This is a genomic window from Vogesella alkaliphila, from assembly GCF_014652475.1.
Taxonomy (GTDB): domain Bacteria; phylum Pseudomonadota; class Gammaproteobacteria; order Burkholderiales; family Chromobacteriaceae; genus Vogesella; species Vogesella alkaliphila.
Genome location: NZ_BMYW01000002.1, coordinates 167,855 through 221,829, shown reverse-complemented (window position 1 = coordinate 221,829; position 53,975 = coordinate 167,855). Strand labels below are relative to the sequence as shown.

61 protein-coding genes (2 of these 61 running past the window's edge) are annotated in these 53,975 nt (G+C 67.2%); 37 read left to right on the top strand and 24 right to left on the bottom strand.

Annotated features, from left to right (window positions below):
• The 3 genes in view from IE100_RS04265 to IE100_RS04255 are tightly spaced (at most 39 nt apart) and all read right to left on the bottom strand, a layout consistent with a single transcriptional unit that may run on beyond the window.
• Positions 1 to 217, bottom strand: partial view of an ABC transporter permease gene (locus IE100_RS04265; RefSeq protein WP_189372890.1) — the beginning only. Its footprint begins 539 nt before the window's first position; 217 of the gene's 756 nt are visible here — the first part of the coding sequence; the start codon lies at positions 215 to 217; its stop codon lies beyond the left edge, outside the window.
• Positions 217 to 1,119 (bottom strand): ABC transporter ATP-binding protein, encoded by a 903-nt coding sequence (locus IE100_RS04260; RefSeq protein ID WP_189372889.1) that lies wholly within the window; start codon positions 1,117 to 1,119, stop codon positions 217 to 219. Before IE100_RS04260 ends, IE100_RS04265 begins: the two co-directional genes overlap by 1 nt.
• Before the next feature lie 39 nt (positions 1,120 to 1,158).
• Entirely contained in the window at positions 1,159 to 1,809 is a 651-nt protein-coding gene (locus IE100_RS04255) for a TetR family transcriptional regulator (protein ID WP_189372888.1), read from the bottom strand.
• Between the two features lie 263 nt (positions 1,810 to 2,072).
• Here IE100_RS04255 and IE100_RS04250 point away from each other — a divergent pair, with 263 nt between their 5' ends.
• The 3 genes from IE100_RS04250 to IE100_RS04240 are packed head-to-tail and all read left to right on the top strand — an operon-like array spanning position 2,073 to position 7,767.
• Positions 2,073 to 3,248 (top strand): efflux RND transporter periplasmic adaptor subunit, encoded by a 1,176-nt coding sequence (locus IE100_RS04250; RefSeq protein WP_229800218.1) that lies wholly within the window; start codon positions 2,073 to 2,075, stop codon positions 3,246 to 3,248.
• Positions 3,249 to 3,263: 15 nt separating this feature from the next.
• On the top strand, positions 3,264 to 6,392 hold the full coding sequence (locus IE100_RS04245) for an efflux RND transporter permease subunit (RefSeq protein ID WP_189372887.1): 3,129 nt from the start codon (positions 3,264 to 3,266) through the stop codon (positions 6,390 to 6,392).
• The gene (locus IE100_RS04240) at positions 6,382 to 7,767 is read left to right on the top strand and encodes an efflux transporter outer membrane subunit (RefSeq protein WP_189372886.1); all 1,386 of its coding nucleotides are present in this window, start codon (positions 6,382 to 6,384) and stop codon (positions 7,765 to 7,767) included. The genes IE100_RS04245 and IE100_RS04240 overlap by 11 nt, the downstream gene beginning before the upstream one ends.
• Positions 7,768 to 7,838: 71 nt before the next feature.
• Here IE100_RS04240 and fnr read toward each other — a convergent pair whose 3' ends face one another.
• Positions 7,839 to 8,585 carry a fumarate/nitrate reduction transcriptional regulator Fnr gene (gene fnr, locus IE100_RS04235; RefSeq protein ID WP_189372885.1) on the bottom strand — a complete coding sequence of 249 codons (747 nt, stop codon included), beginning with the start codon at positions 8,583 to 8,585 and terminating at the stop codon, positions 7,839 to 7,841.
• 111 nt (positions 8,586 to 8,696) lie between these two features.
• On the opposite strand from fnr, the gene hemN reads away from it, so the two are divergent.
• Positions 8,697 to 10,106: an oxygen-independent coproporphyrinogen III oxidase gene (gene hemN, locus IE100_RS04230; protein ID WP_189372884.1), complete on the top strand. Its 1,410-nt coding sequence runs from the start codon at positions 8,697 to 8,699 to the stop codon at positions 10,104 to 10,106.
• A gap of 176 nt (positions 10,107 to 10,282) precedes the next feature.
• Here hemN and IE100_RS04225 read toward each other — a convergent pair whose 3' ends face one another.
• The 7 genes from IE100_RS04225 to hmpA form a co-directional block, all read right to left on the bottom strand.
• Positions 10,283 to 10,948, bottom strand: a complete 666-nt coding sequence (locus IE100_RS04225; RefSeq protein ID WP_189372883.1) for a hypothetical protein — start codon at positions 10,946 to 10,948, stop codon at positions 10,283 to 10,285.
• A gap of 78 nt (positions 10,949 to 11,026) precedes the next feature.
• Positions 11,027 to 12,106 carry a hypothetical protein gene (locus IE100_RS04220; RefSeq protein WP_189372882.1) on the bottom strand — a complete coding sequence of 360 codons (1,080 nt, stop codon included), beginning with the start codon at positions 12,104 to 12,106 and terminating at the stop codon, positions 11,027 to 11,029.
• Positions 12,107 to 12,286: 180 nt separating this feature from the next.
• A complete protein-coding gene (locus tag IE100_RS04215; protein WP_120810653.1) occupies positions 12,287 to 12,493 on the bottom strand; it encodes a helix-turn-helix domain-containing protein in 207 nt (68 codons plus the stop codon).
• A 301-nt stretch (positions 12,494 to 12,794) separates the two neighbouring features.
• The gene (locus IE100_RS04210) at positions 12,795 to 14,216 is read right to left on the bottom strand and encodes an alanine/glycine:cation symporter family protein (protein WP_189372881.1); all 1,422 of its coding nucleotides are present in this window, start codon (positions 14,214 to 14,216) and stop codon (positions 12,795 to 12,797) included.
• 305 nt (positions 14,217 to 14,521) lie between these two features.
• Positions 14,522 to 14,749: a DUF2798 domain-containing protein gene (locus tag IE100_RS04205; protein ID WP_229800217.1), complete on the bottom strand. Its 228-nt coding sequence runs from the start codon at positions 14,747 to 14,749 to the stop codon at positions 14,522 to 14,524.
• 90 nt (positions 14,750 to 14,839) lie between these two features.
• On the bottom strand, positions 14,840 to 15,289 hold the full coding sequence (locus IE100_RS04200) for an RrF2 family transcriptional regulator (protein WP_189372880.1): 450 nt from the start codon (positions 15,287 to 15,289) through the stop codon (positions 14,840 to 14,842).
• Between the two features lie 50 nt (positions 15,290 to 15,339).
• Positions 15,340 to 16,677, bottom strand: a complete 1,338-nt coding sequence (gene hmpA / locus IE100_RS04195) for an NO-inducible flavohemoprotein (protein WP_268245208.1) — start codon at positions 16,675 to 16,677, stop codon at positions 15,340 to 15,342.
• 41 nt (positions 16,678 to 16,718) lie between these two features.
• Between hmpA and IE100_RS04190 the strand changes: the two genes are divergently transcribed.
• The 3 genes from IE100_RS04190 to IE100_RS04180 all read left to right on the top strand — a co-directional run bounded on the left by IE100_RS04190 (position 16,719) and on the right by IE100_RS04180 (position 18,925).
• The gene (locus tag IE100_RS04190; protein ID WP_189372878.1) at positions 16,719 to 16,934 is read left to right on the top strand and encodes a hypothetical protein; all 216 of its coding nucleotides are present in this window, start codon (positions 16,719 to 16,721) and stop codon (positions 16,932 to 16,934) included.
• A 107-nt stretch (positions 16,935 to 17,041) separates the two neighbouring features.
• Positions 17,042 to 17,869 (top strand): flagellin N-terminal helical domain-containing protein, encoded by an 828-nt coding sequence (locus IE100_RS04185; protein WP_189372877.1) that lies wholly within the window; start codon positions 17,042 to 17,044, stop codon positions 17,867 to 17,869.
• A 75-nt stretch (positions 17,870 to 17,944) separates the two neighbouring features.
• Positions 17,945 to 18,925: a hypothetical protein gene (locus IE100_RS04180; RefSeq protein ID WP_189372876.1), complete on the top strand. Its 981-nt coding sequence runs from the start codon at positions 17,945 to 17,947 to the stop codon at positions 18,923 to 18,925.
• On the opposite strand, the gene IE100_RS04175 is transcribed toward IE100_RS04180, so the two are convergent.
• From IE100_RS04175 to IE100_RS04145, 7 genes are read right to left on the bottom strand one after another with little or no spacing between them, the layout of a single operon-like run.
• Complete coding sequence (locus IE100_RS04175; protein ID WP_189372875.1) at positions 18,900 to 20,990, bottom strand: flagellar biosynthesis protein FlhA; 2,091 nt, start codon at positions 20,988 to 20,990, stop codon at positions 18,900 to 18,902. The genes IE100_RS04180 and IE100_RS04175 overlap by 26 nt on opposite strands.
• The gene (flhB, locus tag IE100_RS04170; protein ID WP_189372874.1) at positions 20,987 to 22,129 is read right to left on the bottom strand and encodes a flagellar type III secretion system protein FlhB; all 1,143 of its coding nucleotides are present in this window, start codon (positions 22,127 to 22,129) and stop codon (positions 20,987 to 20,989) included. The genes IE100_RS04175 and flhB overlap by 4 nt, the downstream gene beginning before the upstream one ends.
• The gene (gene fliR / locus IE100_RS04165) at positions 22,122 to 22,901 is read right to left on the bottom strand and encodes a flagellar biosynthetic protein FliR (RefSeq protein ID WP_189372873.1); all 780 of its coding nucleotides are present in this window, start codon (positions 22,899 to 22,901) and stop codon (positions 22,122 to 22,124) included. Before fliR ends, flhB begins: the two co-directional genes overlap by 8 nt.
• Positions 22,902 to 22,906: 5 nt before the next feature.
• Complete coding sequence (gene fliQ / locus IE100_RS04160; RefSeq protein WP_047968382.1) at positions 22,907 to 23,179, bottom strand: flagellar biosynthesis protein FliQ; 273 nt, start codon at positions 23,177 to 23,179, stop codon at positions 22,907 to 22,909.
• On the bottom strand, positions 23,179 to 23,937 hold the full coding sequence (fliP, locus tag IE100_RS04155; protein WP_189372872.1) for a flagellar type III secretion system pore protein FliP: 759 nt from the start codon (positions 23,935 to 23,937) through the stop codon (positions 23,179 to 23,181). The genes fliQ and fliP overlap by 1 nt, the downstream gene beginning before the upstream one ends.
• Entirely contained in the window at positions 23,934 to 24,287 is a 354-nt protein-coding gene (gene fliN, locus IE100_RS04150) for a flagellar motor switch protein FliN (RefSeq protein ID WP_189372871.1), read from the bottom strand. Before fliN ends, fliP begins: the two co-directional genes overlap by 4 nt.
• 3 nt (positions 24,288 to 24,290) lie before the next feature.
• Entirely contained in the window at positions 24,291 to 25,145 is an 855-nt protein-coding gene (locus IE100_RS04145) for a FliM/FliN family flagellar motor C-terminal domain-containing protein (protein WP_189372870.1), read from the bottom strand.
• Positions 25,146 to 25,371: 226 nt separating this feature from the next.
• On the opposite strand from IE100_RS04145, the gene fliE reads away from it, so the two are divergent.
• From fliE to IE100_RS04055, 18 genes are all read left to right on the top strand, one after another.
• The gene (gene fliE, locus IE100_RS04140; protein ID WP_189372869.1) at positions 25,372 to 25,710 is read left to right on the top strand and encodes a flagellar hook-basal body complex protein FliE; all 339 of its coding nucleotides are present in this window, start codon (positions 25,372 to 25,374) and stop codon (positions 25,708 to 25,710) included.
• A gap of 13 nt (positions 25,711 to 25,723) precedes the next feature.
• On the top strand, positions 25,724 to 27,418 hold the full coding sequence (gene fliF, locus IE100_RS04135) for a flagellar basal-body MS-ring/collar protein FliF (RefSeq protein ID WP_189372868.1): 1,695 nt from the start codon (positions 25,724 to 25,726) through the stop codon (positions 27,416 to 27,418).
• A complete protein-coding gene (locus IE100_RS04130) occupies positions 27,402 to 28,463 on the top strand; it encodes a flagellar motor switch protein FliG (protein ID WP_189372867.1) in 1,062 nt (353 codons plus the stop codon). Before fliF ends, IE100_RS04130 begins: the two co-directional genes overlap by 17 nt.
• The gene (fliH, locus tag IE100_RS04125) at positions 28,460 to 29,146 is read left to right on the top strand and encodes a flagellar assembly protein FliH (RefSeq protein ID WP_189372866.1); all 687 of its coding nucleotides are present in this window, start codon (positions 28,460 to 28,462) and stop codon (positions 29,144 to 29,146) included. Before IE100_RS04130 ends, fliH begins: the two co-directional genes overlap by 4 nt.
• A 1-nt stretch (position 29,147) precedes the next feature.
• Entirely contained in the window at positions 29,148 to 30,458 is a 1,311-nt protein-coding gene (gene fliI, locus IE100_RS04120) for a flagellar protein export ATPase FliI (RefSeq protein WP_189372865.1), read from the top strand.
• The gene (locus IE100_RS04115; RefSeq protein ID WP_189372864.1) at positions 30,455 to 30,901 is read left to right on the top strand and encodes a flagellar FliJ family protein; all 447 of its coding nucleotides are present in this window, start codon (positions 30,455 to 30,457) and stop codon (positions 30,899 to 30,901) included. The genes fliI and IE100_RS04115 overlap by 4 nt, the downstream gene beginning before the upstream one ends.
• Positions 30,902 to 30,979: 78 nt before the next feature.
• The gene (gene fliD, locus IE100_RS04110; RefSeq protein ID WP_268245202.1) at positions 30,980 to 32,329 is read left to right on the top strand and encodes a flagellar filament capping protein FliD; all 1,350 of its coding nucleotides are present in this window, start codon (positions 30,980 to 30,982) and stop codon (positions 32,327 to 32,329) included.
• A gap of 13 nt (positions 32,330 to 32,342) precedes the next feature.
• Entirely contained in the window at positions 32,343 to 32,735 is a 393-nt protein-coding gene (gene fliS, locus IE100_RS04105; protein ID WP_189372863.1) for a flagellar export chaperone FliS, read from the top strand.
• Positions 32,722 to 33,009 (top strand): hypothetical protein, encoded by a 288-nt coding sequence (locus tag IE100_RS04100; RefSeq protein WP_189372862.1) that lies wholly within the window; start codon positions 32,722 to 32,724, stop codon positions 33,007 to 33,009. The genes fliS and IE100_RS04100 overlap by 14 nt, the downstream gene beginning before the upstream one ends.
• The gene (locus tag IE100_RS04095) at positions 33,006 to 34,121 is read left to right on the top strand and encodes a flagellar hook-length control protein FliK (protein ID WP_189372861.1); all 1,116 of its coding nucleotides are present in this window, start codon (positions 33,006 to 33,008) and stop codon (positions 34,119 to 34,121) included. The genes IE100_RS04100 and IE100_RS04095 overlap by 4 nt, the downstream gene beginning before the upstream one ends.
• On the top strand, positions 34,118 to 34,588 hold the full coding sequence (locus IE100_RS04090) for a flagellar basal body-associated FliL family protein (RefSeq protein WP_189372860.1): 471 nt from the start codon (positions 34,118 to 34,120) through the stop codon (positions 34,586 to 34,588). The genes IE100_RS04095 and IE100_RS04090 overlap by 4 nt, the downstream gene beginning before the upstream one ends.
• Before the next feature lie 3 nt (positions 34,589 to 34,591).
• Complete coding sequence (locus tag IE100_RS04085; RefSeq protein WP_189372859.1) at positions 34,592 to 35,290, top strand: FliA/WhiG family RNA polymerase sigma factor; 699 nt, start codon at positions 34,592 to 34,594, stop codon at positions 35,288 to 35,290.
• A 39-nt stretch (positions 35,291 to 35,329) separates the two neighbouring features.
• Positions 35,330 to 36,193 (top strand): flagellar motor stator protein MotA, encoded by an 864-nt coding sequence (gene motA, locus IE100_RS04080; RefSeq protein WP_189372858.1) that lies wholly within the window; start codon positions 35,330 to 35,332, stop codon positions 36,191 to 36,193.
• A gap of 13 nt (positions 36,194 to 36,206) precedes the next feature.
• A complete protein-coding gene (locus IE100_RS04075) occupies positions 36,207 to 37,196 on the top strand; it encodes a flagellar motor protein MotB (RefSeq protein WP_189372857.1) in 990 nt (329 codons plus the stop codon).
• 243 nt (positions 37,197 to 37,439) lie between these two features.
• Positions 37,440 to 38,123: a Crp/Fnr family transcriptional regulator gene (locus IE100_RS04070; RefSeq protein ID WP_189372856.1), complete on the top strand. Its 684-nt coding sequence runs from the start codon at positions 37,440 to 37,442 to the stop codon at positions 38,121 to 38,123.
• Between the two features lie 83 nt (positions 38,124 to 38,206).
• Positions 38,207 to 38,470 carry a flagellar biosynthesis anti-sigma factor FlgM gene (gene flgM / locus IE100_RS04065; RefSeq protein WP_189372855.1) on the top strand — a complete coding sequence of 88 codons (264 nt, stop codon included), beginning with the start codon at positions 38,207 to 38,209 and terminating at the stop codon, positions 38,468 to 38,470.
• A 2-nt stretch (positions 38,471 to 38,472) separates the two neighbouring features.
• A complete protein-coding gene (gene flgN / locus IE100_RS04060) occupies positions 38,473 to 38,904 on the top strand; it encodes a flagellar export chaperone FlgN (protein ID WP_189372854.1) in 432 nt (143 codons plus the stop codon).
• Complete coding sequence (locus IE100_RS04055) at positions 38,891 to 39,592, top strand: glucosaminidase domain-containing protein (protein ID WP_189372853.1); 702 nt, start codon at positions 38,891 to 38,893, stop codon at positions 39,590 to 39,592. The genes flgN and IE100_RS04055 overlap by 14 nt, the downstream gene beginning before the upstream one ends.
• Before the next feature lie 21 nt (positions 39,593 to 39,613).
• Here IE100_RS04055 and flgA read toward each other — a convergent pair whose 3' ends face one another.
• On the bottom strand, positions 39,614 to 40,339 hold the full coding sequence (gene flgA, locus IE100_RS04050) for a flagellar basal body P-ring formation chaperone FlgA (protein ID WP_189372852.1): 726 nt from the start codon (positions 40,337 to 40,339) through the stop codon (positions 39,614 to 39,616).
• Between the two features lie 130 nt (positions 40,340 to 40,469).
• Between flgA and flgB the strand changes: the two genes are divergently transcribed.
• From flgB to IE100_RS03990, 12 genes are read left to right on the top strand one after another with little or no spacing between them, the layout of a single operon-like run.
• Positions 40,470 to 40,829 (top strand): flagellar basal body rod protein FlgB, encoded by a 360-nt coding sequence (gene flgB / locus IE100_RS04045; protein ID WP_189372851.1) that lies wholly within the window; start codon positions 40,470 to 40,472, stop codon positions 40,827 to 40,829.
• Between the two features lie 3 nt (positions 40,830 to 40,832).
• Positions 40,833 to 41,246 (top strand): flagellar basal body rod protein FlgC, encoded by a 414-nt coding sequence (flgC, locus tag IE100_RS04040; RefSeq protein ID WP_047966881.1) that lies wholly within the window; start codon positions 40,833 to 40,835, stop codon positions 41,244 to 41,246.
• The gene (locus tag IE100_RS04035; protein WP_189372850.1) at positions 41,246 to 41,932 is read left to right on the top strand and encodes a flagellar hook capping FlgD N-terminal domain-containing protein; all 687 of its coding nucleotides are present in this window, start codon (positions 41,246 to 41,248) and stop codon (positions 41,930 to 41,932) included. Before flgC ends, IE100_RS04035 begins: the two co-directional genes overlap by 1 nt.
• A gap of 6 nt (positions 41,933 to 41,938) precedes the next feature.
• Positions 41,939 to 43,129: a flagellar hook protein FlgE gene (locus IE100_RS04030; RefSeq protein ID WP_189372849.1), complete on the top strand. Its 1,191-nt coding sequence runs from the start codon at positions 41,939 to 41,941 to the stop codon at positions 43,127 to 43,129.
• A gap of 2 nt (positions 43,130 to 43,131) precedes the next feature.
• Positions 43,132 to 43,857 carry a flagellar basal body rod protein FlgF gene (locus tag IE100_RS04025; RefSeq protein WP_189372848.1) on the top strand — a complete coding sequence of 242 codons (726 nt, stop codon included), beginning with the start codon at positions 43,132 to 43,134 and terminating at the stop codon, positions 43,855 to 43,857.
• A gap of 14 nt (positions 43,858 to 43,871) precedes the next feature.
• Positions 43,872 to 44,660 carry a flagellar basal-body rod protein FlgG gene (gene flgG / locus IE100_RS04020; RefSeq protein ID WP_120810532.1) on the top strand — a complete coding sequence of 263 codons (789 nt, stop codon included), beginning with the start codon at positions 43,872 to 43,874 and terminating at the stop codon, positions 44,658 to 44,660.
• Positions 44,657 to 45,301, top strand: coding sequence for a flagellar basal body L-ring protein FlgH (gene flgH / locus IE100_RS04015; RefSeq protein ID WP_189372847.1), 645 nt, complete (start codon positions 44,657 to 44,659; stop codon positions 45,299 to 45,301). The genes flgG and flgH overlap by 4 nt, the downstream gene beginning before the upstream one ends.
• An 8-nt stretch (positions 45,302 to 45,309) precedes the next feature.
• On the top strand, positions 45,310 to 46,410 hold the full coding sequence (locus IE100_RS04010) for a flagellar basal body P-ring protein FlgI (RefSeq protein ID WP_189372846.1): 1,101 nt from the start codon (positions 45,310 to 45,312) through the stop codon (positions 46,408 to 46,410).
• Positions 46,410 to 46,838: a rod-binding protein gene (locus IE100_RS04005; protein WP_189372845.1), complete on the top strand. Its 429-nt coding sequence runs from the start codon at positions 46,410 to 46,412 to the stop codon at positions 46,836 to 46,838. The genes IE100_RS04010 and IE100_RS04005 overlap by 1 nt, the downstream gene beginning before the upstream one ends.
• A gap of 9 nt (positions 46,839 to 46,847) precedes the next feature.
• Positions 46,848 to 48,221, top strand: coding sequence for a flagellar hook-associated protein FlgK (gene flgK / locus IE100_RS04000; RefSeq protein ID WP_189372844.1), 1,374 nt, complete (start codon positions 46,848 to 46,850; stop codon positions 48,219 to 48,221).
• 10 nt (positions 48,222 to 48,231) lie between these two features.
• Positions 48,232 to 49,143, top strand: a complete 912-nt coding sequence (gene flgL / locus IE100_RS03995; RefSeq protein ID WP_189372843.1) for a flagellar hook-associated protein FlgL — start codon at positions 48,232 to 48,234, stop codon at positions 49,141 to 49,143.
• Between the two features lie 13 nt (positions 49,144 to 49,156).
• A complete protein-coding gene (locus IE100_RS03990) occupies positions 49,157 to 50,197 on the top strand; it encodes a hypothetical protein (protein ID WP_189372842.1) in 1,041 nt (346 codons plus the stop codon).
• An 81-nt stretch (positions 50,198 to 50,278) separates the two neighbouring features.
• Here the strand turns inward: IE100_RS03990 and udk are convergent, their stop codons facing one another.
• The 5 genes from udk to hscA form a co-directional block, all read right to left on the bottom strand.
• Positions 50,279 to 50,893, bottom strand: coding sequence for a uridine kinase (udk, locus tag IE100_RS03985; protein WP_189372841.1), 615 nt, complete (start codon positions 50,891 to 50,893; stop codon positions 50,279 to 50,281).
• Between the two features lie 137 nt (positions 50,894 to 51,030).
• Positions 51,031 to 51,666 (bottom strand): glutathione S-transferase family protein, encoded by a 636-nt coding sequence (locus IE100_RS03980; protein WP_189372840.1) that lies wholly within the window; start codon positions 51,664 to 51,666, stop codon positions 51,031 to 51,033.
• A gap of 118 nt (positions 51,667 to 51,784) precedes the next feature.
• Positions 51,785 to 51,979 (bottom strand): Fe-S cluster assembly protein IscX, encoded by a 195-nt coding sequence (gene iscX, locus IE100_RS03975; protein WP_189372839.1) that lies wholly within the window; start codon positions 51,977 to 51,979, stop codon positions 51,785 to 51,787.
• Positions 51,980 to 52,006: 27 nt separating this feature from the next.
• The gene (fdx, locus tag IE100_RS03970) at positions 52,007 to 52,348 is read right to left on the bottom strand and encodes an ISC system 2Fe-2S type ferredoxin (protein ID WP_047966868.1); all 342 of its coding nucleotides are present in this window, start codon (positions 52,346 to 52,348) and stop codon (positions 52,007 to 52,009) included.
• Positions 52,349 to 52,400: 52 nt separating this feature from the next.
• Positions 52,401 to 53,975, bottom strand: the 3' portion of a protein-coding gene (gene hscA / locus IE100_RS03965) for a Fe-S protein assembly chaperone HscA (RefSeq protein ID WP_189372838.1). Its footprint extends 285 nt past the window's final position; 1,575 of the gene's 1,860 nt are visible here — the last part of the coding sequence; its start codon lies off the right edge, out of view; it ends in the stop codon at positions 52,401 to 52,403.

Below are 53,975 nucleotides of genomic sequence, written 5' to 3'. Positions count from 1 at the left end.
TGGCGAACGCATTCTGCGCCATCGACATCATCGCGAGGCCGGGGATCAGGAAGGCGGTGTAGCTGACGCCGGGATAGGCCTCGACATGCTGCGACAGCACGTGCGAGAAGATCATCTGGTACAGCAGCGCGGTCAGCACCGGCGCCATCACCGTCTGGAAACCGACCTTCCAGAAGCGCAGGATTTCCTTCTTGAACAGGGTGATAAAGCCGTACATCAGGCTTGTCCTCCGTGCATCAGCTTGACGAAGACCTGCTCCAGATCGGTTTCGTGCACCGACAGCTCGCGTACTTCCACTGCGGCCAACCTCAGTTCGCTCAATACCTGCTCCAGTTTGGCAATGTCCGGCAGCGCCAGGATGTGGCGGCCGTCCTGCTGGCGCAGGCTCAGCGGCTGCAGGCTGGCAGGCAGCTCGCCCGACAGCTGCAGCGACACTTCGCGCGCCGCGCTGCGCGACAGCAGGGTGTCCTTGTTCTCCAGCGCGATCAGCCGGCCTTTTTTCATCATCGCGATGCGGCTGCACAGCGCTTCGGCTTCTTCCAGATAGTGGGTGGTCAGCACGATGGTGTGGCCGGCGGCGTTGAGCTCCTTCACGAACGCCCACAGGCTCTGCCGCAGTTCGACGTCGACGCCGGCGGTGGGTTCATCCAGCACGATCACCGGCGGGCGGTGCACCAGCGCCTGCGCCACCATCACCCGCCGTTTCATGCCGCCGGACAGCGCGCGCATGTTGACGTTGGCCTTGTCGGTCAGTCCCAGCTTGTGCAGCAGCTCGTCGACCCAGGCGTCGTTGTGGCGGATGCCGAAATAGCCGGACTGGAAGGTCAGCGTCTCGCGCACGGTGAAGAACGGGTCGAATACCAGTTCCTGCGGCACCACGCCCAGTTTCATGCGTGCGTCACGTGCCTCGGTCACGGTGTCGTGGCCCATGATGCGGATCTGGCCGTTGTCGGCGCGCGACAGCCCGGCCATGGCGGAAATCAGCGTGGTCTTGCCGGCACCGTTGGGGCCGAGCAGGGCGAAGAACTCGCCGTGCTCCACCGTGAAGCTGATGCGGTCCAGGGCCTGCAGCGACGCGAAGCGCTTGCTGACAGCATCGATGCTGATGGCGTGAGTCATGACAGAAGGGCGGAAGGCGTAAAGACGCGGAGTATAACGCTATTCAGCAGCGCATGGCAGGGGTTGCAGCCAGTAGCGCTCCTTGAAAATGCCTTCAAAATAAGGGCTTAACAGCGCGGATAGATTATGGTGAATGGTGCGGTCGTCCTGTGCCAGCAGCCAGCTGTGGATCAGGCCTCCGTACAGGCTGTGCAGGCCGATGGCGGCCAGCTTGGGATCGACGTCGTCGCGCAGCAGGTGCTGCTCCTGCGCGCAGTGCAGCACCTGCTGCAGCTTGGCCTGTTTTTCCTGGGTCCAGCTGATTTGCTCCAGCAGCAGCGGCGCCATTTCGCCGACCTGCTCGCAGCCGAGGTGGTGGATGCCGCAGATGCGGCGGATGCGCGGATTGTCGTGCAGCAGCGCGAACATGGCGTGGCCGTGCTGCCACAGCCGGGTCGCCGGGTTGACGTTGCGGTCGAGCAGGCGCGCGTCGAGGATCTCCAGCTCCGGAATGATGCGGTCGCACAGCGCGTTGAACAGGTCGAGCTTGTTGGAAAAGTGCCAGTAGATCGCGCCGCGGGTCAGCCCGGCGGCGGCGGCGATGTCGGCCAGCGAGGTCCCGGCGACACCCTTTTCCCAGAATACCTGTTCGGCGGTATCCAGCAGCAGGTGGCGGGTTTGCTCGGCTTCTTCTCGGGTTTTGCGTGCCATGTTCTCGAAAGGGTTATTCAGCGCGGCGTAAGGATAGCGTTAAAGCCGCCGGTGCGCTGCCTGATTTGTTTACATACATACACGAATGTATGTATTATGGCGCAAATTTGTCGCATTGTCTGTACCGGAATTCGGAAACGCGTCCTGGCAAGCGGCTGTCCAGCACGATTGCATGCTATATAGCCGGTTGGCATTTTCTGACCGGCAAGCAGCGCGCAGACGGCTGTTGCCTACGTACGACGCACACATCAAGGAGATCTCTGGTGAGTTCTTTCAATAATCATAAATGGACGCTGGCGCTGTTGCCGCTGGCAGTGATGCTGACCGCTTGCGGGCAGCAGGGCGAGCAGGCAGCCGGCCACGGGGCGATGCCGCCGCTGCCGGTCAGCGTGGTGAAGATGGCCGCCGCCGATGTGCCGGTGGTCACCGAGTACGTCGGTCAGGCGGTCGGCTCGCGCGAGGTGGAAGTGCGCGCCCGCGTCTCCGGCATCCTGCAGAAGCGCGCCTACACCGAGGGTGCCAGCGTGCGCGCCGGCGACGTGCTGTTCCAGCTCGACGCCGCACCGTACCAGGCGGCACTGGAGCAGGCGGAGGCGACGCTGAAGCTGGAAGAGGCCAAGCTGATCCGCGCGCAGCAGGACCACGACCGCGTGCTGCCGCTGTTCAAGGAAAACGCCGTCAGCCAGAAGGACCGCGACGACGCGGTGGCCGCGCTGGCCACGGCCAAGGCCTCGGTCGCCGCCGCCCGCGCCGCGATGAAGTCGGCGCAGATCAACCTCGGTTACACCCGCGTCACCGCGCCGATCTCCGGTGTCACCAGCGCCGAGGCACGCTCCGAGGGCAGCCTGGTGCAGCCGGGCGATGCCGGGCTGCTGACCAAGATCTCGCAGCTGGACCCGATCTACGTCAAGTTCTCGCTGTCCGACAACGACGTGCTGAAGAACCAGCAGCTGGCGGCCAGCGGCAAGCTGCGCCAGCCGGAAGGTGGCCGCTACATCGTGTCGCTGAAACTGCCGGATGGCAGCACCTACGGCCGTGAAGGCCGCATCAACTTTGCCGACCGCGTCATCGACCCGACCACCGGCACCTCGGCGGCGCGCGCCAGCTTCGACAACCCGGAGGGCACCGTGCGTGCCGGCCAGTTCGTGCGTGTCGAGTTGAAGGGCGCGGTGCGCCTGAATGCGCTGGTGGTGCCGCAGAAGGCGGTGCTGACCTCGCAGCAGGGCAAGATGGTGTGGGTGGTCGGCAAGGACAACACCGTCGAGGCCCGTCCGCTGCAGATCGGCGACAGCGCCAGTAACGGCTTCATCGTCGAGAGCGGGCTGAAGGCCGGCGACCTGGTGATTACCGACAACCTGATCAAGCTGCGTCCGGGTGCCAAGGTGGTGCCGCAGACGGCTGCGGCCAACGTTGCCGCCCCGGCGACGACCCAGGGCTAAGGCGAGGAATAACACATGTTTTCATCTTTCTTCATCCGCCGGCCGATCTTCGCCAGCGTGCTGTCGATCGTGATCGTGCTGGCCGGTTTCTTCGGCATGCGCGCGCTGCCGATCGAACAGTACCCGCAGATCGTGCCGCCGTCGGTGGCGGTGACCACCGCCTACCCCGGCGCCTCCGCCGAGGTGATCGCCGATACCGTGGCCTCGCCGCTGGAACAGGCGATCAACGGCGTCGACGACATGCTGTACATGCAGTCCAGCAGCGCCAGCAACGGACGGCTGACCATCAACGTGACGTTCAAGATCGGCACCAATCCGGACCAGGCGTCGATCAACGTCAACAACCGCGTGCAGTCGGTGCTGTCCTCGCTGCCGGAAGAGGTGCGCCGCCAGAGCGTGAACGTGCGCAAGCAGGCCGCCACCTTCCTGCAGGTGATCTCGCTGTACTCGCCGGACAAACGCTTTGACACGCTGTTCATGAGCAACTACGCGCTGCTCAACGTGGTCGACGAGATCAAGCGCATTCCCGGCGTCGGCCAGGTCACCAACTTCGCCGGCAAGGACTACGCGATGCGGGTGTGGCTGCGGCCGGACCGCCTGGCGCAGCTGAAGCTGACGCCCAGCGACGTGGCACAGGCCATCCGCGAGCAGAACGCGCAGTTCGCCGCCGGCAAGATCAGCGCCGAGCCGAACGCCGGCAAGCCGGACTTCACCTACACCATCACCACCAAGGGCCGCCTGACCGAGGCCAGCGAGTTCGAGAACATCATCGTGCGCGCTGCCGCCGACGGGGCCAAGGTGCGGCTGAAGGACGTGGCACGGGTGGAGCTGGGCGCGCTGGGCTACGACTTCTACGGCAAGCACAACGGCCGTCCGAGCATCCCTATCGGTATCAACCTGGCGCCGGGCGCCAACCAGCTGGACACCGCCAAGGCGGTGCAGGCGAAGATGGACGAACTGGCTGCGAAATTCCCGGCCGGGCTGTCCTACTCGATCCCGTATGACACCACCCGCTTCGTCGAGGTGTCGATCCAGGAGGTGATCACCACGCTGATGGAAGCGATGGTGCTGGTGTTCGCCGTGGTGTACCTGTTCCTGCAGAACTGGCGCGCGACGCTGATTCCGGGCCTCGCGGTGCCGGTGTCCATCGTCGGCACCTTTGCCGGCATGTACCTGTTCGGCTACTCCATCAACACGCTGACGCTGTTCGGCATGGTGCTGGCGATCGGTATCGTGGTCGACGACGCCATCGTGGTGCTGGAGAACGTCGAACGCATCATGATGAAGGAGGGCAAGCCGCCGCGCGAAGCCACCATCCAGGCGATGAAGGAAGTCAGCGGCCCGGTGGTCGCCATCGTGCTGGTGTTGTGCTCGGTGTTCATCCCGGTGGCGTTCATGGGCGGCATCGCCGGCCAGATGTACAAGCAGTTCGCCATCACCATCGCGATGTCGGTGACCATCTCCGGTATCGTGGCGCTGACGCTGACCCCTGCGCTGTGCGCGGCGATGCTGAAGTCCGAGCATCAGCACAGCAACGCCTTCTTCGATGGCTTCAACCGCCTGTTTGACCGCATCACCCACCGCTACAGCAGCGGCGTGGCCTTCCTGATCAAGCGTTCCGTGCTGGCGCTGGTGCTGTTCGGCCTGCTGATCGGCGCGTCGGCGTGGCTGTTCAAGCTGATTCCGTCGTCGCTGGCGCCGGAAGAAGACCAGGGCTACGTGATCTCCGCCACCATCCTGCCGGACGGCGCGGCGATCAACCGCACCGTGGACGCGATGGACAAGCTGGACGTGGAAATCGCCAAGAACCCGGCGGTGAAGGACGTGATGAGCTTTGCCGGCTTCGACATCCTGTCCGGCTCCAACCGCACCAACACTGGTGTCACCTTCATCACCCTGAAGCCGTGGGACGAGCGCAAGGCGCCGGGCATGTCGGCGCAGGCGGTGGTCGGCGACGTGTTCATGAAGGGCGCCGGCATCAAGGAAGGGCTGGTGCTGGCCTTCAACCCGCCACCGATCTCCGGCATGTCCTCCACCGGTGGCTTCGAGGCCTACGTGCAGAACCGCGCCGGTGCCTCGGCCGGCGAGCTGGCGGCGCAGGCGCAGGCGCTGATGATGGCGGCGGCGAAACGGCCGGAACTGGCCGGCGTGCAGAGCACCTTCTCGGCCAACGTGCCGCAGGTCAACGTGCAGCTGGACCGTGAAAAGGCCAAGGCGCTGGGCGTGCCGATCGACGACGTGTTCGACACCATGCAGAGCACCTTCGGCGCGCTGTACGTGAACGACTTCAACAAGTTCGGCCGCATCTTCACCGTGCAGCTGCAGTCGGAGGCCGAGTTCCGCAAGAGCGTGGACAACCTGCGCACCGTGTTCGTGCGCGCGCAGAACGGGCAGATGATCCCGCTGTCCAGCCTGGTGACGGTGGAGCAGACCACCGGCCCGGAAATCGTCGAGCGCTACAACGCCTTCCCGTCGGCCAAGCTGGTCGGCGGCCCGGCGCCGGGCTACAGCTCCGGCGAGGCGCTGGCGGTGATGGAACAGCTGGCGAAGGAAACCTTGCCGGACGGCTACACCCTGGCGTGGACCGGCTCGGCCTTCCAGGAGAAATCCACCGGCGGTGCCTCGTCGACGGTGTTCGTGATCGCGCTGGTGATGGTGTTCCTGATCCTGGCGGCACAGTACGAGCGCTGGACGCTGCCGATCTCGGTGCTGACCGCGGTGCCGTTCGCGGTGTTCGGCGCGCTGGTGGCCAACTGGCTGCGCGGGCTGGAGAACGACATCTACTTCCAGGTGGCGCTGGTGACGCTGATCGGCCTCGCGGCGAAGAACGCGATCCTGATCGTCGAGTTCGCGGTGCTGAAGATGGAAGAAGGGCGCTCGCTGGCCGAGGCGGCGGTGGAGGCGGCCAAGCTGCGTTTCCGCCCGATCGTGATGACCTCGCTGGCCTTCATCCTCGGTTGCGTGCCGCTGGCGATTTCCAGCGGTGCCGGCTCCGCCAGCCGTCACTCGATCGGTACCGGCGTGATCGGGGGCATGTTGGCCGCAACCTTCATCGCGGCGCTGTTCATCCCCCTGTTTTTCAAACTGATTATGCAGTGGAGCCAGCGCAAGCCGGCGCCACAAGGAGAGCAGCATGATGCTTAAGCAAGCGCTGTTGCCAGTACTGGTCGCCGCCGCGCTGTCCGCGTGCGCGGCGGTCGGCCCCGACTACCAGCGTCCGCAGCTGGACATGCCGCAGGCTGCGGCCAACGTGGCGCCGGTCGCCAGCGACTGGTGGCGCAGTTTCGAGGATCCGGTGCTGGACGCGATGATAGACGAATCGCTGCGCTACAACCGCGATCTGGTGCAGGCCGCGGCGCGGGTGGAAGAAGCCGCCGCCGCCGCCGGTGTGGCGCGTGCCGGCCTGCTGCCGCAGGTCAGCGCCAGCGTCGGCAGCGGCCGCAGCCAGACCTCGAGCTACAGCAGTGGTGGCGGGGCGCTGCTCGACAGCCGCCAGGCCGGGCTGACCGCCAGCTGGGAGCTGGACCTGTGGGGCAAGCTGCGCCGCGAACGCGAGGCGGCGCTGGCCGACGTCAGCGCCAGCGAGCGCTCGCTGGCTGCGCTGCGGCTGTCGCTGGGCAGCCAGGTGGCCAAGAGCTACTTCCAGCTCGCCAGCTACGACGCCCAGCTCGCCAGCGCCCGTGCCACGCTGCAAAGCCGCGAGGAATCGCTGCAGCTGCGCCGCAAACGCTTCAACGGCGGCATGACCTCGGAGCTGGAAATGCGCCAGGCTGAGGCCGAGGCCGCCAGCGCGCGCGCCACCGTGCCGCAGCTGGCGCAGGCGGTGACGCAGACCGAACACGCGCTGGCGGTGCTGCTGGGCCGCTCGCCGCGCGACATTGCGGCCAACCTTGGCCGCGGCAAGGCCTTGTCGGTGCTGGCCGAGCCGGAGCAGATCCCGTCCGGGCTGCCGTCCGACCTGCTGCTGCGCCGTGCCGACGTGGCGGCGGCGGAAGCCAGCCTGATCGCGGCCAACGCCCGCATCGGCGTCGCCCGCGCCGCCTACTTCCCGAGCATCAGCCTGTCGGCCGGCATCGGCAGCGCCAGCACCGCGCTGGTCGACCTGTTCAGCGGCCCGGCGCAGACCTGGAACTTCGCGGCCAACCTGACCGCGCCGATCTTCAATGCCGGGCGCATCGCCGCCGGTGTCGATGCCGCCAACGCGCGCCAGAAACAGGCGCTGGCGGTGTACGAGAAGACGGTGCAGCAGGCGTTCGCCGACACCCTGGACGCGATGTCGGCGGTCAGCACCACGCGCGCCACCGAACAGGCGCAGCTGCAGCAGTTGGCATCCCTGCGCGAGGCGCTGCGCCTGGCGCGGCTGCGCTACGACAACGGCTACTCCAGCTATCTGGACGTGCTCGACGCCGAGCGCGGCGTGTTCCAGGTGGAGCAGGCGCTGTCCAGCGCCCGCCTTGCGCGACTGTCGGCGGTGGTGTCGCTGTACGCGGCACTGGGTGGCGGCTGGCAGGCCGGCTAAGCCCGCAGCGTTAGCCAACAAAAAAGCCCGGATCCACCGATCCGGGCTTTTTGCATCGTGACGCGGCGGGCTTAGCCGGCGCTGTTGGCTTGCGAGCAGCCGGCCACCAGGGCCTTCAGCTCTTCCGGGCGGACCAGCTGGATGTGCTTGTGATCGACCCGGATCCAGCCCTGCTGCTGGAATTTCGATAGCGTGCGGCTGACGGTTTCCAGTTTCAGGCCGAGGAAGCTGCCGATCTCCTCGCGGCTCATGCGCAGGATGAAGTCGTTGGCGGCAAAGCCGCGGCTGGCCAGGCGCTGCGACAGGTTGAGCAGGAAGGCGGCGAGGCGTTCTTCCGCCTTCATATTGCCCAGCAGCAGCATCACCGACTGGTCGCGCACGATCTCGCGGCTCATCAGGCGGAAGAAGTGGTGCTGCAGGCTGGGGATGTCGCGCCCCAGGCTTTCCATGCGGCTGAACGGCAGCTCGCACACCTCGCTGTCCTCCAGCGCGATGGCGTCGCAACCGTGGGTGTTGGAGGAAATGCCGTCCAGCCCCATCAGCTCGCCGGACATGTGGAAACCGGTCACCTGTTCCCGGCCGTCCTGGCTGGAAACGCAGGTCTTGAAATAACCGGTGCGCACTGCGTATAAAGAACGGAAACCCTCACCGCTGCGGAACAGGTACTCGCCGCGCTTGAAGCGGCGGCTCTGACGGATGACGGCATCCAGCTGCGCCATCTCGTCGCGGTTCAGCCCTACCGGCAGGCACAGTTCACGCAGGCTGCAGTTGGAGCAAGTGACTTTCAGCGAATGCAGGGGAGAGGACAGATCGTTCATACCGAGAGTCGATTTCCAGGGACAGATGAGCTTGCTTGATGAGCGTCAATGCAGATCAAGGCGTAATTGCGCAAATTTACCAGTCCCCCACCAGATTTCCAATCAAAATATATGATGGCTGCTCATTCTGCATTTATCCCGACCCAATGTGTTTTCGACCGGACCCTGATCGAAACACTGGAAGGGTCCGGTCCGCGTTATACCTCCTATCCGACCGCCGACCGCTTTCACGCGGGTTTCGGGGTGAGTGATTATGAGCATTGCCTGGCGCAGCGTGCCATTGGGGCAAACCATCGCGGCATCTCGCTGTACGTGCACATCCCGTTCTGCAACACCATCTGCTACTACTGCGGCTGCAACAAGATCATCACCAAGGACAAGAGCCGCGCCGACGCCTACCTCGACTACCTGGAAAAGGAGATCGCGCTGGTGGCGGCAAAGCTCGGCTGTCGCGAGAAGGTGATCCAGCTGCATTTCGGCGGCGGCACGCCGACCTTCCTGTCCGATGCGCAGCTGGACCGGGTGATGGGCGTCATCAACCGCCACTTCGAGCTGCTGCCGGAAGGCGAGTTCTCCATCGAGATCGACCCGCGCAAGGTTGGCCGCGACACCGTGCTGCACCTGGGCCGTCTCGGCTTCAACCGCATGAGCGTCGGCATCCAGGACTTCGATCCGGCGGTGCAGCAGGCGGTGAACCGCATCCAGAGCGAGGAAGAAACCCGGCTGGTGATCGACGCCGCGCGCGAGGCCGGCTTCAAGTCGGTGAGCGTGGACCTGATCTACGGCCTGCCGCTGCAGACCGCGCACTCGCTGGAAAGCACCGTCAACAAGGTGATCGCGATGTCGCCGGACCGCATCGCGCTGTACAACTACGCGCACCTGCCGACCGTGTTCAAGCCGCAGCGCCGCATCAACGAGGCCGACCTGCCGTCCGGTGCCACCAAGCTCGACATCCTGCAGAACTCGGTGCAGCAGCTGAGCGACGCCGGCTACGTGTTCATCGGCATGGACCACTTCGCCAAGCCCGGTGACGAGCTGACGCGCGCGCTGGAGCAGGGTCGCCTGCAGCGCAACTTCCAGGGCTACTCCACCCACGCCGATTGCGACATGATCGGCTTCGGCGTGTCGTCGATCGGCAAGGTCGGCCCCTGCTACTCGCAGAACGAAAAGGACATCGACGCCTACTACGCGGCGCTGGACGCCGGCCACCTGCCGGTGATGCGCGGCATGACGCTGACCCAGGACGACATCCTGCGCCGCAGCGTGATCCAGGCGCTGATGTGCCGCTTCTCGCTGTCGGTGGAGGCGATCGAGCAGACCTTCGCCATCAATTTCGCCGACTACTTCGCCGACGAGCTGCCGAAGATCCGCGAATTCCAGCAGATGGGCCTGCTGCACTTCGACGGCGATTTCCTGATGGTGGAGCCGAAGGGCCGCTTCCTGATCCGCAATATCGCGATGGCGTTCGACCGCCACCTGCGCGAACGCGAAACGCACGCGCGCTATTCGAAAACCATCTGACGCGCGCCGCTCGGGCTGCGTGATGGCAATACACCAGGTTGGCCGCAGCGATGCGGCCAACCTTTCTTTTCAGATAAACGGCTGCACCGACGCTGTTCCGCTTTGACGCTCACCGGGGCGGGTGGGGGCGAGGCGGCGCGCTGGGTTTGTCCCCCGAGGCGTTGGCGGGGCGTTAATCAAGGGGGGCTTTGTGCTGTCTGGTTGGCGGTCACGAAGGTCAACGTTCCAATGCCCGATGCCGAGAACGAGAGTAGTGCCTTGCTGCCAAGCGGTATCTGCCAGGCATCGGGAGGCATAGGCGTTACCGGGTAACCTACCGGCACGATCATGTCGAGGCGAAACAGTTCGTATGCGTCTGCCTCCAGCAGCACGTTGCTATTGGGCGCCACAGTGACGCTGCAGCCCCAGTATATTTCTTCCATTCCCATACCCAGGCCAACACGGACGCTGTATTTTCTACTGTCATAGGGCGGTATTCGCCAACCATTCTCGTCATGTTCCAGGGTGATTTCATTATTAAGCCGCATCGAGAATTGGTCAGAATTGGAACTGAATGGATAGGCAAGCTGATTTGGACTGATTTCCCCGGTGACCAGTACGGAGGCAACCCAGGATAGAGGTAATTGATTGCTGAGCTCGATAATTACCTTGCTGTGTACTGACTGAATTCCTGCCAGAATATAATTGGCCTCTGGATAGGCCTTGGTATAAAACGTTAAACCGAGTTTTATATCAAGATCACTGACGGAATTAATCGTGATGCTTGTATCCGGCGTCGATGCCAGTAATGCCTCCGCTCTTTTTATGGAAGGAAATGCGACCGTATCGTCTGCGGATTTCATGCCGGATATTGCTTTCAATGACAGGGCACAAACGTTTAATCGGTAAACGCTTGTGCCCCGACTCAAGTAATGGGCAGATTACTTGTGGAATTCCAGTGGCGCGCCGGGCTTGAACAAGTCCTGTACGGCCTTGGCAGAACGATCACCGGAGTAATCGAATTCGCACTGGAAGGATCCCTGCTGCGTCGAGCCCTTGATGTTGAAGCGCACACCGCTAAGCAGGAAGAAGGTGAAGCCGGCCATCAGTGCGCTGCCCACCGACAAGCGCCCCTTGAGGAAGGTATAGGCCATGTCGGATTGCACCATGCCATCGACGGCATTGTCCTGCCACACCACGCTGGACACGGTATCGAGGAAGGTCGGGTCGCCTTCCAGCTGCGGTTGCTGCAGTGGGGCGGATTGCGTGAGGGCAAGCAGGTTTTCGTGTGCCTTGCAGAGCGACTGGTGGCTGCTGACCAGGGCGTGCACCACGTCGTCGGCCACGTTGACGACGGGTTTGCCGGGGGTGACGGTCCAGTCGCCGGTTTCGGTCAGCGTCACGGTGCAGTTGAACTGGCTGAATTTGTCCAGGCTGATCTCGGCCGCCTTGGTCGACACGTCGGTCCATTGCGCCAGGGTGTTGTAGTCGAAGTCGCCGGTGCTCACGTAGAACGAGAATTTGGGCTGGATGTGGCGGGTAACACCAGGGTCCGGGGACCAGGTCATGCCGATATAGCCGGCAGCGGTCTGGATGCCGAAACTCTGGTTGGCAAACCAGCCATGATCTTCGTTGCCGGGTTTATTGAAATTGTTGGTGACGATGTCGATGAGGCCGCTGGAGCCGGCACCGACTTCCTTGAGCTGGGGCCCTTGGCGCGGCGGGCAAGTAACATAGTCCGCCTCGTACTGCTTGCCCAGGGTGGCAAGCATGGGGACGTTGGAGGTAATGGCCACGTCGAGGCCAACGGCCTCGTTGCTGGCGCCTGCGGCAACCGAATATTGCACCGGTACCGTGAAAAGGTTGTAACCCTGGGCATTGTTGATAATGCTCAGGCATGCGCTGGAGTTCGCGAAAACGCCGGGATCGGCTTTCATTTGCTCGGGCGGCTGCAGGAACAGCCAGAAATTACGGGTGCTGCCCGATTTGTTGACCAGGTAGATATTGTACTTTTCAGCCATTTCCAATTCTCCAATCAGTTAGATGTAATGTCGCTGACAAGTCAGCCAAGTCACTATAACCATTGCATAAAAAGAAAATGGCTCTGTTGCCGGTCAAGTTGGTATCAATTGGGCATCAGAATGATGCGTGAAAATACTGTAAAAATTTAGAGAATGATAGTCTGGTGTTTGCCGAATAGATCATTCGGAGAATAATAGATTGACCTCGACCCCCAGTGCCTGTGCCAGGTTTTTTGCCGTTCGGTAACGTACCGGCGTGCCCAGTTCGGCCCTTTTGATCGAGGCGGTTGAAACAGGGCAGCGATTGATTCGGGCGTGCTCAGCCAGATCATCCTGGCTAAAACACTTGTCGCGTCTTAACTTCTTGAGCTTGGCAGGATCAAGCATGACTCGTCCATCGGCTACGGTTTGTTCAGACATTTTCCTTGGCCCTCAACATGGCAGCAGAAATCATACAATAGTCATTTTCTGGCCTCTATCAGCAAAACTACCTACGGGTCGCCACCTGCCTTCCCTGTCTCATGCGACGTCGGCTACTGCGCGTGGCTGCCGGCGAGGACCCGCGTCCGGGGTGGGTGGCGGGGCAATGGCAGATCTGGTCGTGCTGGCGTCGTCATCGTGCGCCGCCGCCGGGCGCAAAAAAGCCCGCCAGTGGCGGGCTTGTTCAGGACAGGGTTGGCCGCAAGGCTTACCACACGTCCTTATGGATCTTGGCTTCGATTTCCGGGTACTTCTTCACGTCGAACACCGGCTGTTTCACGCCGGCCTTCAGCTGTTGCTGGTAGTCCTTCAGCAGCACGAACACGTACTTGGACAGCATCACGATGGCGAACAGGTTGATCAGCGCCATCACGCCCATCGCCAGGTCGGCCATGTCCCAGACCAGCATCGAGCTGCCCAGGCAGCCGAAGACCACCATGCCCAGCACGGTCAGACGGAACAGGAAGATCACCACCTTGTTGTTCTTGATGAACTCGACGTTGCCCTCGGCGTAAGCGTAGTTGCCGATGATGGTGCTGAAGCAGAACAGGAACATGATCACCGCCAGCAGGGTGCCGCCCCAGCTGCCCAGCGTGGCGCTCATCGCCGCCTGGGTCAGTTGCACGCCCTTCAGCTCGGCGCCGGGCACGAAGGCGCCGGACAGCAGCACGATCAGCGCGGTGCAGGTGCACACGATCATGGTGTCGATGAACACGCCGAACATCTGGATCAGGCCCTGCGATGCCGGGTGACGGGTGGTGGCGGCGGCGGCGGCGTTCGGCGCCGAGCCCATGCCGGCCTCGTTGGAGAACAGGCCGCGCTTGATACCCAGCATCATCGCCTGGCTCAGCGCGTAGCCGGCAAAGCCGCCGGCGGCCTGTTCCAGACCGAAGGCGCTCTTCACGATCAGCACCAGCACGCCCGGTACTTCACTGGCGTGGGTGATGATCACGTACACGGTCATGCCCAGATACAGCGCGGCCATCAGCGGCACCATCCATTCCGCCACCTGGCCGACCTTGCGCAGGCCGCCGAAGATGATCGGCGCGGTCAGCAGCACCAGGCCGATGGCGACCAGGTTCTTGTTCCAGCCCAGCGCGCCTTCGGTGGCGGCGACGATGGAGTTGGCCTGCACCGCGTTGAACACCAGGCCGAAGGCGACGATCAGCGAGATCGAGAACGCCATGCCCAGCCAGCGCATGTTCAGGCCCTTCTGGATGTAGTAGGCCGGACCGCCGCGGAAGGTGTTGTCGTGGTGGCTGACCTTGAACAGCTGCGCCAGCGAGGATTCGGCGAAGGCGCTGGCCATGCCCAGCAGTGCGGTCATCCACATCCAGAACACGGCGCCGGGGCCGCCCAGCGCGATGGCGGTGGCGACACCGGCGACGTTGCCGGTGCCGACGCGGCTGGCGAGGCCGGTGGCGAAGGCCTGGAACGAGGAGATGTCGTTACTGCCGGCGACGTGGTTGCGGCCGCCCAGCATCTCCTTCACGCCGCGCGGCAGCAGGCGGATCTGCATGAAGCCCATGCGCAGGGTGAAGAACAGGCCGATGCCCAGTAACAGATAGATCAGCAACTGACCCCAGATCAGGTCGTTGCCGGCATTGATCCAGCCATGAAGTAATTCCATACGTGCTCCTAGTACATGTCGAGCGCAACGCGGCCGGCCGCGCTTGTGGCGGTGCCGGCGACATCAACGGGCTCTGGGTGTTGTTTGGACAATCGCCGCTCAGGCGGTCTTGTTGTGCCGGTTTTACAGCGCCGATTGGTGCTGAAGGGGCGGCATGATAGCGTAAATTGCAACGGGGGTGTGTTCGTTTGTGGTGATTCTTGGCGGGAAAAACCCTGTTTGCCGGCGGGTTTCCGGTTGTTTCGATTCGATTTGATTGAAAATGAACCGAAACGAACGGCGGCCACGCGGCCGCCGCGGGGGCGTCAGGGGCCGACGTAGCGCAGCAGCAGGTGGCGCAGGCGCGGCGCCCCGATCAGCACCAGCGGGAAGGCGCAGCTCCACGCCAGCAGCCAGGCGCGCAGCCAGCGGCCGACGAAGCCGGCGTCGATGCCGGTGTTGACCGCGGTGAGGATGGCCGACATCAGGAAGGCCATGTAGCAGGACATCAGCAGGGCGAACAGCAGGGTGTGCTTGCGGGAGGGGATGGACATGGGGGGCTCGCTACGGTGGTGGGGAGCACATTTTATAGAACGTAAAGCAGATTGACCAATGTGTGGCGGCTCAAGGGCCGCCGCCCGCGCTCAGGCCTGTGCGCGCGGCGACATGCGGTGCAGGATGGCGATCGCCTGGCTGGTCGGCGTGCGCACCGCATCGGCCAGCGTGTAGCGGTCCAGCGCGCTGAAAAAGGCCTGCAGCGCCTCGTCCAGCATGCCCTTCAGCTGGCAGCTGCCGCGCAGCTGGCACGGCGGCTCGGCGCAGTCGATCAGCTCGGTGACGCCTTCCAGCTGGCGGATCACCTGTCCCAGCGGGTAAAGGTTGGCCGCACGCGCCAGCGCGAGGCCCCCGCCCTTGCCGCGGGTGGTGACCAGCCAGCCCTGCTGCGACATGAAGTGCACCACCTTGACCAGATGGTTGCGCGACACGGCAAAGCGCTCGGCGATCTCGCCGATGGTGACCGGCGCCACGCGCGGCTCGTCGGTGAGGTACATCAGGACGCGCAGGCCAAGATCGGTGAAGTGGGTCAGTTGCATGCAGGGTATCCGGGTAAAAGCGGGCCGCCGTTGCGGCCCGCTCTGCGCGATTATAGCGCGGTGCCACCGGTGCCGAAGGCTTCGGCGTGAAGGCGCGCGGCGTCGACGCCCAGCGCCAGCAGCGCTTGCTGCTGCGCCTGCAAGAACGGCAGCGGGCCGCACAGGTAGTAGTCGGCGTCGGCGACGATCGACTCCGCCGTCAGCGTGATGCGGCCGGCGTGGTGGTAGTGCACGCCCGGCTGGTCCTCGGCGCGCGGCGCTTCATAGTAGATGCGGCTGTCCAGCTGCGGGTACTCGGCCGCCAGATTGGCGACGTGCTGGCGGAAGGCGTGCACGCTGCCGTCGCGGCAGGCGTGCAGGAAGCGGATCCGGCGCGGGCTGTCCTCGCGCAGCAGCTGCTCCAGCATCGCCAGCAGCGGCGTGATGCCGACGCCGCCGCTGATCAGCACCACCGGCGTGCTGCGTTCCTGGTGCAGGAAGAAGTCGCCCATTGGCGGCGCCAGGTCCAGCAGCACGCCGGCTTCGATCGAGTCGTGCAGCACGTTGGACACCATCCCCGCCGGACGGCTGTCGTCGCCGGCCTCGCGCTTCACCGAGATGCGCAGCGCCGTGCCGCCGGGCGCGGCCGACAGGCTGTACTGCCGCGGCTGCATCATGCCCAGTTCCGGCACCGCCAGCCGCACGGACACGTACTGCCCCGGCAGGTAGTCCGGCAGCGCGCCGCCGTCGGCCGGCTGCAGATAGAAGGAGGTGATCTCCGCGCTCTCCGCCACCTTGCGGCCAACCTTGAACGCGCGCCAGCCGCTCCAGCCGCCGCGCCGGGTGGCCGCCTGCTGGTACAGCTTGCTTTCCTCGGCGATCAGGATGTCGGCCAGCTGGCCGTAGGCGGCGGCCCAGGCGGCGATCAGCTCGTCGCTGGCCGCGTCGCCCAGCACCTCGCGGATCGAGGCCAGCAGGTGGCCGCCGACGATAGGGTAGTGCTCGGCGCGGATGCCGAGGCTGGCGTGCTTGTTGGCCACCAGCGTCAGCACCGGCGCCAGCACCGACGGATCGTCGATGTGCTCGGCGTAGGCGGCCACCGCCATCGCCAGCGCCTGTTGCTGGCTGCCGGCCTGCTGGTGGCCCTGGTTGAAGATCTGCTTCAGCTCCGGATTGTGCTGGAACATGCGCGCGTAGAAATGGCGGGTGAGGGTGACGCCGTGTTGTTTCAGGACGGGGGCGGTGGCCTTGACCAGTTGACGGGTGTGCTGATCCAGCATCGTGCTTTCCTTTTGTTGTGTAGAAAATACATGTTTATGCGCGCAAGCGGCGAGACGCGGCCAAGGTTCGGACCGGTGGTGGGCGGTGGCGAACGCGGCGGGACAGGCTGGTTTAAAACATGTACAAATAATACATGTTTAATCTTGTCGTGTCAGCCCCGGAGTCCGTCATGTCGCACACCATCGAAACCACCGCTCGCTGCGCCGCCGTCATCGCCCTGTTGCTGTTCGGCACCTGCCTGTATCTGGCCTACCAGGAAAGCGTGCCGCTGGCGCTGGGCTGGGTCGTCGCTTCCCACCTGCTGCTGACGCTGTCGGCCGGGGTGTTCAAGCTGTCGGTGGTGGTGGTGATGGCCTGCCGTCACGGCCGCCGCCATGCAATGTGATTTTTCACACTTTGCCGCATTTAAGCCGCGGTGCATCGCTGCCGTCTTGTACTGGTGATGGCGCAACAAGCGCTGTTCCACACTTCCTCAATACGGAGCGATAGATCATGCTGAGCCTGCACACCAACGCCGCATCCCTGTACACCAAAAGCAACCTGGCCACCAGCCAGAACTCGCTGACGACCTCGATGACCCGTCTGGGTACCGGTTACCGTATCAACTCGGCGATGGACGATGCCGCCGGCCTGCAGATCGCGACCCGTCTGGACGCGCAAAGCCGTGGTATGACCGTGGCGATGAAGAACACCCAGAATGGCATCAGCATGCTGCAGACCGCCGACGGCGCGCTGTCCGAAGTGTCCAACATCATGCTGCGCATGAAGGACCTGGCCACCGAAGCCGCCAACGGCACCGCGACCGCTGCCGACAAGACCGCGCTGGAAACCGAGTTCAATCAGTTGGGTAATGAAATTACCAACATCATGAGCAACACCAAGTTCGGCGGCGAAGCGCTGCTGACCGGCGGCAAGATGGCCGCTGCCGTAACCTTCCAGATCGGTTCCGATGCTGCCGAAACTTACGCGTTTGACGCCAGCGCCGGCATGACCACTTTGGCCGCGTCCATTACCGCCCTGAAGGCTGGCGACCTTGACGCTGCTGCCAATGCCGCGATCACCCTGGCAGGGACCGCGCTGAACGACCTGGGTACCGTGCGTTCCGCCATCGGTGCCGGCGCCAACCGCCTGAACCACGTGCACAACAACCTGGCCAACGTCAACAACAACACCCAGATCGCCAAGTCGCGCATCATGGACACCGACTACGCCAACGAAACCGCCAACATGACTTCGCGTCAGATGCTGATGCAGGCCGGCACCTCGATGCTGAAGCAGTCCGGTTCCATCGGTCAGCTGGCGATGTCGCTGATGCAGTAAACGCCGTACCCGTTGTACCTTTAATCAGTCTGCAGCCGCCGCGAGGCGGCTGTTGTCATATTGGCGGAGGGCAGGATGGCGGAAGCGATACGGTCGGTCGGGGCGCCCAGTGCGGTCAGCGCCTCCGCTCCGGTACAGCCGGGGGCAACGGGCACGTCGCAGCAGCGGCTGCAAGCGGGCAACATCCTCGACCTGCGCGTGGCGGCGCTCATGGCCGACGGCAGCGTGCAGCTGGAAGGCGACGCGCTGCACTGGCTGCTGCGGCAATGGCCGGCGAGCCTGCCGCCGCCGGTGGTGGGCAGCGTGCTGCCGTTCCGGGTGCTGGCCGCCGGACCGCCGCCGCAGCTGACCCCGCTGCTGCCGTCCGCCGCGCCGCCGCAGGCGCCAGTGGCGGACGATGCGCCACCGTTGGCGGCGACGCTGCCGGCGCCGGCGTTCCGCCAGGCGGCCTTGCCGCCGGCGCAGCTGGCCAGCGCCTGGCGCGAGGCGCTGGTGGGCACCTTGGCCGCGGCGGCGGCGCAGTTTCACCGCGAGGCCGGCAGCCATCTGCCCGGCGCGCTGCTCGGCGCCTTGCCCGATCTCGCCTTGGCGTCGCTGCGCGGCCAGGCGCCGTTGCCGCTGCCGCTCTGGCTGCCGATGTGGCTGTGGGGCGGGCCGCCGCTGGGCTGGCAGGTGGAGGACCAGCCGGAGGCGGAGGATGCCGCCGCGCCACCGGCGGCGCTGGACCTGCTGCTGGAGTGCGAACTGCCGCAGGGGCGGCTACGGCTACGGCTGCGGCTGGGTGGCGCGGGGCTGCTGCTGTGTTTTCACGGCGAGGACGCGCTGTGCGACTGGCTGCAGACGCAGCGCGGCAGCCTGCTGGCGGTGCTGCACGGTGCCGGTTTCGAGATCAATGCCTGCCACATCGGCCGCCTGCCGGCGCTGTCCGGCCTGGCGCTGGGGCGGCACGGCGTCAGCCTGTTCGAGGCGTCGCGGCTGCCGGCGTCGCTGTTTGTCGCCGCGGCGCTGATTCTGGAAATCCTGCTGCCGGCTAGCCCAGCGTCCCCACCAGGCTGACCTCGCGGTTTTCCGGCACTTCGTTGTAGGACAGGATGTGCAGGCCGGGCGCGAACAGGCGGCCGTAGCGCGCCAGCAGCGGGCGCAGCTGCGGCATCACCAGCAACAGCGGCGGCGTGGCCATCTGCTTCATCTGGTCGCGGATGATGGGCATGTTCTGCTGCAGCTGCTGCAGCACGTTGGGGTCGATCGGGAAGCTGTCCAGCGCCGCCTTGCCGCTCTGCTGCGCCTGGCCCAGCGCGCCCAGCAGCAGGTTTTCCAGGTCGGCGCCGAGGTTGAACGCCTTCATCTCGCCGCGCGGGCCGAGGATGGCCTGCACGATCTGCCGCTTCAGCGCGGCGCGCACCTCCGCCGCCAGCATGATCGGCTCCTTGCTGTTGTCGGCGGCTTCCACCAGCGTGGTGGCGATCGCCTCCACCGGCTTCAGCGACACGCCGTCGGCCAGCAGCGCGCGGTACACCTTCAGCTGCTGGTTGGCGGTCAGCGCCTGCGACAGCGCCTGCGCCAGCTTGGGCGCCTGTGCGGCCAACCTTTCGCCCAGCGCGGCGACGTCGTCGTGGCGGAACAGCTCGGCCAGGTGGTCGCGCATTACCTTGTTGAGGTGGGTGGCGATCACGCTGGCGCAATCGACCACCTGGTAGCCCAGCCCCAGCGCGCGCGCCTTGTCCTGCATCTCGATCCAGGTCACCGGCATCGCGAATGCCGGGTCGACGCCGGGGATGCCGTCCAGCGTGCCGTACACCTGCGGCGACGGGATCGCCATCAGCCGGTCGGCGTGCACCTCGGCCTCGGCGATGGTGCTGCCGGCGAGCAGGATCGCGTACTGCGCCGGCTTCAGCTTCAGGTCGTCGCGCACCGCCACCGCCGGCAGCAGCAGGCCCATGCTCTCGCTCAGCGTCTGGCGCACGCCTTTCAGGCGCTTGCTCAGCGGCGCGCCCTGCGCCTTGTCGATCAGCGTCACCAGCTTGTAGCCCAGCGACAGCGTCAGCGTCTCGCTGTAGGGCAGGCTGTGCCAGTCCAGCTCCGGCTCGCCGTCGCCCTGCAGCGCCTGCTGCAGCGCGCCGTGGTCCAGCGGTGCGCCGGGTTTGGCCGGCGCCTGCTGCAGCCGCCAGCCGACAAAGGCCAGCACCGCGGCAAAGCCGATGAAGGTCGGCCACGGCATGCCGGGGATGACGGCGAGCACGAACATCATGCCGGCGGCGGAGTACAGCACTACCGGCGAGGCCAGCATCTGGCTGCTGACCTGCTCCTGCATGTCGCCGGAGTCGCTGACGCGGGTGACGATGATGGCGGCGGCGGAGGACAGCAGCAGCGCCGGGATCTGCGCCACCAGGCCGTCGCCGATGGTCATCAGCGCGTACTGGCGGAAGGCGTCGCCCAGCGCCATGTCGTGCATCAGCGCGCCGATGGCGACGCCGCCGATCAGGTTGATCAGCAGGATCAGGATGCCGGCGATGGCGTCGCCGCGCACGAACTTGGAGGCGCCGTCCATCGCGCCGTAGAAGTCGGCCTCGTTGGCGATGTCGCGGCGGCGCTGCTGCGCCGCCTCCTGAGTGATCACCCCGGCGTTGAGGTCGGCGTCGATCGCCATCTGCTTGCCCGGCAGCGCGTCCAGCGTGAAGCGCGCCGACACCTCGGAGATGCGCTCGGCGCCCTTGGTCACCACCATGAAGTTGATGATCATCAGGATCACGAACACCACCAGCCCGACCACGAAGTTGCCGCCGATCACCACGTGGCCGAAGGCCTCGATCACGCGGCCGGCGGCGTCGGTGCCCTGGTGGCCGTCGAGCAGCACCACCCGCGTCGACGCCACGTTCAGCGTCAGCCGCAGCAGCGTGGTGCCGAGGATGATGGTGGGGAAGACGGAGAAGTCCAGCGGCCGCCGCGCCGACACGCTGACCAGGATGATGATGATGGCCAGCACGATATTGAAGGTGAACAGCAGGTCCAGCACCAGCGGCGGCAGCGGCAGGATCACCATCGCCAGGATGGCGAGCAGATACAGCGGGGTGGCGACCTTGTGGCGCGCCATGAGGGCAAGCAGGCGGTTGAGGGCGGTCATGTTGTCGTCTTCGGATTGGCGAGATGGTCTGGCACCGGCAAATCATCCGGCAAGGTTGGCCGCACGCGGCGCTGGCCGCTGCGGAAGGCTTTCAGTTGCAGCACGTAGGTCAGCACCTGCGCCACGGCGCGGTACAGCGGCGCCGGGATCTGCTGGTTGACCTGGGTGGTGTGGTACACCGCCCGCGCCAAGGGCGGGATGGTGAGCACGGCAATATCGTGTTCGGCGGCGATGCGGCCGATGCACAGCGCCATCTCGTCGACGCCCTTGGCGATAATGAACGGCGCCTCGGCGCGGTCCTCGTCGTACTTCAGCGCCACCGCGTAGTGGGTGGGGTTGACGATGATCACGTCGGCACCGGGCACCGACTTGCGCAGCCCGCGCTGCGCCAGCTGCTGCTGCACCTGGCGGATGCGCTGCTTGATCTGCGGGCTGCCCTCGGTCTTCTTGTATTCGTCCTTCAGGTCCTGCTTGCTCATGCGCTGCTCACGCTGGAACAGCAGCCACTGCAGCGGCAGGTCGATCAGCGCGAACAGCACGAATACCGCCGCCAGCGCCAGCAGCGCCTGCAGCAGGCGTGCGCCGGCGGCGGCCAGCGCCTCGTCCAGCGGCAGGTCCTGCAGCGCGAAGAAGTCCTGCATCGCGGCGCGCGCCACGGCGTACAGCACGCCGCCGAGCAGCAGCGCCTTGAGGATGGACTTGCCGACCTCGCTGGCGTGCTTGGCCGACACCACCCGTTCCAGGTGGCTCAGCGGGTTGAGCCGCTTCAGCTGCGGGAAGAAGTGCTGGCCGACGAAGATCCAGCCGCCGGGCAGAAGCGAGAACACCACCACCAGCAGCGGGATCACCAAGAGCGGCAGCAGCATCTTCACCAAGAGCGTCAGGCTGCCAGCGAACAGCATCGACCACACGTTCTCCAGCGTGCCGCGGCCGCCGAGCGAGGCGAAGGCCAGCGCGAACAGGCGGCGGAAATCGGCCAGCCAGTCCGGCATCTGCCAGAAGCTGAGCCACACCGCCACCACGATGCCGACCGCGGTGGCGACATCCTTCGAGCGCGGCACCTGGCCCTGCTTGCGCGCCTCGCGCAGCTTGTGCGGCGAGGCCTTTTCCGTCTTGTCGCCGTTGTGCGCCTCAGCCACCGCGCGCTCCCAGCATGCCCTGCAGCAGGTTGAGCATCTGGCCGCTGAGGCGCAGGTAGTGCTGCGGCAGGTAGTGCAGCACCAGCCCCAGCGTCAGCAGCCCGAACAGCGTCACCACCGGAAAACCGAGCGAGAACAGGTTCAGCGCCGGCGCCACGCGGTTGATCAGGCCGAAGCCGACCTGCACCACGAAGGTGGCGAACACCGCCGGCAGCGCCAGCAGGATGGCGGCGGAAAACACCCAGCCCAGGCTTGCGGCCAACCTTGCCAGCGACTGCGGCAGCAGGCCGCTGCCGACCGGCCACACCTTGAAGCTGTCGAACACCACCTGGGTCAGCACCAGGTGGCCGTCCATGGCGAAGAACAGCAGCGCCGCCAGCAGGTACAACAGGTTGGAGATCACGTCGGACGAGCTGCCGTTGCCGGGGTCGTTCATCACCGCCATCGACAGCCCCATCTGCGACGATACCAGGAAGCCCAAGAGCGACAGGATGGTCATCACCAGCTGGAAGGCGAGGCCGAACAGCAGGCCGAGGACGGCCTGTTCGATGGCGGTGACCACGCCGTGTAATGAAAACGGGTCGATGGGCGGCAGGCCGCGCATCGCCGGCAGTGTCGCCACCGCCAGCGCCAGCGCGAGGCCCAGGCGGGCGCGTACCGGCACCACGCTTTCGCCGAGGAAGGGCGCGATGCTGATCGCTGCGGCGTAGCGGCAGAACGGCCACCACAGCGCCGGCAGCAGCACCAGCAGTTCGGCGAGTACGGCGTTCATGTCGCTCAGCCGACCAGCGTGGCGGCGCGCTGGAAGATGTCGATGCAGAAATCCATCAGCATGCCGGTGATCCAGTGCCCGGCCAGCGCGATGGTGGCCAGCGTCACCAGCAGGCGCGGCAAAAAGGACAGCGTCTGTTCGTTGATCTGCGTCGCCGCCTGCACCAGGCTGACGATGACGCCGACGATCAGGCTGGGCAGCACCAGCAGCACCACCAGCACGATCACTACGTGCAGGCTGTCGTTGACGAGGTCGACGGCAATATCGGGAGTCAGCATCAGTAGGCCTGTATCGAGGTAACCAGGGTGTTGACGGTCAGCGACCAGCCGTCCACCAGCACGAACAGCAAGAGCTTCAGCGGCAGCGAGATCACCAGCGGCGACAGCATCATCATGCCCATCGCCATCAGCACGCTGGACACCACCAGATCAATCACCAGGAAGGGGATGAACAGCATGCAGCCGATCTGGAACGCGGTCTTCAGCTCCGACAGCACGAAGGCGGCCAGCTTCACCGCAAAGGCGTGCTGGCGCGGGTCGCGGATGTGGCTTTCGCCGGACAGCTTGGCGATCTGCGCCAGCGCGCTCTTGCCGGTCTGCGCCAGCATGAAGCGCGACAGCGGCGCCTCGGCGCGCAGCAGCGCCTCCGGCATGCTGATCTGGTCCTGGTCGTAGGGCAGCATCGCCTTGTTCCACACCTCGACGCCGACCGGGCGCATCACCAGTAGCGTCAGGATCAGCGCCACGCCGGTGACGATGCGGTTGGGCAGGCCCTGCTGCAGGCCCAGCGCCTGGCGCAGCAGCGACAGCACGATCACGAAGCGGGTGAAGCTGGTCATCATCAGCACCAGCACCGGCAGCAGACCGAGCAGGGTCATCAGCACCAGGATCTGGGTCTTGACGGTGAAATCCACCGCGCCACCCTGGCCGCTGGCGGACAGCAGCTTCAGCGTATCGTCGGCCTGCGCCAGCGGCGCGGCCAGCAGCAACAGCGCCGGCAGCAGCGGCCGCCAGCGGCGCCACAGCAATGCCATCATGAGGTCAGCGCGTCGAGGTCGAGATTGTCCAGCGCGATCACGCGCAGGCCGTAGTTCTCGCCGGCGACCACCACTTCGGCCTTGCCGATGGCGGTGCCGTTGATCTTGATATCCAGCGGCGCGCCGGCCAGCTTGTCCAGCTCGATCACCGAGCCGGGGTCGATGCTGGCGAGGTCGGCGAGCGAGATCTCGGCGGTGCCGACTTCCAGCGTCAGCGACACCGGGATCTTGCGCAGGAAGCCCTGCATGTCGCGCGCCGGGCGTGCCGCGGCTAGCGGCTCGGGGCTGGCGTCGGCGGCGGGCATGCCGTCCAGCATGCCGTCGAGGTCGAAATCGTCGGGTGATTGCATCGTTTACTCCACATCCTGAAATGAGGTAAGGCACAGCTTGCCGCCGCGGTCGACCACGCTGGCGGCGAACAGGCGCTTGCGGCCAACGTAGACATCGGTCTGCGGCGGCAGCCGGATCGGCAGCACGCTGCCGACCTGCAGGTCGAGCACCTCGCCCAGCGGCAGCCGTTTTTCCAGCAGCTGCGCGCGCAGGCGCAGGCGCAGCTGCTCGGTGAACGGCAGCGGCTCGCTGCTGGCCACCGTTTCCGGCAGCCGGTCGCCGGCCAGCTGTTGCAGCAGGTAGCCGACGCTGTCGTCGTCCAGCCCCAGCGCGATGCGGCCCTGCGGTGCGCCGCTGGCGTCGGCCAGGGTCAGCACCGCCTCCCAGCTCGGCTTGTCGCGCAGCGCGAACGACAGGTTGTCGATGCCGTCGCCGGCGGCCAGCGCATGGCCGCCGCGCTGCATGCTGGCCAGCAGCAGCTGCGACAGGCGGTTGCCGAGCAGGCGCGCCAGGCGGTGTTCGGTTTCGGTTTCCCGGCTGCCGTCGGCCGCGCCGGCACCGCTGCCGTTGCCGCCGTAGCGGTAGTCGAGGATCTGCAGCAGCAGCCGGCGTTCGATGTGCACGGCGAAGGCGCCGCCGCCCCAGCGGTGCCAGGTGCGGCGCGGCGCCTCCTGCGGCGCGTCGCCGGCAACGAGCTCGCCGAGCACGAAGCGGGCGTGGTAGCGCGCGTTCAGCTCGCGCTGCACGAAGTCGGCCAGCGCCTGCTGCAGGGTGCGCAAGTACACGGGCAGCAGGTGGAAGGGGCGGCCCAGGGTTGCGGTGGCAACGGGGGGCAGTCGCGCACCGTCGGCTGGAGCAAGAATTCTGGACTTGGGCATGGCGGGTCGGTTTCTGGTGGCGGTATCGGGCCGGCCGGCGGGCGGTTGCCGCCGCGACGCACTGGCGGAAGCCGCATCTTACTGAATGCCCTCCGGCCGGAAGGGTGAAAATTCACATAACGATCTGTGAAAATTTACACGGTTCATTGGTAAGTGCACGTTTAAACTGCGCCACGTTCTTATCCTTCCTGCATCGCGCAGGCAAACGCTTTTCGTGAGAGAGAGCATGGCAATTAACCTTGATCTGCTGATCGCTGCCGATCAGCAGCAGATCGCCAAAGACATGGGTGCGCTGACGCACATCGCGGCCGCCTCGCCGCTGGAGACGGGCAGCGCCGACACGGCGGTCAGTTTCTCCGGCGCGATGATGAGGGCGGTCAGCGAGGTCGATACCCAGAACCGCGTCGCCAGCGACAAGATGGCCGATGTCGACAGCGGCCGCAGCGACGACCTGGTCGGCGCTATGATGCTGAGCCAGGAAGCCAGCCTGTCCTTCTCCATGCTGATGCAGGTCCGTAACAAGGTCGTCGCCGCCGTCGACGACCTGATCAAGATGCCAATCTGACTGGCGGTTCCCCGTGCTGACTCAACTCAAAAACGGCTTTTCCGGCCTGCGGGCCAAAGGCCTGCCCCCGGCGGCGCTGCCCGCCGCCGCCTGGCGTTACCTGTTGCCGCTGCTGATGCTGGCGCTGGCGCTCACCGTGCTGGTGGTGGTCTACCTGTGGCACGACGACGCCAGCTACAAGCCGGTGTTCGGCGAGCAGGAAAAGGTGTCCGCCGCCGACATGATGGCGGTGCTCGACGCCGAGAAGATCCCCTATCGCCTGCATCCGCAGAGCGGCCAGGTGCTGGTGCCGGAGGCGCAGCTGGGCCGCGTGCGCATGCAGCTGGCCGGCAAGGGCGTGGTGGCGCAGCTGCCGGCCGGGCTGGAGCTGCTCGACAACAACGATCCACTGGGCGTCAGCCAGTTCGTGCAGGACGTGCGCTTCCGCCGCGGCCTGGAGGGCGAGCTGGTACAGAGCATCCTGGCGCTGGAGCCGGTGCGCGCCGCGCGCGTGCACCTGTCGCTGCCCAAGAGCAGCGCCTTCGTCGGCGCCAGCGAAGACAAGGGCTCGGCCTCGGTGGTGGTGACGCTGAAGGCGGGGCAGAGCCTGAGCAACGAACAGGTGTCCGCCATCGTCAAGCTGGTGTCCGGCAGCGTGTCCACGCTGGACCCGGCCCGGGTGACGCTGGTCGACCAGGCCGGCAACCTGCTGTCGGCGCGGCTGACGCTGGCCGAGGGCGGCACGCTGCTCAACGAGAGCGACAGCGAGCGCCGCCACCGCGAGCAGGCGCTGGAGAACGTGCGCGCCTTGCTGGCGCCGGTGGTCGGCGCCGACAACTTCCGCGTCAGCATCGCCGCCGAAGTCGACAACGACCGCGTCAACGAAACGCGCGAGAAGTACGGCGAGGCGCCGAAGGTGACCAACGAGGCCTCGCGCGAGGAAAAGACCAACGAAAAGGCGGCGCTGGGCATCCCCGGCTCGCTGTCCAACCTGCCGATCGACACCGACGCCTCGATGCCGGTGGCCGATAGCGCCGCGGTCAGCAAGAACGCCGTCACCCGCCAGTACGCCTACGACCGCAGCATCATGCAGATCCAGCATGCGCGCGGCGAGCTGTCGCGCCTCAGCGTGGCGGTGGTGCTGAACGAGGGCGCGGCGCCGAACGGCAAGGCGTGGACGCCGGCGCAGCTGGCCGGCATCGACAAGCTGCTGCGCGGCGGCCTCGGCATCAAGGCCGAGCGCGGCGACGCGCTGGTGCTGTCGGCACTGGCCTTCCCGGCGCAGGCGGCGCCGCTGCCGTGGTGGGAAGAGGGCGGCGTGTGGCTGCCGGCCGCGCTGTCGTGGGCCGGTTACGCGATCAGCGGCCTGCTGCTGTACCTGCTGCTGGCGCGACCGCTGTTGAAGCTGCTGCGGCAAAGGTTGGCCGCACCGCTGCCGGCGGCCCTGCCGGTGGCGATGGCCGGCCCGGAGCCGCTGCTGCTGACCCCGGACGACACGCCGCAGCCGGCCCCGGCCGACGAGCGCGCCGCGGTGGCGGCGCTGCCGGACCCGACGGCGGCACGCAGCGGCAGCACCGTGGTGCCGCTGCTGGAGAACTACGATCTGCCGCCGGCCGGTTCCAGCGTCGACGTGCTGGTCGATCACCTGAAGCATCTGGCGGCGAAAGAGCCGGAGCGCGTCGCCGAAGTCGTCAAACAATGGGTACAGAAAAATGGACGAACTCAATAAGTCCGACCTGCTCAACAACGCGGCGGCCAGCGCCGGCATCGCGCTGGGCAACGCGGACGGCATGACGCCGCTGGAACAGGCCGCCATCCTGCTGCTGTGCATGGGCGAGGAGCCGGCGTCGGCGGTGCTGCGCTGCCTGTCGCGCGAGGAGCTGCTGGCGGTGACGCAGGAGATGTCGTCGCTGAGCGGCATCAAGGTTGACGCGGTGAAGACCAGCATCCAGAAGTTCTTCGATGAATACCGCGAGCAGAGCGGGGTGCACGGTGCCAGCCGCGCCTTCCTCAAGCGCTCGCTGGACCTGGCGCTGGGCAGCGACATCGCCAACAGCGTGCTCAACAATATCTACGGCGACGCCATCCGCCCGAAAATGGCGCGCCTGCAGTGGGTGTCGCCGAAGTGGCTGGCCGACCGCATCGCCGGCGAACACGTGCGCATGCAGGCGGTGTTCCTCGCCTTCCTGCCTCCGGCGCTGGCCGGGCAGGTGGTCGACGCGCTGCCGCAGGACAGCCGCGACCTGGTGCTGGTCAACATCGCGCGGCTGAAGGACATCGACCGCGAACTGCTGCAGGAGCTGGAGGAGCTGGTCAACAGCTGCCTGGACAGCCTGCACACGCAAAGCACGCTGGTGGAAGGCATGCAGCAGACCGCCGACATCATCAACCGCCTGCCGGGCGACCGCGCGCGCATGATCGAGCTGCTGCGCGGCCACGATCCGGAGATCGTCAACGAGATCGAGGCGCGCATGTACGACTTCTTCATCCTGTCGCGCCAGACCGAGACCGTGCTGCTGCGCCTGACCGAGGAAGTGCCGCTGGAGATGTGGGCGATCGCGCTGAAGGGCGCCGAGCCGGCGGTCAGCCAGGCCATCACCCAGACCATGCCGCGCCGCCAGGCGCAGGCGTTCGAGGCGATGATGCGCCGCTCCGGCCCGGTGCCGCTCAGCCGCGTCGAGGAAGTGCGCCGCGACATCATGGCGCAGGTCAAGACGCTGGCCGACGCCGGCGAGATCGACCTGCAGCTGTTCGCCGAGGAAGTCGTCGAGTGAACCCCTGGCGTCCCTACCGCTTTCCGCCGCTGCTGGCGGCGCAGCTGGCGACCCAGCTTGACGCCGGCTCGGCGCAGGCGTCCGCCGCCGACGGCTTCCGCCAGGGCATGGACCTGGGCTACGGCGAGGGCTACGCCAGCGGCGAGAGCGCCGGCAAGCAGGCCGGTTTTGACGCCGGCCTCGCCGCCGGGCGCGAGCAGGGCCGCCGCGAGGCGATGCAGCAGGTGCTGGCCCAGTTCGACGGCGCGGCACGGCCGCTGGACGCCGCCACCGCCGCCATGGAGCGCTGCCGCGTCGACTACCAGAGCGCGCTGCGCGAGGACGTGATCAACCTGGTGGCCAAGGTGGCGCGGCAGGTGATCCGCTGCGAGCTGACGCTGAAACCGGCGCAGATCCTCGACCTGGTGGAGGAAACGTTGGCCGCACTGCCGCCGCGCGCCGGCGAGGTGGAAATCCTGCTCAACAGCGAGGAATACCAGCGCATCCGCGAGCTGGCGCCGGAACGCGCCAGCCGCTGGGCGCTGCGCCCGGACAGCACGCTGGCGCAGGGCGAGTGCCGCATCCGCAGCGCCGACAGCGACATCGACGCCGGCTGCGAGCAGCGCCTCGGCGCCTGCGTCGAGCGCCTGCGCGAACAATTGAGTGCCGACAGCGCGCTGCCGCTGCCGGCCGGGGACGACTGAGATGCTGCGCGACGCGCTGGCGCGGCTGGACCTGTCCGACGTGCCGCTGGCCACCGTCACCGGCAAGCTGGTCGGCGCCTCCGGCCTGCTGCTGGAGAGCATCGGCTGTCCGCTGGAAACCGGGCAGCGTTGCCTGATCGAGACCGCCGGCGGCCACTACCTGGAAGCGCAGGTGGTCGGTTTCCGCCGCGAGGTGTCCTACCTGATGCCGTACAAGAAGCCGGTCGGGCTCAGCACCGGCGCGCGGGTGATTCCCGCCGCCGACAGCGCCGGGCTGATGATCGGCGACAGCTGGCTGGGGCGCATCGTCAACGGCCTGGGCGAGCCGCTGGACGAGCGCGGCCGCCTCGGCGGCGACATGCCGCTGGCGGCGCATCCGCCGCAGATCAACCCGCTGCGCAAGCAGCCGGTGGCACAGCCGCTGGATGTCGGCGTCGCCGCCATCAACGGCCTGTTGACGCTGGGCCGCGGCCAACGTGTCGGCCTGTTCGCCGGCAGCGGCGTCGGCAAGAGCGTGCTGCTGGGCATGATCACCCGCCACACCGAGGCCGACGTGGTGGTGGTCGGCCTGATCGGCGAGCGCGGCCGCGAGGTGCGCGAATTCGTCGAGCACGCGCTGGGGCCGGCCGGCCTCGCCAAGGCGGTGCTGGTGGTGGCGCCGGCCGACGAATCGCCGCTGATGCGGCTGAAGGCGACCGAGCTGTGCCACACCATCGCCGCCCATTTCCGTGATCAGGGCCGCAACGTGCTGCTGCTGGTCGATTCGCTGACCCGCTACGCGATGGCGCAGCGCGAGGTGGCGCTGGCGCTGGGCGAACCGCCGGCGACGCGCGGCTACCCGCCGTCGGTGTTCGGCATGCTGCCGGCGCTGGCGGAAACGGCCGGCAACGGCGAGGGCACGAGCGGCAGCATGACCGCGATCTACACCGTGCTGGCGGAGGGCGACGACCAGCAGGACCCGGTGGCCGACACCGCGCGCGCCATTCTCGACGGCCACATCGTGCTGTCGCGGGCGCTGGCGGAGCAGGGCCACTACCCGGCGATCGACATCGGGGCCTCGGTCAGCCGCTGCATGAGCCAGATCGGCAGCCGGCCTCACCTGGACGCGGCGCGCACGCTGAAGGCGCTGTGGGGCCGCTACCAGGAAATTCGCGGCCTGATCCCGCTCGGCGGCTACGTGCCGGGCGCCGACGCCCAGGCCGACCGCGCGGTACGGCTGATGCCGCAGATCGAACAGCTGCTGTGCCAGCGTGCCGACGACGCCGTCACGCTGCCGCAGGTGATCGCACAACTGGAGGCGATGCTCGCATGATCAAGGCCCGCACCACGCTGCAAAACCTGCAGCAACTGCTGACGCTGAAGGACGCCGACGTGGCGCGCCTGCAGCGCGAAGTCGCCGACAAGCGGCAGCTGCAGGAACGCTACCAGCGCAACATCCAGCGCATGGACGAGCTGTGCCGCCACAGCGGGGCCAGCGGCAGCCGCACGCTGCCGGCGCTTGCCCTCAATTGCGCCGGCTACAAGGACGCGCTGCTGCAGCTGAAACAGTCGCAGCAGCTGGACCTGCAGCTGGCCGAGGCCGACACCGCGGTCAGCCAGCAGGCGCTGCTGGCGGCAAGCAGGCGGCGCGAGGTGCTGGCGAGCCTGCAGCAGCGCACCGCCGCCGATCTGGCGCAGCAGCAGCAACGGCAGGAACAGAAGCGCAGCGACGACCAGGCCAGCCTGGCGTGGCTGCGACAGCAGGGGTTGATGTGATTATTCACACTTTTTCAAGCAAACAGCGCGCCGCGTCGCCTTGTCAGGTATTCGCTACGCGTTCGGAGGAACAGGAAAGTGGAGATTAATCCGTCACAGATGGCATCGCAGATGGCATCGATCTACATGCAGAGCGCCGAGCAGCAGCTGGCGGCGCAGAACAAGACCAGCAAGGCGCGCAGCGACGGCCTCAGCCAGTTGCAGAAGGCGCTGCAGGACTTCCGCAGCAGCCTTGCCACCCTGGCCGGCAAGAAGAGCATGCTGGCGATGAGCGCCAGCCTGAGCCGCGACGGTATCGCCACCGCCAGCGCCGGGGCCACCGCGCAGGCCGGCAGCTATTCGCTGTTCGTGGACAAGGTCGCCACCGCGCACCAGCTGGCGTTCGGCAATATCGGCGGCGTGCCGGCGGCCGAGGGCGGCAGCTTCAGCGTCACGCTGCAGGGCGGCGCCACCTTCAATGTCAGCCTCGCCAGCGCCGACGTCGACGGCGACCTCAGCCTGTCGGCCAGCGAGATCGCGCGCGCCATCAACCAGGCCGCCGACAACCAGGGCAAGGTCAACGCCATGGTGCTGACCGCCGACGGCCAGAGCCGGCTGGTGCTGTCGTCCGCCGCCACCGGCGCCGCCGGCCAGATCAGCCTGAATACCGGCGGTATCGGCAATGCCGCACTGAAGGCGACACTGGACGCGCCGACGCAGCTGAGCGCGGCGCAGGACGCGGAGGTGTGGCTGGGCGAGAAAGGCACCGGGGTGCTGGTGAAACAGGCGTCGAACACCTTTACCGCGATCCAGGGCGTGACGCTGACGCTCAGCCGCGCGATGAGCCCGGGCGACGCGCAACTGCAGCTGACGGTTTCGCGCAACGACGGCGACACCGCGGCCAACCTGCAAAGCTTCGTTGACAGCTACAACTCGCTGCTCAAGTCGCTGGGCACGCTGACCAGCAACGGCGACGGCAAGACCGCCGCCGGCATCTTCGCCACCGATTCCGGGGTGCGCACCCTGCGCGACCAGCTCAACAGCATGGTGCGGCAGAGCATCGGCGGCGTGCGCCTGGCGGAGATGGGCGTCAGCGCCAGCCGCGACGGCAGCCTGACGCTGGACCGCAGCAAGCTGACAAAGCTGCTGCAGGACAAGCCGACCGCGCTGGACAGCTTCTTCAGCGACAGCAACGGCGACGGCCTGATCAAGTCGGTGCGCGGCTACCTCGACCAGTGGCTGAGCACCACCACGGGCGTGATCACGCAGCGCCGCGACTCCATCACGCGCATGCAGGACGATCTGGACAAGCGCCAGATCCGCCTCGAAGCCGAATACCAGCAGGTCTACCAGCGCTATCTGGGGCAGTACTCGCGCCTGCAGGCGATGCAGAGCCAGATGAGCAGCACGCTGGACAGCCTCAACAACTACTTCGCCCAGAACCAATAAGGACCGCGCCATCGTGGACTACGACGCTTACCGCAGCTATCACGCTGTCAACCTGGAATCGCAAACCGCCACCGCCTCGCCGGTGCAGCTGGTGCTGGTGCTGTTTGACGGCCTGCTGGAAGAGCTGGCGCGCGCGCGCGGCCACCTGGAAGAGCGGCGCTACGAGCAGAAGGGCGACAGCATCAGCAAGTGCATCAACATCCTGAACGGCCTGTCCAGCGCGCTGGACAGCGACCACGGCGGCGAGGTGGTGACCAATCTGGCACGGCTGTACGACTACTGCGTGTTCCGCCTCTACCACGCCAGCATCGAGCTGGACCTGGCGGCGCTGGACGAGGTGGTGCAGCTGCTGCACACGCTGAAGGGCGGCTGGATGGGAGTACAGGAACAGCATGCCGCGCTTTGACGTGAACGTTTTCGGCCAGCAGCTGCAGCAGGCGGTGGCCAGCCGCGACTGGGACGCGTTGCAGCGCCTCGACCGCGCGCTGGCCGCGCAGCTGCCGCAGGCGCCACGGCTGTGCCCGGACGAGGTGGCGCAGCTGCAGCAGTTCTATCAGGCGCTGCTGCGCGAGATCGGCAGCGCGCTGCAGCAATCGGAACAGGACATGGCACGCTGCCTGCAGCAGCGCGAGCAGAGTCTTGCCTACGCCAACGTCAGCGAATTTGCGGAACAACCATGAACAGCCCCCTTTTGGCGCCTGCCGCCACCCCCGTTCCTGCCACCGCCCCCGCCAGTGCGGCCGTGGCACCGGCCTTGCCGTCTGCCACGGCCGTCGGCAGCGCCCCGTCGCTGTTTGCACTGCTGATGGACGGCCTGCCGGCGAGCGACGGCGAGCTTGCGACCGACACGGCCGCGCCTGACGCGGCGAGCGCCGGCAGCGCGGCACCGGTGCTGGCTGGCGCGTTGCCATTCGCCCCGCTGCCCCTGCCGTCGGCGAGCGCACCGGTACCGGTCGCCGACACGGCGACCACGCCGGTCGGCGCTGGTGCCGTGCCGGCGCCTGTCGCCGGCCTGACGTCGCCGGGCACGGAGCCGGCCGCGCCGGCCACCCTTGTTCCGCTGGCGACGCGTGCGACGGCTCCGGCCGCGGCCTTGGCGGCAACGGCACTGCCGGTCATGGCGGGCAGCCTGCTTGCGGCCAACGTTGGCCGCAACGGCGGTACGAGCAGCGAGGGCAGCAGCCCGCTCGCAGGCAGCAGCAGCGAGGCGGCCGCGCCGTTGACGGCTGACGCGACGGCCGGCGCACCGTTGCCGGCCGAGCCGCGCTTGCTGGCCGGTAGCCTGAGCGCGCTGCCGGTGCCGGCGCACGAACTGGGCCAGCGCCCGGCGGCCGCGGCGGCGGTGCCGGAGTGGGCGCCGCTGCCGGTCGAGGACGGCAGCGCCAGCGCCCAGGGCGGCGCGCTGCACCAGCTGCTGGCGCAGCGGCTGGCGGTGCAGTCCAGCCACGGCATCGACCGCGCGCTGATCCGCCTCGACCCGCCGTCGTTCGGCTCGCTGGAGATCGCGCTGCGCCACGAGGGCGGCCACCTGACGGTGCAGCTGACCGCCAGCAACGGCGACATGGCGCGCCAGCTGCAGGGCATCGGCGATCTGCTGCGCCAGGAACTGGGCAACCGCCAGTTCCAGTCGGTGCAGCTGGAGGTGCGCCACGGCGCCGGCGACGGCCAGGGCGGGCAGCAGCAGGGACGGCGCGAGCCGGAGCAGCAGGCGAGCCCGGGGCGCGCGCTGCAGCTGGCGACAGAAGATGACGGATTTGGCCTGGCACCTTACCAGGCAGGAGCAGAAGCATGAAAAGCAAGACGGTGGTGATTTTCGCGGGCAGCATGCTGCTGACGCTGTTGCTGGGCGGCGGCGGCACCTACTGGTGGCTGCAGCAGCAGGGCGGAGTCGCCGCGCTGCACAGCCCGCTGCGCGAGCCGGTGGCCGCGGCCGAGCCGGCGACGCCCAAGCGCTACCTCACCCTCGACAAGATCATCGTGATGCTGCGCGAGGCGGGGCAGGACGAGCTGCACTACATGTCGATCGATCTGGTGTTCCGCACCGACAACGAGCAGCAGGCGCAGGTGAAGGAGCAGCTGCCGCTGCTGAAGAGCATCGCGGTACGCGCGCTGTCGCAGCTGACGCGCACGCAGGCAGCGGCGATGAGCGTGGACCAGTTCCAGGCCCTGCTGCTGCAGCACTACGGCGCGGCCTACCGCAAGGACCAGCAGCCGCAGCCGTTCAGCGACGTGCTGGTCAGCAAGCTGATCGTCGAGTAAGCGATGAACGCCGCCTACGCGCTGTTCGACACCCCGGCGCTGGACGAGGGCGCGATCATCGCCCGCCACGCGCCGCTGGTGAAGCGCGCGGTACGGCAGCTGTCGTCGCAGGTCGGCGCGGTGCTGGAGCGCGAGGACATGGAGCAGGTCGGCCTGCTGGCGCTGCTGGAGGCGGCGCGGCGCTACGGCGAGCCGGACGAGCAGTTCACCGGTTTTGCCATGCTGCGCATCCGCGGCGCCATCCTCGACGAATTGCGGCGCCTGGACTGGCGGCCGCGCAGCGTGCGCCAGGACGCGCACCGCCTGCGCGACGGCTGGCGCGCGCTGACGCGGCAGCTGGGGCGCGAGCCGTCGGAGCGCGAGGCGGCCGCGGCGCTGGGTATCAGCCTCGACGAGGTGCAGGCGCTGCTGCTGGCGGAAAACGCCGAGGCGATGCACAGCTTCGACGAGATCGTCGCCAACGGCGGCGATGTCGGCGACGAGCGTGCGCCGGAGCAGCAGCTGCAGCTGCGCATCGCGCTGGCATCGGCGCTGCGGCACCTGGCGCCGCGCGAGCAGCAGGTGATCCAGCTGTACTACGAGCACGAGCTGAGCCTGAAGGAAATCGCGTTGGTGCTGGAGCTGACCGAGGCGCGGGTGTGCCAGATCAACAAGGCGGCACTGAAGAAGATGAAAAACTGCCTGGCGGCAACACCCGACTGAGGACCGCCGCCGGCTCTTGCTTAACAGGGAAGGAACAACATGCAGCTCATCGTGGGCATCAGCATCGTGCTGGTGTGTGTATTTGGCGGCTTCATGCTGCATGGCGGCTCGATGGCGGTGATCTGGCAGCCGGTGGAGCTGCTGATCATCTGCGGCGCGGCGCTGGGCGCGCTGGTGCTGGGCAACCCCAAGCACGTGCTGGTGGAGATGGTGGGCCAGATCAAGCGCATCGTGCTGCGCAAGAAGCACGGTGCCGAGTTCCAGCGCCAGCTGCTGCTGCTGATGTACGAGCTGCTGATCACCGCGAGCCAGGGGCTGAAGGCGCTGGACGAGCACGTGGAATCGCCGCGGCAGAGCCCGCTGTTCAACCGCTACCCGCTGGTGCTGGAGCAGCCGAAGCTGCTGGCCTTCATCGTCGACAACTTCCGCCTGATGGCGATGGGCAAGATCAACGCGCACGAGCTGGAAGGCGTGCTGGACCAGGAGATCGACGCCATCCACGAGGAGCTGAGCCAGCCGTCGAAATCGCTGCACAAGATCGGCGAGGGCATGCCGGGCTTCGGCATCCTGGCGGCGGTGCTGGGCATCGTGATGGCGATGAACAGCGTCAGCGAGGGCGCCAGCGCCGGCGAGATCAGCCAGAAGGTGGCGGCGGCGATGGTGGGTACCTTCATCGGCATCTTCTTCTGCTACGGCGTGCTCGACCCGATCAGCAACGTGATGCACCAGCAGGTGAAGGAGGAGCTGTCCAACTTCGAATCGGTGAAGGTGGTGCTGACCACCCACGCCGCCGGCAAGCCGCCGCTGTTGGCGATCGACGCCGGCCGCCGCCTGGTGCAGCTCAATACCAAGCCCAGCTTTTCGCAGCTGGAGTCGTGGATCAATGCGCTGGAAGGCGTGTGAGGCATAGCGCGCAATGAGTGCACTGAAACACCGCGAGCAGCACGAGGGCACGGTCATCAAGAAGGTGTCGCGGCGCGAGGAGGACGGCGCCCACGGCGGCGCCTGGAAGGTGGCGTTCGCCGACTTCGTGCTGGCGCTGATGTGCCTGTTCCTGGTGCTGTGGGTGCTGGCGGCGCGCGAACAGGAAAACCTGGAGCAGCTGCTGCGCGACGGCGGCGGCAAGCCGACCGCGGAGGGCACCAACTACCGCATCGAGCACCAGGGCACGCCGCCGGGCAGCCTGATTCCGCGCGAGCCGGTGCCGGGGATGAGTTCTTCGCAACAGAACCCGAACAGCCAGGTGAAGACCACCGGCTTCCCGACGGTGCTGGATGGCGAGGGGCGCCGCGTGCGCCAGAAGCTGGCGTCGCCGGCGGCGCTGAACCAGCTGGCGCAGATGCTGAGCTCGATGTCGAAACAGGCCGGGCTGGAGAGCAACCTGCAGCTGGTGGTGACGCCGCAGGGCTTGCGCGTGATGCTGCACGACACCGACCGCGAGGGCATGTTCGAGCGCGGCAGCGCCATCATCAACCGCCGCTTCAAGGGCCTGCTGCTGGAGATGGGCCAGCTGCTGTCCTCGCTCGACAACCAGCTGCTGGTGATCGGCCACACCGACGCCATGCAGTACCGCAGCGCCGGCAACACCGCGCTGTCGAACTGGAGCCTGTCCGCCAACCGCGCGATGAGCGCGCGCCTGCACCTGCTCGACGGCGGCCTGCGCAAGGAGAGCGTGCTGCAGGTGGTCGGCATGGCCGACCGCGCGCCGCTGGACAAGCGGCAACCGACCGCGGCGCACAACCGCCGCATCGAGCTGCTGGTGCTGACGCCGACGCAGGCGGAGAACATAAGCGCGATGTTCGGCCCGCCGCAGGCGGCCGGTGCCGACGAAAAACGCAGCGAAATCAGCGTGGCGCCCAACCCCGACCTGGACATGCTGCGCGCCAAGATGAACAACCCCGGCTGAGGGCGCAAGTCCTTGTCGCGCAACGGAAAACCCCGGCCATGTGCCGGGGTTTTCCGTTGCGGGTAGCACGTTGTCGTGCCGGGATCGCGGCGTTTATCGATATTGTAAACATTGTGTATCTAATTGACGGGTTGATTGGTAATATTTACAATCAAATGATAATACGAAAAACGGCCCGTCCGGATGATCCCGGCCGGGATAGAGCAAACCCGTAGTGCACACACTGTAGGAAGAAGTAAAGAAATGAATCTGGACGACATCAAGGCGCAGTTGGCCGCAACCGATTTTTTTGCCGACCAGTCCCCCGTGGTTTTGGACAGAGTGATCGACCATGCCATTTCCCTGCGCGTGCGCAAGGGCGAATACGTGTTCCAGGAGGGGCAGACCGTGTCCGCCATCTACCTGGTCGTCAGCGGCCGCCTGCAGGCGCACGTCTCGGACAGCGCCAACCGCAAGTACGTGCTGATGTTCAACAACCCCGGCGAGCTGATGGGCGAGGTGTCCTACCTTGACGGCGGGCCCTGTGCCTGGAGCGCGATGGCGGAGGAGGACTGCCTGCTGTTCAAGTTCAACCGCCAAGACCTGATCAGCATTTTCGGCACCGCCGACGGCCTGCCCAGCGACACGGTGCGCAACCAGATCCTGATGCGCCTGGCCGGCATGGTGCGCCGCATCTCGGCGTCGGCCAAGAGCCTGGCGCTGCTCGATGTCTACGGCCGCATCCGCCTGCTGTTCAACGACTACACCGTGCACCAGGACGGCGTGATGCAGCTGCAAAAGACCTTCACCCAGCAGGAAATCGCCGACCTGATCGGCTCCTCGCGCGAGATGGTGGCGCGCATCCTGAAGGAGCTGGTGTTCGGCCGCTACATCACCATGGAAAACCGCCGCATCGTGCTGCTGAAGATGCTGCCGGAGAACTTCTGAGCCGGCGCCCGCGCCGATTTAAGTTTTCCGCCGCGACGGTCGTCCTTTACTGGATAACCGTCTTATTCCTGTCCGAGGCCGCCATGCGCATTACCCCACTCCGTCCCGAACTGCGTGACAACGCGATCCAGTCCGACCGCAGCCAGGCGCCGGCCGCCAGCGGCAAGGCGTCTGTCGCGCCGCTGCCGGCTGCCCAGCCACTGAGCCAGGCCGCCGGCGTGCTGCAGGCGCAGCCCGAGGTCGACCTCGACAAGGTGGCCGCGGTGCGCGCCGCGCTGGCACGCGGTGAAATCGGCTTCGACGCGGACAAGCTGGCGGCCATCATCGCCGCCTACCACCGGGGCTGAGCATGACGGCGAAGGCGCAGTGGCGGCAGTTGCTGCAGGACATCCACAGCGACCAGGCCGATTACCGGCAGCTGCAGCTGGCGCTGGAGCAGCAGTTTTCCGCCGCGCTGGCGCACGACGCGGCGGCACTGTCCTGGCACGCCGACCGCATCGGCCAGCTGGTGGCGCAGTTGCAGCAGCGCCGCCTGCGCCGCGAACAGCTGGCGCGGCAGCTGCTGGCCGGCAACGTTGGCCGCAAGCCGTCGCTGACGGCGCTGTTCGCGCTGCTGCCGGAGCCGGCACGCCTGCGCTGCCAGCAGCAGTGGCAGGCGCTGCAGGAACTGGCGGCCGACTGCAAGCGGCTCAACGAGCGCAACGGCCAGCTGCTGCTCAACCAGCACGAGTGCTACCAGCGCGTGCTGTTCGGCGAAAGCGATACCTATGCTGCACCCTGATTTCCGCATCAACATCCCGACCATCACCCCGCCAGCCAGCGGCGGCATCGCGCCGGCGGCGGACGGTGGCCAGTTCGCCGCCGTGTTCCGCGACACGCGCCAGGAAATCACCGCGCTGATCGACCGGGGCTTCCCGGCCGGCGACGAGGCGCTGACCCCGCAAGGGCTGCTGCTGCGGCAGCGGGCACAGGCGGCCGCGGCGCCGCTGGACGGCAGCCATCTCGACGCGCAGCAGCAGGCGTTTCTCGGCGACATCCTGCCGCACGCGCAGAAGGCGGCGCGCGCGCTGGGGGTGTCGCCCGACATCATCGCCGCGCACGCGGCACTGGAATCCGGCTGGGGACAGGCGCCGCTGCGCCGTGCCGACGGCTCCAGCAGCCACAACCTGTTCGGCATCAAGGCCGGGCAGGGCTGGCGCGGCGAGCGCATCGCCGCGCTGACCACCGAACACCAGGACGGGGTGGACGTGAAGCAGGTGGCGCCGTTCCGCGCCTACGCCGACTACGACGGCGCCTTTGCCGACTACGTCAGCCTGCTGTCGTCGTCGCCGCGCTTCAAGGCGGTGCAGGGCGTGGGCAGCGACGCCGCCGCCTTTGCCGCGGTGCTGGCTCGCGGCGGCTACGCCACCGATCCCGCCTACGCCAGCAAGCTGCAGCAGACCGTCAGCCGCCTGCGCGGCCCGGGCTGAGCCCGGCCCGCACCTGGATCCTTACTGGCCGATCTCCGGTCTGACCACGCCGCTGTCGATGACGCGGGCGCGGATGACCTTGCCGCTGTTGCCGTTCTTCACCCGTACCCACTCGTCCTTGCCGGCGGTTTCCAGCGCCGTGCCCGCCACCTCGACGCGGATGCCTTCCTGCTCGGCGACGATCGCCACCGCCATGCCGCGTTTCACCAGCGGTGCCGTTTCCAGCAGCAGGCCGCGCAGCGGCGTGCCCTGGCGGATCTGCGTCTTGCTGCGCAGGCCGTCCAGCGCCACGTCCGGCGCCAGCAGCGGCTGCGGGCTGCGCAGCAGCACGCGCTGTTCGCTGACGTCGTCCGCGCCCAGCGTCTGGCCGGGGTCGATGTCCCTGGCCGCGGCCAGCGCCAGGCCGCTGACTTCGGCGCGGAACAGGTAGCCGATCTCGCCCGCGCCCTGGCAGCGCACCCGCACCCGCACGCGGCCGAGCTGGCTGTCGCTGCCGACTTCGGCCACGGGCTTGCCGAGGCAGCTGCCCGGCGGCTGGCGGGCGGGCAGCGCCTGCAGCCGGACTTGCGGTGCGCGCAGGCCGCTGGCGGCCGCCTGTTGCAGCAGCCATTGCTGCGCGCTCTGCTGCGCCAGTTCGGCCGGGGTGGCGGCCAGCGCGGCCGGCGACAGCAGGCTGCCGGCGCTGGCCAGCAGCAGGCCCGCCGTGCGTCGCAGCGCGGCCGGCGGGCGGTTCGTGAATATTGCCATTGGCTCGGTCTTGGTAATTATTACGTGTACTTGCGGTAGGACGATTAATTAGTATCGCCTTATAACTGGTGGCCAGATTGTCAATCATTGCCACCATATCCATCTTAAGAGAACCGCAAGAGGTGTGGCAATGGGCTTCAGTCTGAGTCAGGCGCTGAGCGTGCATCCGGAGGCGCTGAAACTGCGTGCCGAGCGTACCAAGGTGCTGGCATCCAATATCGCCAACGAAAGCACCCCCGGCTACCAGGCGCGGGATTTCGATTTCCGCAGCGCCCTTGCCGAGTCCGATACCGCCGGCGGCCTGCTGCTGCAGACCGACGGCGGCGAGCTGGCCTACCGCACGCCCAATCATCCGTCGCGGGACGGCAATACCGTGGAGCTGGGCGTGGAGCAGGCCGAGTTCGCGCAGAACGTCGCCGATTTCCAGGTCAGCCTGACTTTTCTCAACATGAAATACAAGGGGCTGGCAAAAGCGATTGCCGGGCAATAAACCATGTCCTTCCGAGATATTTCCCGCATCGCCGGCTCGGCGATGACCGCGCAGACGGTGCGCCTCAATACCGTGGCCAGCAACCTGGCCAACGCCGATTCCGCCGCCGGCTCCGAGGCCGCTGCCTTTCGCGGCCGCAAGCCGGTGTTCGCGAGCCAGATGCAGGGCAGCGGCGAGTGGCAGGGCGTCGGCGTGCGCGTGCTGGACGTGGTGAAAAGCGACAAGCCGGTGCGCAAGGTGAACGATCCGTCCAACCCGCTGGCCGACCAGGACGGCAACGTCTACTTCGGCAACGTCAACGCGGTGGAGGAGATGACCGACATGATGGCCGCCTCGCGCGCGTTCCAGACCAACGTCGAGGTGATGGCGCGGGTGAAGGTGATGCAGCAGGACCTGCTGAAACTGGGAGAAGGCTGATGGCCATCGACGCAAGCGCGCTCAACCAGCGCAGCCAGAACGGCAGCAGCACGCAGGCCACCGCGGTGGCCGGCCAGCAGCTGGGGGCCGACAGCGACATGTTCATGACGCTGCTGATGGCGCAGATCAAGAACCAGAACCCGCTGGAGCCGACCGACCCGGCGCAGTTCGTCGGCCAGCTGGTGCAGATGAACCAGATGCAGAGCACGCTGGGCATGCTGTCGGAGCTGAAAAGCAATGCGCTGATGATGCGCGAGCTGCAGGGCCTGGCGCTGGGCGAGCAGGTCGGCAAGCAGGTGCTGGTGCAGAGCGACCGGCTGCTGCTGGACGGCAAGCCGGTCGGCGGGCGCATCACGCTGGACGGCAGCGACGAAGTGCAGCTGCAGCTCACCGGCGCCGACGGCAGCAGCAAGCTGATCACGCTGGGGCGCCAGGCCGCCGGCGAATTTTCCTTCACGCTGGACCCGGCCGCCCACGGCCTGCCGGCCGGCCAGTACCAGGCGCAGGTGATCACCGCCGCCAAGTCCGGCGCGCGGCTGGAGTTCGCCGCCGAGGTGCAGGCGGTGCGGCTGCCGGTGCAGGGCGGCGAACCGATTCTTTCCCTTGCCGGGCTGGGTGAGTACCCGGCGTCGTCGATCACCCGACTGTTGGGGGCTGCCAGCAGCACCTCGTCTACCAGGAGCTAACTCAGCATGAGTTTCGAAATCGCGCTTTCCGGCATCAACGCCGTCAATAGCCAGCTTGGCAACATCAGCAACAACATCGCCAACTCCGGTACCTACGGCTTCAAGTCCAGCCGCGACAACTTCGCCTCCATGTACGCCGGCAGCCAGGCCACCGGTGTCGAGGTCGGCTCCACCACCCAGAACATCGGCCGCGGCGGCAGCGTGGTCGCCACCGGCCGCGCGCTGGACGCGGCGATCCAGGGCGGCGGCTTCTTCGTCACCAAGGACAACAACGGCAGCGTCGCCTACACCCGCGTCGGCATCTTCAATACCGACAAGGACGGCGTGCTGGTCGACGCCTTCGGCCGCAAGGTGCAGGGCTATGCCGCGGTAGAGGGCGCGCCGGCGGGGACGCTGGGCGCGCTGGGCGACATCCAGGTGCCGACCGGGCAGGTCGCGGCCAAGGCCAGCAGCACGCTGGAGTACAGCGGCAACCTGTCCTCCGGCTGGGTGGCGCCGGCGGTGGCGTTCGACAAGGACAATCCGGCCACCTTCAACGGCTCCAGCGTGTCGACGGTGTTCGATTCGCTGGGTCAGAAGCACAGCGTCACGCAGTACTTCGTGAAGACCAACGCCAACGAGGTGACCGTGCACTACGCGATGAACGGCGCGCTGCTGCCGACCACCGCGGTGATGACCTTCGGCACCGACGGCCAGCTGACCGCCCCGGCGGCCCCGGTGGCGCTGCCGCTGGGCACTCCGGCCGGCGCCGCGGCGCTGAGCGTCAACGTCGACTACAGCGGCACCTCGCAGTTTGCCGGCGAGACCACCTCGGCGGTGAACAGCAGCGACGGCTACGCCGCCGGCACCCGTACCGGCCTGCGGCTGGAAGAGGACGGCACCGTCACCGCCACCTACAGCAACGGCGAGAAACGCGCCGTCGGCACCATCGCGCTGGCGACCTTCCCCAACGAGAACGGCCTGGTGGCGGTATCCGATACCAGCTGGACCGAATCCGGCGCCTCCGGCACCGCGCTGCTGTCGGCGCCGGGCAGCGGTAACGTCGGCACGCTGGCGGTCAACGCGCTGGAGCAGTCCAACGTCGACCTCACCGCCGAGCTGGTCAACCTGATGACCGCGCAGCGCAACTACCAGGCCAACACCAAGGTGATCTCCACCGAGAACCAGGTGATCCAGGCCCTGATGCAGGCCGTCTGAGCATGGATGCGCTGATCTACACCATCATGAGCGGTGCCAACCGCACCCTCAAGGCGCAGCAGGTGCGCGCCAACAACCTGGCCAACGCCGACACCCCCGGCTTTCGCGCCGACATCGAGGTCGCCAGCAGCCAGGCGGTGCCCGGCTACGGCTACGACGCGCGCCACATGACGGTACTGCAGCCCAGCGCGGTGTCGGTGAAGCAGGGCGTGATCGCGCAGACCGGGCGCGAGCTGGACGTGGCGATCCGGGGCGAGGGCTTCTTCACCGTCGCCACCGCCGGCGGCGAGGCCTACACCCGCGGCGGCCAGTTCGACGTCGCCGCCGACGGCTCGCTGATGCTGGGCGGCCGCCAGGTACTGGGCGACGGCGGCGCCATCGTGCTGCCGGAACACCGCCAGGTGCAGGTTGCCGCCGACGGCACGGTGTCGGTACTGCCGCCGGGCTCGGAGGCGATGCAGGCGGTCGGCCGCCTCAAGCTGGTGAAACCGGCGCCGGAAGAACTGAGCAAGACCAGCGACGGCCTGATCGTCAGCCGGCTGGAGCCAACGTTGGCCGCAGACGACACGGTACGGGTGCAGGGCGGCCATCTGGAGCGCAGCAACGTATCGGCCGTGGAAGAGATGATCGCCTCGATGACGCTGAACCGCAGCTTCGAGATGCAGTTGAAGATGTTCAATGCCGCCAATGACATGGTCGAGGCCGGCAACCGCCTGGTGCGCGGCTGACAGGAGAAACCACCATGAATCCAGCACTGTGGATCAGCAAGACCGGCATCCAGGCGCAGGACGCGCGCCTGGGCGCCATCGCCAACAACCTCGCCAACGCCAACACCGTCGGCTTCAAGCGCGACCGCATGGTGTTCGAAGACCTGTTCTACCAGGTGGAACGCCAGCCCGGCGCGCAGGTGGACGACAACAACCTGTCGCCGTCCGGCGTGCAGCTGGGCAACGGCACCCGCCTGGTCGGCACCCAGAAGATCTTCACCACCGGCAGCATCAACACCACCGGCCAGGCGCTGGACGTGGCCATCGTCGGCCAGGGCTTTCTGCAGGTGCAGATGGCCAACGGCGAAACCGGCTACACCCGCGCCGGCCAGCTGCAGGTCAACGCCGAGGGCCGCCTGGTCAACGCGCAGGGCCTGCCGCTGCTGCCGGCGATCACGCTGCCGGCGGACACCACCGCGGTCAACATCAGCGACAGCGGCATGGTGTCGGTGACGCTGTCCGGCGGCACCGCCACCACCGAGGTCGGGCAGCTGACGCTGGCCAACTTCGTCAACCCCACCGGCCTCTTGGCGCTGGGCGACAACCTGTTCCAGCAGACCACCGCCAGCGGCGAGGCCGTGGTCGGCAACCCCGGCAGCGACGCGCTGGGCAAGCTGCGCCAGCGCGCGCTGGAAGGCTCCAACGTGCAGGTGGTGGAGGAAATGGTGGACATGATCGCCGCGCAGCGTACCTACGAGATGAACACCAAGGTGCTGTCCGCCGCCGACAACATGATGCAGAACCTGGCGCAGGCGGTGCGATGAAGGCGCTGCTGCCGCTGTTGCTGCTGCTGTCGGCCTGCGCGCAGCTGCCGCTGGCGCGCGACAGCGAGGAGCTGCCGCCGCCACCGGTGGAAGAGGTGGCGGCGCGGGGTGTAGCCGGCGGCGTGTTCAACCCGGCCGCCGGCTGGTCGCTGCTGTCCGACCGGCGCGCCTTTCGCAGCGGCGACGTGCTGACGGTGCTGCTGGAAGAAACCACCCAGGCCAGCAAGAGCGCCGGCACCAGCTTCGACAAGCAGTCCGGCGTCAGCATCACCCCGTCCATCATCGGCACCCGCGAGTTCGATACCCAGGTCGGCATCTCCGCCGGCCGCGAGTTTGACGGCAACGCCAGCTCATCGCAGCAGAACAGCCTGTCCGGCGCGCTGACCGTGATCGTGCAGCAGGTGCTGCCCAACGGCCTGCTGCTGATCAAGGGCGAGAAGCAGCTGACGCTGAACCAGGGCGAGGAATTCCTGCGCCTGGCCGGCTACGTGCGCAGCGACGACATCGACGCGCGCAACCGCGTGTCCTCGCTGCGCATCGCCAATGCCCGCATCGCCTATTCCGGCCGCGGCGCGCTCAGCGACGCCAACGCCCCCGGCTGGCTGACGCGCTTCTTTACCAGTCCGTGGATGCCGTTCTAAGAGACATCATGCCGAAATTCCTTACCCTGCTGTTCGCGCTGCTGCTGTGCGGCAGCCTCCTCCCGGCGCAGGCGCAGCCCTTGCGCAACCTGGTGCATGTCGAGGGCATCCGCGACAACCAGCTGGTCGGCTACGGCATCGTGGTCGGCCTCGACGGCAGCGGCGACAATTCGCAGGTCAAGTTCACCGGCCAGGCGGTGGCCAACCTGCTGAAACAGCTGGGCCTGCAGCAGGGCGAGCAGGCCGATCCCAAGGTGAAGAACGTGGCGGCGGTGACGGTCAGCGCGGTGCTGCCGCCGGGCTACCGCCGCGGCCAGACCATCGACGTCACGGTGTCGTCGCTGGGCGACGCCAAGAGCCTGCGCGGCGGCACCCTGCTGCTGACGCAGCTGCGCGCCGCCGACGGCGAGATCTACGCGCTGGCGCAGGGCAATGTGGTGATCGCCGGGCTGTCGGCGCAGGGCAAGAGCGGCTCCAGCATCACCGTCAACACGCCGACCTCCGGCCGCATTCCCAACGGTGCCTCGGTGGAGCGCGAGATCGCCAGCGATTTCGACAGCGGCCCGAGCGTGCATCTCAGCCTGAAGAAACCCAATTTCGAGACCGCGACCAACGTGGTCAACGCCATCAACCAGCGCTACGGCCGCATCGCCAGCACCCGCAACGCCACCGCCATCGAGGTGCAGGCCCCGACGGACCCGACCGCGCGCGTCGCCTTCGTCGCAAGGCTGCAGGCGCTGAACGTCAACGTCGGCGGCGAACTGCCCAAGGTGGTGTTCAATTCGCGCACCGGCACCGTGGTGGTCAGCCAGGGGGTGACGGTACGTCCGGCCGCAGTGTCGCACGGCAGCCTGAAGGTGGTGATTTCCGAGCGGCAGCAGGTCAGCCAGCCCGGCGCCTTCAGCAACGGCACCACCACCACGGTGCCGGAGTCGCAGCTGCGGGTGGAGCAGGGCGAGGGCCGCATGTTCCAGTGGCCGGCCGGCGCGCGGCTGCAGAGCATCATCGACACCGTCAACAGCACCGGCGCCACCCCGGACGACATCATGGCCATCCTGCAGGCGCTGGATCAGGCCGGCGCCATCGACGGCGAACTGGTGGTGATCTGATGGAAACGGTTTTTTCCCCGGACGGCGGCGCAAGGTTGGCCGCAAACGCCGACGGCACACCGGCGATCGCGCCGGCGCAGCGGCAGCAGATCGAGCGCGCGGCGGAAGGCTTCGAGGCGCTGTTCATCAAGGAGATGCTGGCGCAGATGCGCAAGGCGACGCGCAGCATGGCCGGAGAAGACAGCATCTTTGCCGACAGCATCAACAGCGACATGCTCGATTTTGCCGACATGGCGATCGCCGAGCAGCTGGCGCGCGAGCGCCGCTTCGGCATCAGCGAGGTGCTGATCGCGCAGCTGCTGCCGCAAAATGCGGCGCCGCCACTTAAGGAATCGCCGGCGGCGGTCGCTTATTCCCCGGTACAGGCCGGTAGCGGCAGCGAACTCGCTGCCTTCGCGATGCCGGTGAATCTCCCATTCCGTCAGTAAGGTTACGCTATGCGCATGGTGCACAACGCGCTGTCCGGTACCGCCGCCGCCCAGGCCGCGCTCAATACCGTCAGCCAGAACATCGCCAACGTGATGACCCCCGGCTACTCGCGCCAGGGCGTGGTGCTGGCCACGCTGGTGCCCAACGCCGGCGATCCGCACAGCGCCGGCTCCGGCGTCGACGTTGCCGCCATCCGCCGCTTCAGCGACGACTACAAGAACCTGCAGCTGTGGCAGGCGGCGGCCAGCCGCGGCGAGCTGAGTGCGGCGCGCCCCTACTACACCCAGCTGGAACAGGTGATGGGCAACAGCGGCAGCAGCCTGTCGGTCGGCCTCGACAAATTCTACGCCGCGCTGAACGCGGTCAGCGCCGATGTCGGCTCCAGCCCGCTGCGCGACCAGGTGATCAGCGAAGCCGGCGCGCTGGCGCAGCGCGTCAACCACCTCAACCGCGTCTACGCCACGCAGCAGGCGTCGGTCAACGAACAGCGGGCCGCCACGCTGACCCAGATCAACAGCCTGTCCGGCAATATCGCGGCCCTCAACGCCAAGATCGCCGCGGTACAGTCGTCGGAGGTGAACACCTCCGGCCTGCTCGACGAGCGCGACCGCCAGATCGACCAGCTGGCGGCGCTGGTCGACGTGCGGGTGATGTCGCAGCCGGATGGCAGCAAGAGCCTGACCCTGCGCAGCGGCCAGCCGCTGGTGATGGGCGACACCGCCGCCACCCTCGGCAGCAGCACGCAGCCCGACGGCTCGCAGCGGGTGACGCTGGCCTTCGCGCAGGAAACCTTCGTGCTGGCCAACGACAATGTCGGCGGCCAGCTCGGCGGCCTCAACCACTACGAACGCGCGGTGCTGCGCCCGATGGTGGCGGCGGTAAGCACGCTGGCGCAGGAGCTGGCCGATCGCGTCAACGGCCAGCTGGCCGCCGGTTTCGACATGGCCGGCAACCCCGGCGCGCCGCTGTTCGTGTTCGACGCCGCCAGCGCCGACGGCATGCTGCAGCTGGCCGCGATCCAGTCGTCGCAGCTGGGTTTCTCCGGCGACGCCACTGCCGCCGGCGACAGCCAGAACCTGCTGGCGCTGATCGCGGTGAAGGATCAGCAGGTGGTGATCCCCGGCCTTGGCAGCGTGACTCTGAGCGACGCCTACTCGCAGCTCACCGGCCGCCTCGCCATCGACAGCCAGCAGAACAAGGCGGCGCTGAGCACCGCCGAGGTGGTGCGCGCGGAGGCGGAGAGCAGCTGGAAGTCGACCAGCAGCGTCAACAACGACGAAGAAGCGGTCAACCTGATCGAATTCCAGAAAATGTACCAGGCGAACATGAAGGTGATCGCCGTCGCCAACGAGCTGTTCGACAGCACGCTGGCCATGTTGTAAGGAGCCGCCGATGCGCATCGCCAGTACCCAGTACCACACCACCATGAGCCTGGCGCTGGACCAGACCAGCGCCAAGACCGCCGAGCTGCTGCAGCAGATGTCGTCCGGCAAGCGCCTGCTGCTGCCGTCCGACGACCCGATCGCCAGCGTGCGCCTGCTGCGCCTGGGGCGCGAGGAGGCGGCGCTGGGCCAGTACCGCGACAACATCGCCAGCGTGCGCAGCAAGCTGTCGGTGAACGAGTCCTACCTGGCCGGCATGGGGCGCGACATGCTCGACGTGCGCGACCTGCTGCTGATGGCACTGGAGGGCAGCTACACCGCGCAGGATCTGCGCGACATGGCCGGGCCGCTGCAGAGCCTGCGCGACAGCCTGTTCTACGCCGCCAACACCAAGGACCAGGAGGGGCGTCACCTGTTCTCCGGCACCGCCATCGCGCAGCCGGCGCTGAGCCTCGATGCGGCGCAGCCGGCCGGCAGCCGCTACAGCTTCACCGGCAACAGCCAGCCGCAGCAGGTGATGGTCGGCCACGGCGTGACCCAGGCGGCCAACGTGACGCTGGAACACCTGCCGGATTTCCTCAACAGCCTGGACGCGACCATCGCCGTGCTGCAGGACCCGGCGCTGAACCCGCAGGATCCGGCCACCGGCAGCCAGCTGCGCGCCACGCTGCAGGCGCTGGACGTGGCGCACAACCGCAATACCAGCAAGATCTCGCAGCTGGGCAGCAGCCAGAACACCTTGCAGATGATGGCCGACAACCACGGCAACGTCAGTCTCTCCAACCAGCAGAGCATCACCCAGCTGGAAAGCCTGGATTACGCGCAGGCCAATATCAACATGAACAGCTACATGCTGGCGCTGCAGTCCAGCCAGAAGGCCTACGGCCGCGTCAGCAGCCTGACGCTGTTCGACGTGCTGTAAGGTTGGCCGCATCATGACCCGCTCCTCGCTTCATCTGGACAGCCCGCGCCAGCCGCTGGCGCGCACCGCTGCCGGCAGTCCGGCGCCGGCCGGCAATGTCACGACCGAACCGGCCGCCACCACCAGCAGCGCGGCGTCGCCGGCGCCACGCCGCCACGGCGGCGACAACTGGCGCTACAGCAGCCAGCTCAACCAGCAGCTGACCGCGGCGCAGCGCGCGCTCGGCTTTGTCGACGGCCTCGCCGGCCAGCTGGAGGCGCTCAAGGGCGAACTCAGCGGCCAGCTGACGCAACGGCGGGTGGACAGCGCGCGGCTGGCGCGCGGCATCGAGCAGGTGGCGCAGCAGTGGTCGCAGCGTGGCGTGGCCAGCGGCGGCAGCCTAGACAGCCGCCTGCAGTTCCGCCTCGCCGCCGACGCGCGGCAGACCTTCACCGTGCGCGGCCTGGAGGTCGCCAACCTGACCCAGGGCGCGGCGGAAACGCTGGTGTTCTTCACCGGCGAGCCGGGCAGCGGCCCGGCGGCGGTCCAGGTCGGCGAGCCGCTGAGCGAGTCGGCGCTGCTGGCCGCGCTCGGCCGCGCGCTGGCGCCGTCCGGCATCCAGCCGCAGCTGGACGAGCAGGGACAATTGCAGTTTTCGGTGGCGGAAGAGGCATGGCAGGGCGTGCGCGAACGCTTCAGCCTGCGCGGCGGCGGCATCCGCTTCCCGGCCGGCCAGCCGCAGCACCTGAAACTGCAGCCGACCGAGCAGGCGCTGCAGCCGCAGCAGTGGCAAAGCGCGGACCACGCCGGCACCCGCCAGACGCTGCAGAAGGTGCTGCGCGCGCTGGACCAGCTGCAGCTGTCGCGCGCCGCCATCAGCCGCGCGATGGCCGAGGTGCGCCACGCCATCGCGCAGCTGTCGCAGATGAGCGAGCAGCTGTGGGCCGACGGCTTCGTCAACGATTTCAACGCCCGCTTCAACACACCGGACAGCGAGTCGGGGCTGTACGAGGTGGTGCCGGCGCTGCTGGGCGTCAGCCGCTACCGCGTGCTGTCGCTGCTGGCGCTGCCGTAAGCGCCACGGCGCAAGGTTGGCCGCAAAAAAGGGCGTGCCTCCGTGACGGAGACACGCCCTTGTCGCGTGTGTGGTGGTGCGTCAGGCGATCAGGCTGGCCACCTTGGTGGTGATGATGTCCACCGCCGGATCGTTGGCGCCGTGCGGCAGGATCACGTCGGCAAAGCGCTTGGTCGGCTCGATGAACTGGTTGTGCATCGGGCGCACCGTGGCCAGGTACTGCTCGATCACGCTGTCGGTGGTGCGGCCGCGTTCGGCGATGTCGCGCTTCAGGCGGCGGATGAAACGCACGTCGGCGTCGGTGTCGACGAAGATCTTCAGCGACATCATCTCGCGCAGCGCGGCGTCGTACAGCGGGAACAGGCCCTCGATCACGATCACCGGCGCCGGCTGGATGGTCACGGTGCGGCTGGCGCGGGTGTGCCTGGTGAAGTCGTAGCTGGGCATCTCGATGGCGCGGCCGCAGCGCAGCTCGTCGATGTGCTCGATCAACAGCGGCCAGTCGAAGGCGTGTGGATGGTCGTAGTTGGTGGCGAGGCGCTGCTCGAAGCTGAGGTGGCTCTGGTCGCGGTAGTAGTCATCCTGCACGATCACCGCCGCCATCTCCGCGCCTATGGTTTCCAGCACCTTGCGGGTCACCGTGGTTTTGCCGCTGCCGCTGCCGCCAGCGACGCCGATGATGAACGGAGTCGTCATGTTGTCTGTGCCCGATCGAAATGAAAAACCCGCCATTCTAATGACTTGCCGCCATTTTCTCCATCGGCAATGCCGCCTGCGGCCCGCGGATATGCCAGAAAACAGCCATCGCGGGCTATTTTCCGGCGATGGCATGCTCAGGCGTCGGTGGCGGCCTGCTCCAGTTCCGCGTCATCCAGCCATTGCTGCATCGCCGGCAGCGACAGCAGGCTGTCGGCGTAGGCTTGCGACACCGGGTCCAGCGCCACGCCGTAGCTGACAAAGCGCAGCACCACCGGCGCGAACATGGCGTCGGCGATGCCGAAGTGGCCGAACAGGAAGTCGCCGTCGGCGACGAAACGCTGGCGCAGCTGGCGCCAGATGGCGGTAATGCGCGCGATGTCGGCGGCGCAGTCGGCGGACGGCTGCAGCTGGGTGCGCAGGCAGGCGTTCATCGGCATCTCGCTGCGCAGCGCGGTGAAGCCGGCGTGCATCTCGGCGCTGATGGCGCGCGCCTCGGCGCGGTCGGCGCGCTCCTGCGGCCACAGCCGCGCCGCCGGGAACAGCTCGGCGAGGTATTCGCAGATCGCCAGCGAGTCGTGCACGCGCAGCAGGCCGTCGAACAGCACCGGCACCTTGCCGGCGGGGTTGGCCGCCAGCAGCTGCTGCTTGCTGTCCGGGTGGTAGAGGTGGATGTGTTTCTCGGCGAACGGCTCGCCCAGCTGTTTCAGTACCAGCCACGGCCGCAGCGACCAGGAGGAGAAGTTCTTGTTGCCGATGACGAGGGTCAGCATGATGGCTCCAGTGCAGGATTGAGGGTCATGCTGCATTACAGCCCAGCACCGGCATCAGGACAAGCAAAACGCCCTGCCGGAATGGGCAGGGCGTGACGGCTGTTGCGGCCAACGTTGTTCAGTCGGCTTCGTTGATCCAGGCCTGCTGGATCGCTTCCAGCACCTTTTCGCCGCCGCGGCCGTGGTCGTCGTCAAAACCCGGCAGCTCCACCACCCAGTTGTGCAGGTCGGTAAAGCGGATGGTGGTCGGGTCGATGTCCGGATGCGCCTCGTACAGTTCGATGGCGATATCGTTGATGTCGGTCCATTTCATGGCACGTCTCCTTGGATGCGGCGTGGCTCAGTGGTGTTCGCGGGCGTGGTTGATGGTGTAGCGCGGGATCTCCACCACCAGGTCTTCGCTGGTGACGATGGCCTGACAGGACAGCCGCGACTGCGCTTCCAGCCCCCAGGCCTTGTCCAGCATGTCGTCTTCCAGGTCGTCGGACGGCGGCAGCGAGTTGAAGCCTTCGCGCACGATGACGTGGCAGGTGGTGCAGGCGCAGGACATCTCGCAGGCGTGTTCGATCTCGATGTCGTGGGCGAGCAGGGCTTCGCACACGGTGGTGCCGGTGGCGACATCGTCGAGTACGGCGCCCTCGGGGCACAGGTCGGCGTGTGGCAGCACAATGATACGCGGCATGGTCAATCCTTCAGGTGTCGTTCTGCGTTGCGGCCAACGTTGGCCACAACGCTTACAGGGTTTCGATGTTCTTGCCGGTCAGCGCGCGCTGGATGTTGCGGTCCATGCGGCGCGCGGCAAACGGTTCACTGGCCTGGTTGAGCTTGTGCGAGCAGGCGTTGATGTCCTTGGTACTCTCTGCGGCCATGGCGTCGCGCAGCGCCTGCATCGCCTCGTCCAGCGCAGCGCGTTCGGCCTCGTCGAGCAGGTCGGCGTCGCTGGCCAGCGCGACGTCCAGCGCGTCCAGCAGGCTGTCGGCGTCGACCATCGCCTCGCGCAGCTTGCGCGCGTTGATGTCGTCGGCGACGTGGGCGATCGAGTCGCTCAGCATGCGCGTGATCTCGTCATCGGACAGGCCGTAGGACGGTTTCACCTCGATGCTGGCCTCGACGCCGGAGATGATCTCGCGCGCGGTCACCGCCAGCAGGCCGTCGGCGTCGACCTGGAAGGTGACGCGGATGCGCGCGGCGCCGGCCACCATCGGCGGGATGCCGCGCAGCACGAACTTGGCCAGGCTGCGGCAATCGGACACCAGTTCGCGCTCGCCCTGCAGGATGTGCACGGAGAGGGCGGTCTGGCCGTCCTTGAAGGTGGTGAATTCCTGCGCCCGCGCGATCGGGATGGTGCTGTTGCGCGGGATGATCTTCTCGGTGAGGCCGCCCATGGTTTCCAGCCCCAGCGACAGCGGGATCACGTCCAGCAGCAGCCACTCGTCGTCGCCCTTGTTGCCGGCCAGCACGTTAGCCTGGATGGCGGCGCCCAGCGCCACCACCTTGTCAGGGTCGAGGTTGGTCAGCGGCGGGGTGCCGAAGAAATCGCCGACCGCCTTCTGTACCTGCGGCATGCGCGTGGCGCCGCCGACCATCACCACACCCTTGACGTCCTCGGCGCCGATCTTGGCGTCGCGCAGCGCCTTGCGTACCGGCAGCAGCGTCTTGTCGATCAGCGTCTTGCTGATGGCGTGGAAGGTGGCCTGCGACAGTTGCAGGTCGATGGTCTGGCCGTCGGACAGCACGGCGGTGATGCGGGTGTCGGCGTGCTCGGTCAGCGCTTCCTTCGCCTCGCGGGCGCGGGTCAGCAGCAGGCGGGTGTCGTGCGCGGACAGGCCGTGCAGGCCGGCCTGTTCCAGGATCCAGCAGTAGATGCGGTGGTCGAAGTCGTCGCCGCCCAGCGAGGAGTCGCCGCTGGTGGCCAGCACCTCGAACACGCCGCGGGTCAGCGCCAGCACCGACACGTCGAAGGTGCCGCCGCCGAGGTCGTACACCACGTAGGTGCCCTCGGCGCCGTTATCCAGCCCGTAGGCGATGGCGGCGGCGGTTGGCTCGTTCAGGAGGCGCAGCACGTTGAGGCCGGCAAGCTTGGCGGCGTCCTTGGTCGCCTGGCGCTGTGCGTCGTCGAAGTAGGCCGGCACGGTGATCACCGCGCCGATCAGCTCGCCGCCGAGGCTGGCCTCGGCGCGTTCGCGCAGGCTGCGCAGGATGTCGGCGGACACCTCCACCGGGCTCTTGTGGCCGGCGCGGGTCACCAGCTGCACCATGCCCGGCGCGTCGACGAAGCGGTAGGGGCTGCGGCCAACGTCCTGGATGTC

Excerpts from the sequence above, each read along its gene's own strand:
- IE100_RS04220 (WP_189372882.1), bottom strand. The coding sequence starts at position 12,106 with ATGGCTGAAAAGTACAATATCTACCTGGTCAACAAATCGGGCAGCACC.
- IE100_RS04145 (WP_189372870.1), bottom strand. The coding sequence starts at position 25,145 with ATGCCCAAGTCCAGAATTCTTGCTCCAGCCGACGGTGCGCGACTGCCC.
- IE100_RS04260 (WP_189372889.1), bottom strand. The coding sequence starts at position 1,119 with ATGACTCACGCCATCAGCATCGATGCTGTCAGCAAGCGCTTCGCGTCG.
- IE100_RS04100 (WP_189372862.1), top strand. The coding sequence starts at position 32,722 with ATGCCGCGCTTTGACGTGAACGTTTTCGGCCAGCAGCTGCAGCAGGCG.
- IE100_RS03990 (WP_189372842.1), top strand. The coding sequence starts at position 49,157 with ATGACCCGCTCCTCGCTTCATCTGGACAGCCCGCGCCAGCCGCTGGCG.
- flgG (WP_120810532.1), top strand. The coding sequence starts at position 43,872 with ATGAATCCAGCACTGTGGATCAGCAAGACCGGCATCCAGGCGCAGGAC.
- IE100_RS04210 (WP_189372881.1), bottom strand. The coding sequence starts at position 14,216 with ATGGAATTACTTCATGGCTGGATCAATGCCGGCAACGACCTGATCTGG.
- hemN (WP_189372884.1), top strand. The coding sequence starts at position 8,697 with ATGATGGCTGCTCATTCTGCATTTATCCCGACCCAATGTGTTTTCGAC.
- IE100_RS04025 (WP_189372848.1), top strand. The coding sequence starts at position 43,132 with ATGGATGCGCTGATCTACACCATCATGAGCGGTGCCAACCGCACCCTC.
- IE100_RS04200 (WP_189372880.1), bottom strand. The coding sequence starts at position 15,289 with ATGCAACTGACCCACTTCACCGATCTTGGCCTGCGCGTCCTGATGTAC.
- fliR (WP_189372873.1), bottom strand. The coding sequence starts at position 22,901 with ATGAACGCCGTACTCGCCGAACTGCTGGTGCTGCTGCCGGCGCTGTGG.
- flgM (WP_189372855.1), top strand. The coding sequence starts at position 38,207 with ATGCGCATTACCCCACTCCGTCCCGAACTGCGTGACAACGCGATCCAG.
- flgB (WP_189372851.1), top strand. The coding sequence starts at position 40,470 with ATGGGCTTCAGTCTGAGTCAGGCGCTGAGCGTGCATCCGGAGGCGCTG.
- IE100_RS04180 (WP_189372876.1), top strand. The coding sequence starts at position 17,945 with ATGGCGGAAGCGATACGGTCGGTCGGGGCGCCCAGTGCGGTCAGCGCC.
- IE100_RS04035 (WP_189372850.1), top strand. The coding sequence starts at position 41,246 with ATGGCCATCGACGCAAGCGCGCTCAACCAGCGCAGCCAGAACGGCAGC.
- IE100_RS04115 (WP_189372864.1), top strand. The coding sequence starts at position 30,455 with ATGATCAAGGCCCGCACCACGCTGCAAAACCTGCAGCAACTGCTGACG.
- IE100_RS04075 (WP_189372857.1), top strand. The coding sequence starts at position 36,207 with ATGAGTGCACTGAAACACCGCGAGCAGCACGAGGGCACGGTCATCAAG.
- fliP (WP_189372872.1), bottom strand. The coding sequence starts at position 23,937 with ATGATGGCATTGCTGTGGCGCCGCTGGCGGCCGCTGCTGCCGGCGCTG.
- flgK (WP_189372844.1), top strand. The coding sequence starts at position 46,848 with ATGCGCATGGTGCACAACGCGCTGTCCGGTACCGCCGCCGCCCAGGCC.
- IE100_RS04095 (WP_189372861.1), top strand. The coding sequence starts at position 33,006 with ATGAACAGCCCCCTTTTGGCGCCTGCCGCCACCCCCGTTCCTGCCACC.
- fliE (WP_189372869.1), top strand. The coding sequence starts at position 25,372 with ATGGCAATTAACCTTGATCTGCTGATCGCTGCCGATCAGCAGCAGATC.
- flgC (WP_047966881.1), top strand. The coding sequence starts at position 40,833 with ATGTCCTTCCGAGATATTTCCCGCATCGCCGGCTCGGCGATGACCGCG.
- motA (WP_189372858.1), top strand. The coding sequence starts at position 35,330 with ATGCAGCTCATCGTGGGCATCAGCATCGTGCTGGTGTGTGTATTTGGC.
- IE100_RS04030 (WP_189372849.1), top strand. The coding sequence starts at position 41,939 with ATGAGTTTCGAAATCGCGCTTTCCGGCATCAACGCCGTCAATAGCCAG.
- iscX (WP_189372839.1), bottom strand. The coding sequence starts at position 51,979 with ATGAAATGGACCGACATCAACGATATCGCCATCGAACTGTACGAGGCG.
- IE100_RS04005 (WP_189372845.1), top strand. The coding sequence starts at position 46,410 with ATGGAAACGGTTTTTTCCCCGGACGGCGGCGCAAGGTTGGCCGCAAAC.
- IE100_RS04225 (WP_189372883.1), bottom strand. The coding sequence starts at position 10,948 with ATGAAATCCGCAGACGATACGGTCGCATTTCCTTCCATAAAAAGAGCG.
- IE100_RS04245 (WP_189372887.1), top strand. The coding sequence starts at position 3,264 with ATGTTTTCATCTTTCTTCATCCGCCGGCCGATCTTCGCCAGCGTGCTG.
- IE100_RS04185 (WP_189372877.1), top strand. The coding sequence starts at position 17,042 with ATGCTGAGCCTGCACACCAACGCCGCATCCCTGTACACCAAAAGCAAC.
- IE100_RS04070 (WP_189372856.1), top strand. The coding sequence starts at position 37,440 with ATGAATCTGGACGACATCAAGGCGCAGTTGGCCGCAACCGATTTTTTT.
- fdx (WP_047966868.1), bottom strand. The coding sequence starts at position 52,348 with ATGCCGCGTATCATTGTGCTGCCACACGCCGACCTGTGCCCCGAGGGC.
- udk (WP_189372841.1), bottom strand. The coding sequence starts at position 50,893 with ATGACGACTCCGTTCATCATCGGCGTCGCTGGCGGCAGCGGCAGCGGC.
- IE100_RS04190 (WP_189372878.1), top strand. The coding sequence starts at position 16,719 with ATGTCGCACACCATCGAAACCACCGCTCGCTGCGCCGCCGTCATCGCC.
- IE100_RS04090 (WP_189372860.1), top strand. The coding sequence starts at position 34,118 with ATGAAAAGCAAGACGGTGGTGATTTTCGCGGGCAGCATGCTGCTGACG.
- IE100_RS04255 (WP_189372888.1), bottom strand. The coding sequence starts at position 1,809 with ATGGCACGCAAAACCCGAGAAGAAGCCGAGCAAACCCGCCACCTGCTG.
- IE100_RS04130 (WP_189372867.1), top strand. The coding sequence starts at position 27,402 with ATGGACGAACTCAATAAGTCCGACCTGCTCAACAACGCGGCGGCCAGC.
- IE100_RS04205 (WP_229800217.1), bottom strand. The coding sequence starts at position 14,749 with ATGTCCATCCCCTCCCGCAAGCACACCCTGCTGTTCGCCCTGCTGATG.
- IE100_RS04175 (WP_189372875.1), bottom strand. The coding sequence starts at position 20,990 with ATGACCGCCCTCAACCGCCTGCTTGCCCTCATGGCGCGCCACAAGGTC.
- IE100_RS04240 (WP_189372886.1), top strand. The coding sequence starts at position 6,382 with ATGATGCTTAAGCAAGCGCTGTTGCCAGTACTGGTCGCCGCCGCGCTG.
- flgH (WP_189372847.1), top strand. The coding sequence starts at position 44,657 with ATGAAGGCGCTGCTGCCGCTGTTGCTGCTGCTGTCGGCCTGCGCGCAG.
- fliI (WP_189372865.1), top strand. The coding sequence starts at position 29,148 with ATGCTGCGCGACGCGCTGGCGCGGCTGGACCTGTCCGACGTGCCGCTG.
- flgN (WP_189372854.1), top strand. The coding sequence starts at position 38,473 with ATGACGGCGAAGGCGCAGTGGCGGCAGTTGCTGCAGGACATCCACAGC.
- flgA (WP_189372852.1), bottom strand. The coding sequence starts at position 40,339 with ATGGCAATATTCACGAACCGCCCGCCGGCCGCGCTGCGACGCACGGCG.
- fliN (WP_189372871.1), bottom strand. The coding sequence starts at position 24,287 with ATGCAATCACCCGACGATTTCGACCTCGACGGCATGCTGGACGGCATG.
- flgL (WP_189372843.1), top strand. The coding sequence starts at position 48,232 with ATGCGCATCGCCAGTACCCAGTACCACACCACCATGAGCCTGGCGCTG.
- fnr (WP_189372885.1), bottom strand. The coding sequence starts at position 8,585 with ATGAACGATCTGTCCTCTCCCCTGCATTCGCTGAAAGTCACTTGCTCC.
- IE100_RS04010 (WP_189372846.1), top strand. The coding sequence starts at position 45,310 with ATGCCGAAATTCCTTACCCTGCTGTTCGCGCTGCTGCTGTGCGGCAGC.
- IE100_RS04215 (WP_120810653.1), bottom strand. The coding sequence starts at position 12,493 with ATGCTTGATCCTGCCAAGCTCAAGAAGTTAAGACGCGACAAGTGTTTT.
- fliQ (WP_047968382.1), bottom strand. The coding sequence starts at position 23,179 with ATGCTGACTCCCGATATTGCCGTCGACCTCGTCAACGACAGCCTGCAC.
- IE100_RS04055 (WP_189372853.1), top strand. The coding sequence starts at position 38,891 with ATGCTGCACCCTGATTTCCGCATCAACATCCCGACCATCACCCCGCCA.
- IE100_RS03980 (WP_189372840.1), bottom strand. The coding sequence starts at position 51,666 with ATGCTGACCCTCGTCATCGGCAACAAGAACTTCTCCTCCTGGTCGCTG.
- IE100_RS04085 (WP_189372859.1), top strand. The coding sequence starts at position 34,592 with ATGAACGCCGCCTACGCGCTGTTCGACACCCCGGCGCTGGACGAGGGC.